The sequence below is a fragment of the Micromonospora arborensis genome, from assembly GCF_003205615.1.
Classification (GTDB): domain Bacteria; phylum Actinomycetota; class Actinomycetes; order Mycobacteriales; family Micromonosporaceae; genus Micromonospora; species Micromonospora arborensis.
This window is the reverse complement of the sequence record NZ_PYBV01000022.1, coordinates 54842-112512: the sequence shown is the minus strand read 5'-3', so window position 1 is coordinate 112512 and position 57671 is coordinate 54842. Positions and strand designations below refer to the sequence as shown.

Annotated in this window: 50 protein-coding genes (2 of these 50 running past the window's edge); 21 read left to right on the top strand and 29 right to left on the bottom strand. The window is 71.2% G+C overall.

Features of this window, described 5'->3' with window-relative positions; all coding sequences use genetic code 11:
* Window positions 1-1260, bottom strand: the 5' portion of a protein-coding gene (locus tag C7C45_RS18940; RefSeq protein ID WP_110565009.1) for an MFS transporter. The gene continues 309 nt to the left of window position 1, outside the view; the window shows 1260 of its 1569 coding nt (coding positions 1-1260); it begins with the start codon at window positions 1258-1260; the stop codon falls past the left edge of the window.
* A 326-nt stretch (window positions 1261-1586) separates the two neighbouring features.
* On the opposite strand from C7C45_RS18940, the gene C7C45_RS18935 reads away from it, so the two are divergent.
* Window positions 1587-2444 carry an SPFH domain-containing protein gene (locus C7C45_RS18935; RefSeq protein WP_110565008.1) on the top strand — a complete coding sequence of 286 codons (858 nt, stop codon included), beginning with the start codon at window positions 1587-1589 and terminating at the stop codon, window positions 2442-2444.
* 15 nt (window positions 2445-2459) lie between these two features.
* On the opposite strand, the gene C7C45_RS18930 is transcribed toward C7C45_RS18935, so the two are convergent.
* The 5 genes from C7C45_RS18930 to C7C45_RS18910 form a co-directional block, all read right to left on the bottom strand.
* Complete coding sequence (locus C7C45_RS18930) at window positions 2460-3740, bottom strand: FAD-dependent oxidoreductase (RefSeq protein ID WP_110565007.1); 1281 nt, start codon at window positions 3738-3740, stop codon at window positions 2460-2462.
* Complete coding sequence (locus C7C45_RS18925) at window positions 3733-4341, bottom strand: TetR/AcrR family transcriptional regulator (protein WP_110565006.1); 609 nt, start codon at window positions 4339-4341, stop codon at window positions 3733-3735. The genes C7C45_RS18930 and C7C45_RS18925 overlap by 8 nt, the downstream gene beginning before the upstream one ends.
* 248 nt (window positions 4342-4589) lie before the next feature.
* Window positions 4590-5732: an alcohol dehydrogenase catalytic domain-containing protein gene (locus tag C7C45_RS18920; protein ID WP_244200441.1), complete on the bottom strand. Its 1143-nt coding sequence runs from the start codon at window positions 5730-5732 to the stop codon at window positions 4590-4592.
* Window positions 5729-7183: an aldehyde dehydrogenase family protein gene (locus C7C45_RS18915; protein WP_110565005.1), complete on the bottom strand. Its 1455-nt coding sequence runs from the start codon at window positions 7181-7183 to the stop codon at window positions 5729-5731. The genes C7C45_RS18920 and C7C45_RS18915 overlap by 4 nt, the downstream gene beginning before the upstream one ends.
* Window positions 7184-7287: 104 nt before the next feature.
* Window positions 7288-7944 (bottom strand): TetR/AcrR family transcriptional regulator C-terminal domain-containing protein, encoded by a 657-nt coding sequence (locus tag C7C45_RS18910; RefSeq protein WP_110565004.1) that lies wholly within the window; start codon window positions 7942-7944, stop codon window positions 7288-7290.
* 97 nt (window positions 7945-8041) lie between these two features.
* Between C7C45_RS18910 and C7C45_RS18905 the strand changes: the two genes are divergently transcribed.
* Window positions 8042-9214: an acyl-CoA dehydrogenase family protein gene (locus C7C45_RS18905; RefSeq protein ID WP_110565018.1), complete on the top strand. Its 1173-nt coding sequence runs from the start codon at window positions 8042-8044 to the stop codon at window positions 9212-9214.
* 6 nt (window positions 9215-9220) lie between these two features.
* Here the strand turns inward: C7C45_RS18905 and C7C45_RS18900 are convergent, their stop codons facing one another.
* The 3 genes from C7C45_RS18900 to C7C45_RS35865 all read right to left on the bottom strand — a co-directional run bounded on the left by C7C45_RS18900 (window position 9221) and on the right by C7C45_RS35865 (window position 15052).
* Window positions 9221-10258 (bottom strand): aminotransferase class V-fold PLP-dependent enzyme, encoded by a 1038-nt coding sequence (locus C7C45_RS18900; RefSeq protein WP_110565003.1) that lies wholly within the window; start codon window positions 10256-10258, stop codon window positions 9221-9223.
* A 329-nt stretch (window positions 10259-10587) separates the two neighbouring features.
* Complete coding sequence (locus C7C45_RS18895; protein ID WP_110565002.1) at window positions 10588-12741, bottom strand: FUSC family protein; 2154 nt, start codon at window positions 12739-12741, stop codon at window positions 10588-10590.
* A 148-nt stretch (window positions 12742-12889) separates the two neighbouring features.
* A complete protein-coding gene (locus tag C7C45_RS35865) occupies window positions 12890-15052 on the bottom strand; it encodes a protein kinase domain-containing protein (protein ID WP_425271147.1) in 2163 nt (720 codons plus the stop codon).
* Between the two features lie 361 nt (window positions 15053-15413).
* On the opposite strand from C7C45_RS35865, the gene C7C45_RS33650 reads away from it, so the two are divergent.
* Window positions 15414-15950, top strand: coding sequence for a hypothetical protein (locus tag C7C45_RS33650; RefSeq protein WP_146247344.1), 537 nt, complete (start codon window positions 15414-15416; stop codon window positions 15948-15950).
* A 108-nt stretch (window positions 15951-16058) separates the two neighbouring features.
* Window positions 16059-17048, top strand: a complete 990-nt coding sequence (locus tag C7C45_RS18880; protein WP_110564999.1) for an AraC-like ligand-binding domain-containing protein — start codon at window positions 16059-16061, stop codon at window positions 17046-17048.
* Window positions 17049-17329: 281 nt separating this feature from the next.
* On the opposite strand, the gene C7C45_RS18870 is transcribed toward C7C45_RS18880, so the two are convergent.
* Window positions 17330-17539: a hypothetical protein gene (locus tag C7C45_RS18870; RefSeq protein ID WP_110564997.1), complete on the bottom strand. Its 210-nt coding sequence runs from the start codon at window positions 17537-17539 to the stop codon at window positions 17330-17332.
* 218 nt (window positions 17540-17757) lie between these two features.
* Between C7C45_RS18870 and C7C45_RS18865 the strand changes: the two genes are divergently transcribed.
* Window positions 17758-19182 carry an NsdA family TPR-like regulatory protein gene (locus tag C7C45_RS18865; RefSeq protein ID WP_110564996.1) on the top strand — a complete coding sequence of 475 codons (1425 nt, stop codon included), beginning with the start codon at window positions 17758-17760 and terminating at the stop codon, window positions 19180-19182.
* Between the two features lie 3 nt (window positions 19183-19185).
* On the opposite strand, the gene C7C45_RS18860 is transcribed toward C7C45_RS18865, so the two are convergent.
* From C7C45_RS18860 to C7C45_RS18845, 4 genes are all read right to left on the bottom strand, one after another.
* Window positions 19186-19752: an NUDIX hydrolase gene (locus tag C7C45_RS18860; RefSeq protein ID WP_110564995.1), complete on the bottom strand. Its 567-nt coding sequence runs from the start codon at window positions 19750-19752 to the stop codon at window positions 19186-19188.
* A 41-nt stretch (window positions 19753-19793) separates the two neighbouring features.
* Complete coding sequence (locus C7C45_RS18855) at window positions 19794-20972, bottom strand: hypothetical protein (protein ID WP_208641217.1); 1179 nt, start codon at window positions 20970-20972, stop codon at window positions 19794-19796.
* An 11-nt stretch (window positions 20973-20983) separates the two neighbouring features.
* On the bottom strand, window positions 20984-21850 hold the full coding sequence (locus tag C7C45_RS18850; protein WP_110564993.1) for a hypothetical protein: 867 nt from the start codon (window positions 21848-21850) through the stop codon (window positions 20984-20986).
* Between the two features lie 372 nt (window positions 21851-22222).
* Window positions 22223-23611, bottom strand: coding sequence for a cation:dicarboxylate symporter family transporter (locus C7C45_RS18845; protein ID WP_110564992.1), 1389 nt, complete (start codon window positions 23609-23611; stop codon window positions 22223-22225).
* 99 nt (window positions 23612-23710) lie between these two features.
* Between C7C45_RS18845 and C7C45_RS18840 the strand changes: the two genes are divergently transcribed.
* Window positions 23711-25297, top strand: coding sequence for an ATP-binding protein (locus C7C45_RS18840; protein WP_110565017.1), 1587 nt, complete (start codon window positions 23711-23713; stop codon window positions 25295-25297).
* Window positions 25294-25989, top strand: a complete 696-nt coding sequence (locus C7C45_RS18835; RefSeq protein WP_110564991.1) for a response regulator — start codon at window positions 25294-25296, stop codon at window positions 25987-25989. Before C7C45_RS18840 ends, C7C45_RS18835 begins: the two co-directional genes overlap by 4 nt.
* A 147-nt stretch (window positions 25990-26136) precedes the next feature.
* Here the strand turns inward: C7C45_RS18835 and C7C45_RS18830 are convergent, their stop codons facing one another.
* Window positions 26137-26451: a transcriptional regulator gene (locus C7C45_RS18830; RefSeq protein WP_110564990.1), complete on the bottom strand. Its 315-nt coding sequence runs from the start codon at window positions 26449-26451 to the stop codon at window positions 26137-26139.
* Window positions 26451-26843, bottom strand: coding sequence for a type II toxin-antitoxin system RelE/ParE family toxin (locus C7C45_RS18825; protein WP_110564989.1), 393 nt, complete (start codon window positions 26841-26843; stop codon window positions 26451-26453). The genes C7C45_RS18830 and C7C45_RS18825 overlap by 1 nt, the downstream gene beginning before the upstream one ends.
* 274 nt (window positions 26844-27117) lie before the next feature.
* Between C7C45_RS18825 and abc-f the strand changes: the two genes are divergently transcribed.
* Window positions 27118-28755, top strand: a complete 1638-nt coding sequence (abc-f, locus tag C7C45_RS18820) for a ribosomal protection-like ABC-F family protein (RefSeq protein WP_110564988.1) — start codon at window positions 27118-27120, stop codon at window positions 28753-28755.
* 58 nt (window positions 28756-28813) lie between these two features.
* Here abc-f and dnaE read toward each other — a convergent pair whose 3' ends face one another.
* Complete coding sequence (gene dnaE, locus C7C45_RS18815) at window positions 28814-32344, bottom strand: DNA polymerase III subunit alpha (protein WP_110564987.1); 3531 nt, start codon at window positions 32342-32344, stop codon at window positions 28814-28816.
* Window positions 32345-32491: 147 nt separating this feature from the next.
* Between dnaE and C7C45_RS18810 the strand changes: the two genes are divergently transcribed.
* From C7C45_RS18810 to C7C45_RS18800, 3 genes are all read left to right on the top strand, one after another.
* Window positions 32492-33112, top strand: a complete 621-nt coding sequence (locus C7C45_RS18810) for an L-threonylcarbamoyladenylate synthase (protein ID WP_110564986.1) — start codon at window positions 32492-32494, stop codon at window positions 33110-33112.
* A 102-nt stretch (window positions 33113-33214) separates the two neighbouring features.
* Window positions 33215-33754, top strand: a complete 540-nt coding sequence (locus C7C45_RS18805; RefSeq protein ID WP_110564985.1) for an RNA polymerase sigma factor — start codon at window positions 33215-33217, stop codon at window positions 33752-33754.
* Window positions 33751-34335: a hypothetical protein gene (locus C7C45_RS18800; RefSeq protein ID WP_110564984.1), complete on the top strand. Its 585-nt coding sequence runs from the start codon at window positions 33751-33753 to the stop codon at window positions 34333-34335. The genes C7C45_RS18805 and C7C45_RS18800 overlap by 4 nt, the downstream gene beginning before the upstream one ends.
* 16 nt (window positions 34336-34351) lie before the next feature.
* Here the strand turns inward: C7C45_RS18800 and C7C45_RS18795 are convergent, their stop codons facing one another.
* Complete coding sequence (locus tag C7C45_RS18795) at window positions 34352-35725, bottom strand: serine/threonine-protein kinase (RefSeq protein WP_110564983.1); 1374 nt, start codon at window positions 35723-35725, stop codon at window positions 34352-34354.
* Window positions 35726-35858: 133 nt separating this feature from the next.
* Between C7C45_RS18795 and C7C45_RS18790 the strand changes: the two genes are divergently transcribed.
* From C7C45_RS18790 to C7C45_RS18755, 8 genes are all read left to right on the top strand, one after another.
* A complete protein-coding gene (locus C7C45_RS18790; protein ID WP_110564982.1) occupies window positions 35859-36434 on the top strand; it encodes a hypothetical protein in 576 nt (191 codons plus the stop codon).
* A 129-nt stretch (window positions 36435-36563) separates the two neighbouring features.
* A complete protein-coding gene (locus C7C45_RS18785) occupies window positions 36564-36905 on the top strand; it encodes a PadR family transcriptional regulator (protein ID WP_110564981.1) in 342 nt (113 codons plus the stop codon).
* The gene (locus C7C45_RS18780; protein ID WP_110564980.1) at window positions 36902-37849 is read left to right on the top strand and encodes a permease prefix domain 1-containing protein; all 948 of its coding nucleotides are present in this window, start codon (window positions 36902-36904) and stop codon (window positions 37847-37849) included. Before C7C45_RS18785 ends, C7C45_RS18780 begins: the two co-directional genes overlap by 4 nt.
* A gap of 122 nt (window positions 37850-37971) precedes the next feature.
* A complete protein-coding gene (locus C7C45_RS18775; RefSeq protein WP_110564979.1) occupies window positions 37972-39243 on the top strand; it encodes a sensor histidine kinase in 1272 nt (423 codons plus the stop codon).
* On the top strand, window positions 39240-39938 hold the full coding sequence (locus C7C45_RS18770; protein WP_110564978.1) for a response regulator: 699 nt from the start codon (window positions 39240-39242) through the stop codon (window positions 39936-39938). The genes C7C45_RS18775 and C7C45_RS18770 overlap by 4 nt, the downstream gene beginning before the upstream one ends.
* Before the next feature lie 81 nt (window positions 39939-40019).
* Complete coding sequence (locus C7C45_RS18765) at window positions 40020-40913, top strand: ABC transporter ATP-binding protein (protein WP_110564977.1); 894 nt, start codon at window positions 40020-40022, stop codon at window positions 40911-40913.
* Window positions 40910-41971 carry an ABC transporter permease gene (locus tag C7C45_RS18760; protein WP_110564976.1) on the top strand — a complete coding sequence of 354 codons (1062 nt, stop codon included), beginning with the start codon at window positions 40910-40912 and terminating at the stop codon, window positions 41969-41971. The genes C7C45_RS18765 and C7C45_RS18760 overlap by 4 nt, the downstream gene beginning before the upstream one ends.
* A gap of 176 nt (window positions 41972-42147) precedes the next feature.
* Entirely contained in the window at window positions 42148-43956 is a 1809-nt protein-coding gene (locus tag C7C45_RS18755) for a carbohydrate binding domain-containing protein (protein ID WP_110564975.1), read from the top strand.
* Between the two features lie 69 nt (window positions 43957-44025).
* On the opposite strand, the gene C7C45_RS18750 is transcribed toward C7C45_RS18755, so the two are convergent.
* Window positions 44026-45045 carry a peptidoglycan-binding protein gene (locus C7C45_RS18750; protein ID WP_167454749.1) on the bottom strand — a complete coding sequence of 340 codons (1020 nt, stop codon included), beginning with the start codon at window positions 45043-45045 and terminating at the stop codon, window positions 44026-44028.
* Window positions 45046-45298: 253 nt separating this feature from the next.
* Here C7C45_RS18750 and C7C45_RS18745 point away from each other — a divergent pair, with 253 nt between their 5' ends.
* Window positions 45299-46357 carry a helix-turn-helix domain-containing protein gene (locus C7C45_RS18745; RefSeq protein WP_208641216.1) on the top strand — a complete coding sequence of 353 codons (1059 nt, stop codon included), beginning with the start codon at window positions 45299-45301 and terminating at the stop codon, window positions 46355-46357.
* Window positions 46358-46370: 13 nt separating this feature from the next.
* Here C7C45_RS18745 and C7C45_RS18740 read toward each other — a convergent pair whose 3' ends face one another.
* The 9 genes from C7C45_RS18740 to pgsA all read right to left on the bottom strand — a co-directional run bounded on the left by C7C45_RS18740 (window position 46371) and on the right by pgsA (window position 54478).
* On the bottom strand, window positions 46371-46994 hold the full coding sequence (locus tag C7C45_RS18740) for a ribonuclease FAU-1 family protein (RefSeq protein WP_244200440.1): 624 nt from the start codon (window positions 46992-46994) through the stop codon (window positions 46371-46373).
* A 26-nt stretch (window positions 46995-47020) separates the two neighbouring features.
* Entirely contained in the window at window positions 47021-47974 is a 954-nt protein-coding gene (locus tag C7C45_RS18735; RefSeq protein ID WP_244200439.1) for a cyclase family protein, read from the bottom strand.
* Between the two features lie 255 nt (window positions 47975-48229).
* Window positions 48230-48982: a YebC/PmpR family DNA-binding transcriptional regulator gene (locus tag C7C45_RS18730; RefSeq protein WP_110564971.1), complete on the bottom strand. Its 753-nt coding sequence runs from the start codon at window positions 48980-48982 to the stop codon at window positions 48230-48232.
* Between the two features lie 362 nt (window positions 48983-49344).
* Window positions 49345-49950 carry a pyridoxal 5'-phosphate synthase glutaminase subunit PdxT gene (gene pdxT, locus C7C45_RS18725; RefSeq protein WP_110564970.1) on the bottom strand — a complete coding sequence of 202 codons (606 nt, stop codon included), beginning with the start codon at window positions 49948-49950 and terminating at the stop codon, window positions 49345-49347.
* 10 nt (window positions 49951-49960) lie between these two features.
* Window positions 49961-50878 (bottom strand): pyridoxal 5'-phosphate synthase lyase subunit PdxS, encoded by a 918-nt coding sequence (gene pdxS / locus C7C45_RS18720; protein ID WP_110564969.1) that lies wholly within the window; start codon window positions 50876-50878, stop codon window positions 49961-49963.
* Between the two features lie 170 nt (window positions 50879-51048).
* Window positions 51049-51543 carry a hypothetical protein gene (locus tag C7C45_RS18715; RefSeq protein ID WP_208641215.1) on the bottom strand — a complete coding sequence of 165 codons (495 nt, stop codon included), beginning with the start codon at window positions 51541-51543 and terminating at the stop codon, window positions 51049-51051.
* A gap of 92 nt (window positions 51544-51635) precedes the next feature.
* Entirely contained in the window at window positions 51636-52796 is a 1161-nt protein-coding gene (locus tag C7C45_RS18710; protein WP_110564967.1) for a glycosyltransferase family 4 protein, read from the bottom strand.
* A gap of 73 nt (window positions 52797-52869) precedes the next feature.
* The gene (locus tag C7C45_RS18705; protein WP_110564966.1) at window positions 52870-53802 is read right to left on the bottom strand and encodes a phosphatidylinositol mannoside acyltransferase; all 933 of its coding nucleotides are present in this window, start codon (window positions 53800-53802) and stop codon (window positions 52870-52872) included.
* 46 nt (window positions 53803-53848) lie between these two features.
* On the bottom strand, window positions 53849-54478 hold the full coding sequence (pgsA, locus tag C7C45_RS18700; RefSeq protein ID WP_110564965.1) for a phosphatidylinositol phosphate synthase: 630 nt from the start codon (window positions 54476-54478) through the stop codon (window positions 53849-53851).
* Between the two features lie 249 nt (window positions 54479-54727).
* On the opposite strand from pgsA, the gene C7C45_RS18695 reads away from it, so the two are divergent.
* Window positions 54728-56884, top strand: a complete 2157-nt coding sequence (locus tag C7C45_RS18695) for an elongation factor G-like protein EF-G2 (protein WP_110564964.1) — start codon at window positions 54728-54730, stop codon at window positions 56882-56884.
* Between the two features lie 505 nt (window positions 56885-57389).
* Here the strand turns inward: C7C45_RS18695 and C7C45_RS18690 are convergent.
* Window positions 57390-57671, bottom strand: partial view of an aldo/keto reductase gene (locus tag C7C45_RS18690; RefSeq protein ID WP_110564963.1) — the final stretch only. 777 nt of this gene lie beyond the right edge of the window; the window shows 282 of its 1059 coding nt (coding positions 778-1059); its start codon lies beyond the right edge, outside the window — the gene reads right to left on this strand; its stop codon occupies window positions 57390-57392.

Here is a 57671-nt window from a genome sequence, read left to right as displayed (position 1 = left end):
CACCGAGCCGAGGATCGCCACGCCGAGCGCGCCGGCCACCTGACGGACGGTGTTGCTGACCGCGGAGCCCACGCCGGCCTTCTCCCGGGGCAGCGCCGACATGATCGACTCAGTGGCCGGGGGCATGATGTTGGCCATTCCGGCGCCCTGGATGAGGAAGACGAGCAGCACGATCCAGATCGGGGTGGAGGCGCCGATGAAGACGAACGCGGCGAGGGACACCGCGGTCAGGCCCAACCCGACGGTGGCGACGGCCCGGCCACCGTACCGGCGGACCATCGCGGCGCTGCGCGGCGCGAAGATCAGTTGGGCGCCGGCGAAGGGCAGGAAGAGCAGACCGGTCTGCAGCGGGCTGTAGCCACGCACCAGTTGCAGGTAGAACGAGCCGAAGAACATCGAGCCCATCGCGGCGAAGAACACCAGGCCGACGATGGCGACCGGCGCGGCGAAGTGGGGCACCTTGAAGAGCCGGACGTCCAGCGACGGGTGGTCGCTGCTCCGCTCGTGCTGCACGAACCAGGCCAGCACCGCGAGGCCGACCAGGATCGAGCCCCAGGCCAGCGGGCGGTCGAAGCCGTGCTCGCCGCCGTCGATGATGCCGTAGGAGAGGGCGACCAGGCCGACAACGGAGAGGAGGACGCCGAGCACGTCGACGCGGCCGGGCCGCGGGTCACGCGACTCGGGAACCATCACTGCGACCAGGACCACGCCCGCGATGACCACCGGCACGTTGATCAGGAAGACCGAGCCCCACCAGAAGTGCTCCAGCAGCGCGCCGCCGAGGATCGGGCCGACCGCCACCGCGAGGCCGACCGCGCCGGCCCAGACGCCGATCGCCCGGCCGCGCTCACGCGGGTCGAAGACGTTCGAGATGATCGACAGCGTCACCGGCATGATGGCCGCGCCACCGACTCCCATCAGGGCACGGGCCGCGATGAGCTGGCCGGGGCTCTGGGAGTACGCGGAGAGCAGCGACGCCAGGCCGAACAGCGCCAGCCCGACCATCAGGAAGCGCTTACGGCCGACGCGGTCGCCGAGCACCCCGAAGGTGAACAGCAGCCCGGCGAAGACCAGCGTGTAGGAGTTGATGGCCCACTCCAGCTGGCCCTGGCTGGCGCCGAGGCCGTGTGCCGGGTCGGCCAGGGTGCGCAGGGCGACGTTGAGAATCGTGTTGTCGAGGACGACCACGAGGAGGCTGATCACCAGCACCCCGAGGATCGCCCACCTCCTCGGGTGGCCCGTGTTGTTGTGCAGCTCCATGTCTGGTTTCCCCCCACGCTTTCACCCGCCACGCAATACGATACGGGTCAGACTCGTAACGTGAATCAGCGTACGGGCCGGATTAACGATACGGGACCGATCCGTATCGTATGTGGTGGGCATCACGCTCCGGCGCGACGGCCAGGCAGGCGGCGACCGCGTCCGGCAGCGTGCCGAGGTGGCCCGCCCGCCCGGTGAGCGGCTCGATCCAGCCCGGCCCCGCGCCGTACACCCGCAGCGCCGTCGCGGCATCTACCGTCGACGCGCGACTTGACCGGGCCTTCTAGGTTGATGATCGACACAGCCCAGCGAAAGGCCCTCACCCCATGCCCGTCGGCTTCACCATGGCGATCGTCTTCGCCGTCGCCCTGGCGGTCAGCGCCGTCCTGGCCCTCGTCGCCCCCGCGCGGCCGCTGAAGCGGATGGCCGCCCTCGCGGCGCTCGCCTTTCTCGCGCTCACCGTGCTGGTCGGCGTCGTCTCCAGCGCCCACTCGGTGCCCATCCGCTCGGTCGGCATCGTGACCAGCTTCGGCAAGCCCACCGGCGAGGTGACCGGCTCGGGCCTGAAGTGGGTGGCGCCCTGGCAGAAGGTCGGCGAGTGGGACGCGGGCCGGCAGAAGTACGACCACATCGGCGGCAACAACTGCGTACGGGTCCGCACCGGCACGCTCGCCGACGCCTGCGTCGAGGTGCTCATCGAGTGGCAGGTCAAGCCGGAGAACGCGCCGAAGCAGTTCATGGACTACAAGGGTGACTTCGACAGTTTCCGGGGCCAGCGGGTGGGCGTGCAGCTCGACAGCGCGGTCAACGACGCCTTCGCCGCGTACAACCCGCTGGAGAAGATCGACGCCCAGACCGGTGACCTCAACGTCGACCTGAAGCCGTTCGCGGCGAACATCAAGACCAGCGCGGAGACGCGTCTCACCACCGACGTGGACATCCTCTCGGTGACCATCACCCGGGTGAACCACGACGACAAGACCGAGGGCAACATCAAGGCGTTCCAGGACAAGCTGGCGCAGACCCGCAACCTGGAGCAGGACCGTAAGAACGCCGAGATCTCCAAGCAGATCACCGAGACCAACGCGAAGGTCGACAAGGTGACCCGCTGTCTGGAGATCGCGGAGAAGAACGGCGCCAACCCGGGGCTCTGCATCAACCCGGGCATCGTCACCGGCAAGTGACCGACGCTGAGCGGATCAGCTCGTCAGGGTGGCGGCCCGCTCCCAGCGGCGGGGAGCACTGATCTTGGCCCAGCTCGGGCCGAAGGTCATCCGGCGCAGCGGTGACACGATGTCACAGAGGCTGAACCAGCCACGGGTCAAGCCCACGTTCACCGGGTTGCTCATCATGCCCTGCTGGAGGGTCCGCAGGGCCAGGTCGACGGCTTCGAAGCCGTACTCGCGCATCTCGGTCTCGTATTCGCCGATGGCGTCCAGCAGCGGCAGGTGACCGGTGCCGGCCAGAGACAACTGACGGGTGAGCAGGGCGGCGTCGCGCAGTGCGGTGTTGGCGCCGTTACCGCCGGCCGGCGGCATGCCGTGCACCGCGTCGCCGAGCACGGTGACCCGGGAGGGCGCCCAGGGCGCAGGACGGTCGGACGCCTGGAACGGGAACACGCTCACGTCGCCTGGTGGGCACTCGTCGATCAGTCGGCGTAGCGCGGGGTGCCACTCCGTGATCAGCCTGGCGATGTAGGCCTTCAACTGTGCGCCGTCGAGGCGCTCCGGACGCGAGGGGAACAGTTCGTTACGGGCGACGAACGCGCACAGCACATAGTCGTCCCCTACCGCCTTCTGGCGTTCGAACACGGAGGTGAACAGGAAGTGCGGCGCACCGGTCAGGACGAGGTTCATGCCTTCGGCCAGCCGGGCGGGTAGCCAGGCGCGAGTGTCGTCGTTCAGCGGCAACTTGAGCCCGACGCCCACCGCACCGGTGTCCCGCTGCGTGGCGGTCGGCAGGTACTGCGCGCGCACCCGGGAGTTGATCCCGTCGGCGCCGACCAGGACGTCGCAGGTGGCGGACGTTCCATCGGCGAAGTGCGCGGTGGGGCGACCGTCGGCGGTGAGCTCGTAGCGTTCGAAGGTCTTGTCGTAGTGGACGGTGTCGTCGAGTCCGTCGAGGAGAACGCCGCGCAGCGTGTGACGATCGACCGGGTAGGCCCGTTCGGCGGGGTCGGGGTCGTCGGGATACATGAGCGCGTCCTCGACGAGGACCAGCGTGCGCAGGTCGGTGCCCAGGAAGCCGAAGCCGCCGCCGGGGCGGCCCACGGTGTCCGTGAACGCCTGCCACTGTGGGTCGGGCAGGCAGGCACGCAGCGACCGACTGCCCGCCGGGTTGATCGCCAGCCGGTACCGGTCGACCCGGTCGTCGCGGCGCCGGTCACGCTCGTACACGGCGGCGTTGATGCCGTTCTTACGGAGCCCCTGGGCGAGCGCGAGGCCGCCGATGCCACCGCCGACGATGAGTACGTCAAGCATGAGTGAGCCTTTCCGGTGAGAAGAGGTCGCACAGTTGGTTGACGACCGACTCGGCCTTGTCCGGACGGAGGCGAATGCCTTTGACGGTGGCGATCACCAGCTCGACGCTGGCAGCGACGTTGAGGTTCATCGACCAGACGTGTTGCTCGATGCCTTCGTTGAAGATCGCCGCAAGCGCGTCCCGCCACCCCTGTTCGTCGTGGTCGATGTCGACCTCGGTGGACTTGTCCCGCCGAGCGCGAAGATCGAGCTCATCGAGCACGACGAACAACTCGGGCCGTACCACGACGGCGGTGGCGATCTCGTTGAGGTGTTGCCGCAACCGGGCGGCGGGTTCCAGGTCGTTGTGCATCGTCGCCTCGAATTGGCTGGTCACGTGCTCGAGCACCGCGGCGATCAGGTCCGCCTTGGTCCGGAAATAGTGGTGCAGCGTCGAGTGGTCGATGCCTGCCGCGGCAGCGATCGGTCGTAGCCGGAACCCCTCAAAGCCGTGCTCGGCGATCGCCGAGAAGGCCGCGTGGACCAGGGCCTGCCGGCGGTCGAGCTGTTCAGTCATCCTCAAGCCATTCCTCAACCAAGCGGTTGGTTGATAGTTCAGCATCTGTGTGACGCCCTGTCAACCACGTGGTTGGTGGACATCTCCCGGCCCGGGCTGTGGACGCAGCCGGCGGTGACCTTCGGTCACCTCCATAAAGGGCGGATGCGGTAGTGAGCGGTATACCTCAGAGTCATATTCATACCTCTGAGGTATACCGCTCACCAGCACATCGACATGGCAGGCAGCCAAAGCGGATGGCGAGCGCCCTTCGCCGCGCCCGCCGCGCAGCCGAGCAAGGCGCGCTGCCCGCGTCAGTTCAGGGTGACCACCCAACGAGCGCCCTCGCCCCGGGCGAGCCGCTCGAACGCCGTGGGCGCTTCCTCCAGCCCAATCGTGCCGCTGACCAGCACCCGCAGGTCCAGTGCACCTGCGGCAAGCTCGGCGGCCAGCACCGGCACCTCCCGGTCCGGGTCGGACGAGCCGTACACCGAGGAGCGCAGCGTACGGGCGGAGTGGAAGATGTCCAGCGCGCCGAGGCTGACCATGTCGTCCTTGGCGCCCATGCCGACCACGGTCACCGCTCCCCCGCGCCGGGTGAGCCGCCAGGCAGCGCGGATGGTGGCGGCCCGGCCGACGCACTCGAAGGCGTGGTCGACACCGCGGCTCTCGGTGCGCGCCCGTACCTCCTTGGAGAGCCGGTCGTCGGAGAGCAGGAAGTCGGTGGCCCCGGCGGCGAGCGCCAGGTCCCGTTTGGCCTCGGCGACGTCGATGGCCAGGATCGTCGTGGCGCCGGCGCGGCGGGCCGCGCTGAGCACGGCGAGCCCGACCCCACCGAGCCCGACGACCGCTACCGACTCGCCCGGCGCCACCCGGGCGGTGTTGCGGACCGCGCCGACGCCGGTGAGCACCGCGCAGCCGAGCAGTGCGGCCTGCTCGGGCGGCAGCCCGGCGGGGATCGGGATGACGGCGCGCTCGGGCACCACCACCGCCTCGGCGAGCGCGCCGAGGCCGAGGGTCAGATGCAACGGGACACCGTCGTCGGTCTCGCCGCGCGGCACGGTCGGCGCGCTGGTGTCGGCGCAGAGCCACGGCTCGCCGCGCCGGCACCACCAGCAGGACCGACAGGCCGGCGCCCAGTTGAGCACCACCGGCGTGCCGACCGTCAGCCGGCTGCCCGGCCCGACCTCGGCCACCACTCCGGTCGCCTCATGCCCGAGCACCAGCGGGAACCTCGCGGCGAGAGTGCCGTTGACCATCGACAGGTCGGAGTGGCAGACGCCGGCCGCCGTGATCGTCACCCGCACCTCGCCGGGGCCGGGCGCGGGCAGGCGTACCCGCTCGACCCGCAGCTCAGCACCGGAGGAGCGCGCGACGAGCGCACGGACGGTGACCGGCGCGGACGCCGACTCGGTGCCGCCCGCCGACCCGGTCGAGGTCAGCTCGGTGCCGGTCATCGCTGGATCGCCTTCAGCTCGCAGAACTCGGCGAGCCCGTGCACGCCCAACTCCCGGCCCAGGCCGGACTGCTTGTAACCGCCGAACGGGGCGAGCGGGTTGAACGGTGCGCCGTTGATGTCGACCGCGCCGGTGCGCAGCCGCCGGGCCACCGCGAGCGCCGCGTCGGTGTCGGCGGACCAGACCGCGCCGGCCAGCCCGTACTTCGAGTTGTTGGCGATGGTGACCGCCTCGTCGGTGTCGTCGAACGGGAGGACGGCGAGCACCGGGCCGAAGACCTCCTCCTGGGCGAGCGCGCTGTCGGGGTGCACGTCGGCGAAGACGGTCGGGGCGACGAAATGCCCGTGGGCCGGCACCGGGGCGTCGGGACCACCGGCGACCAGCCGGGCACCGTCGGCCAGTGCCCGGTCGATGTGGCCGCGTACGCGTTCGGCCTGGGTGGCGGAGACCAGCGGGCCGAGCCGGGTGGTGGGGTCGAACGGGTCGCCGAGCCGGTACCCGGCAATGGCCGTGGCGATCAGGTCGAGCGCTTCGTCATACCGGTCGCGGTGCACCAGCATCCGGGTCCACGCGGTGCAGGTCTGACCGGAGTTGAGCAGGGCGTTGCCGACGCCCACCTTGACCGCGGTGGCCAGGTCGGCGTCGGGGAGGATCACGTTTGCGGACTTGCCGCCCAGTTCCAGCGCGACCCGGGCGATCCGGTCGGCGGCGAGCCGCATGATCCGGGTGCCGGTGGCGGTGGAGCCGGTGAACGAGACCAGGTCGACGTCGGGGTGCCCGGCCAGGGCCTCGCCCACCACCGGCCCGGTCCCGGGGACCAGGTTGAGCACGCCCGGCGGCAGCCCGGCCTCGGTGACCGCGTCGAAGAGCAGGTACGCGGTCAACGGGGTCAACTCGCTGGGTTTGAGCACCACCGTGCAACCGGCGGCCAGGGCGGGCGCCAGCTTCGCCAGCACCTGGTGCAGCGGGTAGTTCCACGGGGTGATCGCGCCGACCACGCCGACCGGCTCGCGCACGACGAGGGAGTTGCCGATGGTCTCGTCCAGCGGTGGCCGGGCGGCGAGGGCGACGTGGTCGCGCAGCACGGTCAACGGCAGGCCGACCTGCACTCGGGTGGCGAGCTTGAGCGGCGAGCCCTGCTCGGCGGCGATGGTGCGAGCGAGGTCGTCGGCGCGTGCGGCGAGCGCGGTGTGCAGCCGGTCGAGGTGGGCCGAGCGCTCGGCGGGTGCGGTGGCCGACCAGCCGGGAAACGCGGCGCGGGCCGCGGCCACGGCGCGGTCCACATCGGCCGGGGTCCCGGCTGGCACCTGCCCGATCAGCTCGCCGGTGCTCGGATTTTCCACGTCGATCAGATCGGCCTCGGCGGGAGAGGTCCACGCGCCGCCAAGGTGCAGGTGGCGCCGGAGGCGCAGGGCGTCGGGTAGCTGCGACGGCGGAGCGGCGAGGTCCATGTCGTCCCTTCGGGGGTGGTCGATGGGCGCTGGCGACGGGGTCGCGGTGGGCGCTGGCGACGGGGTCGCGGTGGGCGAAGAAACTAGCGCTGGGAGTTTGGACGCTACCCGTTGGGCCGGGCGGCTTCCACCGTGGCGACGGTGCGGGTGTACTCGGCGGCCAGGCCGTGCAGCAGGGCGTCCAGGCCGAGGGCGAAGGCACCCTCGTCCACGCTCTGCTGGTGCTCAACGAGCCGGTGCGCCTGACGCAGGTGCGGGTAGTGCGCCGCGTACAGCGCGGGGTCCTCGACGAACCCGCGGGCGAACGAGCCGAGCGCCGACCCGGCCACGAAGTAGCGCAGCGCGGCGCCGATGTGGGTGGCCCGGGCGGGCGGCCAGCCGGCGCGTACCAGCCCGCCGTAGACCGCGTCGGCCATCGCCAGCGCGGCCGGTCGCCGGCCCGGGCCCTGGGCCAGGTACGGCACGATGTTCGGGTGCACGGTGAGCGCCCGCCGATAGGACCAGGCCCAGTCGCGAAGTGCGGCGACCCAGTCCCGGCTGGCGAAGCCGCTGGTGTCGACCGCGGCGGTGACCGTGTCGGCGACCGCGTCGAGGATCTCGTCCTTGGTGGCGAAGTGGTTGTAGAGCGACGGCCCGCGCACGCCCAGCTCGGCGGCGAGCCGCCGGGTGGAGAAGGCGGGCAGGCCCTCGGCGTCGATGAGCGCGGTGGCGGTCTCGACGATCAGCTGCCGGGTGAGCCGGGGCTGGCGGGGTCGGGGCACTGCGCTCCTCGCGGGTCTCGGCCGTCGGTCTGGACGCGACAAAACTTGCACCGCTAGTTTAAGGGTGACCGGCAGCGCCGACGCCAGGAGGATCACCGTGGACTTTGCACTGACCGACGAGGAGCGGGCGGTGCGGGACACCGTCCGATCGTTCATCCGCCGCGAGGTGATGCCCCTGGAGGCGGAGGTGCTCCGCCGGGAGCGGGCGCACCAACCGGGCCTCGACCACTCCGAACTGCGCGAGCTGCAGCTCAAGGCGCGCACGTTCGGCTTCTGGGGCCTCGCCACCGGGGAAGAGTACGGCGGGATGAACCTGCCGGCGGTGCTCCAGTCGCTGATCTGGACCGAGTTGGGCCACACGTTCGTGCCGTTCCGCTTCGGCGGGGAGGCGGACAACATCCTGTTCCACGCCACCGAAGAGCAGAAGCGGGAGTTCCTCATCCCGACCATCGAGGGCGAGCGGCGCTCCTGCTTCGCCATCACCGAGCCGGGCGCGGGCTCGGACGCGGCGAACATCCGGCTGTCCGCCCGCCGCGACGGCGACGACTGGGTCCTCGACGGCGAGAAGACCTTCATCACCGGCGGCCACGACGCCGACTTCGCCATCGTGGTCGCGGTCACCGACCGGGAGAAGGGCGCCCGCAACGGTGGGGCCACCGCGTTCCTGGTGGACCGGGCGATGGGCTGGCGCTCGGAGTTCATCCAGACCATGGGCGAGGGCGGGCCGGCGTCGCTCGTCTTCGACGGCGTACGCGTGCCGCACCGCAACATCCTCGGCGAGATCGGGCAGGGCTTCACGCTGGGCATGGAGTGGATCGGCAAGGGCCGTTACACCATCCCGTCGCACGCCATCGGCATCGCCGAGCGGGTGCTGCAGATGGCGATCGACTACGCCAACACCCGGGAGACCTTCGGCGCGAAGATCGGCACCAACCAGGCCATCCAGTGGATGATCGCCGACTCGGAGACGGAGCTGGAGGCGGCCCGCTGGCTGGTGCTGCGCTCGGCGTGGACGGTCGATGCGGGCCTGGACCCCCGGCACGCCTCGTCGATGGGCAAGCTCTACGGCGCCGGGATGGTCAACCGCGTGGTCGACCGGGTGCTCCAGATCCACGGCGGCATGGGCTACACCCGTGAGCTGCCCATCGAACGCTGGTACCGGCAGGTCCGGCTCTACCGGATCTTCGAGGGCACCGACGAGATGCAGCGGCTGATCATCTCCCGCGATCTGCTGCGCGGGTACACGAAGATCGGCGGTCACCTGGCCTGAGCGGGGTCACCCCGTCAACGCCGTGAGGGCCGCGTCCACATCGGCCTCGGTGGAGTAGATGTGGAAGGAGGCACGGACCCGTCCGGCGCGTACGGCCGCCCGGATGCCGGCCGCCGCCAGCCGTTCCTCCGCGCCGGGCACGTCCACGGTGACGATGGCGCTCTCCCCCGGCGGCCGGCCCAGCCCGGTCAGGAACCGGTTGGCGAGCGCCACGTCGTGCGCCCGGATCGCCGGCACCCCGATCTCCGCCACCAACTCCAGGGCGGGCGCCGCGCCGACCCAGCTGAACCAGGCCGGTGAGATGTCGAACCGGCGGGCGTCGTCGGCCAGCCGCAGCGGCGGACCGTAGTAGGAGGCGTGCGGGTCACCGCCCGCGTACCAGCCGGCGGCGTCCGGGCGCAGCCGCTCGCGCAACGCCGGGGCCAGATAGGCGTACGCGGTGCCGCGCGGATTCATCAGCCACTTGTAGCCACCGACCGCCACCACGTCGGCCCGGCTCCCGTCGAACGGCAGCCACCCGCAGGCCTGGGTCGCGTCCACCACCACCAACGCGTCGTGCGCGCGGGCCGCGGCCACGATCTCGTCGTACGCGCCGACGGCCCCGTCGGCGGACTGCACCAGGCTGAACGCGACCACATCGGTGTCGGCGTCGATCGCGTCGACGAGGGCGTCCAGCGGCACCGTCCGGACCTTGACGCCACGATCCTCCTGGGCCAGCCAGGGGAACAGGTTCGAGGTGAACTCGACCTCGGGGACCACCACCGTCGCCCCGGCCGGCAGCGCCGCCGCGACCGGCGCGAGGATCTGCGACACGGCCGCACCGACCGCCACGTCATCGGCCGGCACCCCGATCAGCGCCGCGAACGCGGCTCGGGACCGCTGCACCGACTCGCCCCAGCCCTCCCACGACGTGCTGCCGACCCGCCACGCCGCAAGGGCCGCCTGCAACGCCGTCCACGCCGGTTCGGGCGGCAACCCGTAGGAGGCGGTGTTCAGCCAGCCGGGCTCCGGCTGCCACAGCTTCTGTGCCTGCTCGATCTCCATGTCGTCGACGCTAGGCGGGACGACGTCGAACGGGCACGGCCAATCCGCGACCGGCGGCCTGCCACGATCCGCTCCCGGCTGGCGGCGCAGCCTGCCGCCAGCGTCGATAGCGTGCCCGGCCAGGTCGATCGAGGGCGGATCGGTGACATCAATGAGAGGCCGGGCAAGTCATTACGAGCGATATGACTCACAGGCATAAATATGACACTGAGGTATATCGCTCGTCGACCTCTTGCCGGCAGACCGGGCTGAGGCCACCGCCGCCAAGGCCGAGCCGGTTCTCGTTGTCGGAGCATGTCTCGCCATCGGCGGAGCGATCTCGGAGGATCTCAGCGCGGGTGGATGCGGGAGAGGCTGTCGGCGAGGCCGGCGAGCCACCGGTCGACCTCCACGAGGTGCCGGACCGACCGCGGGTCGCCCTCGCTGAGCAGCGGACGGACCCGGTCCAGCTCGCCGGCACAGCCGATCCGGACGGGCACCGGGGCCGAGGCGTCGCCGTGCGCCACCTCGCCGGCGAGGTCGTCGTACGCCGATCGCAGTTGCCCGGCGGAGTCCCGCAGCAGAGCGGCGGCCGCGGGCCAACCGGCGAGGCAGCCGGGCGGGTTGCGGCGCAGCAGCGACTCGGCGCCGGGCACCACGTGGTGCCCGGCGCTGAGGACGGCGTCCCAGTTCACCTGCCGGTGGTGCGGGCCGTGCCGCTCCGAGTGGTACTGGCAGTACGACGCGTCGACCAGGATCATCCGCTGCCGGACCCGGTTCAGGGCGCGCTCCAGAGGCGGAGCGCCGCCGAGCACCGCCTGGATGGTCTGCTCGACCGCGTCCGCGCTGGCGGCCAGATAGCGGGTGGCGTTCAGCCGCAGGTCGTGGCTCGCGCCACGCGGCCACATCGCCACGCCGGCGAGCACGCCGATCACCACACCGAGCAGCACGTCGACGAGGCGGGCCTCGGCGAGCCGCCACCCTTCGGGGTTGAGCTGGGCGAAGACGCCCGTCAACAGCAGCGTGAACAGCGCCTGCTGCCACACCGGACCGAGCAGACGACCAACACCGAAGGCCAGCATCAGGGTGATCGGCAGTACGACCGCGTAGATGATCGGTTGGTCCACGACGAGCATCAGTCCGCCGCTGACGACGGCACCGGCGATCGTGCCCAGCACGGCCGGCCGCAGCGCGGTGCGGGTGTCGGCGGCCGAGGTACGCAGCACCGTGAGGGTGGCCAGCAGCACCCAGAAGCCGTGGGTGAGCTGCAGGACCCCGGCGGCGACCCGGGCGATGGCGAGCGCCACGGCCAGCCGCACCGAGCTGTGCAGGTGGGCCGAGCGGGGCGCCAGGTGGGCGCGGAACTGCCACCAGTACAGCGTCCACGGGCTGTGCCGCGCGTACGCGAAAAGCCCTGAGTGGGTGTCGACACCGTCGAGCCGCGACCCGGTCGCCACCCGGACACCGACGGCGAAGATCCGGGTCTGGTCGGTGAGGGCCAACGCCGTCGCGTCCCGACACAACCGGGAGACGTCCGGCGCGTCGTGGCCGTCGCCCTCTCCTTCGGGGTACGCCGCCTCGGCCCGCCCGATCGCGGCGTCCAGGTCACCGAGTTCCACCGTTGGGCCACCCGGCGAGAGGGCCCGGCCGGCGGCGCGGGTCGTGTCCGCGGACGCGCGCAGCAGACGCGCCGCCGTCCGGTCCGGGATCGGCGCCGACGGGGTGTCCGCCGCCAGCTGGTCCGCCTCGACGAGGACCTCCCGTAACGCGGCAGCGCAGATCCGTAGTGCCCGATCCTGAGCGCCCGCCGCGCTGGGGGCCCACTCGGGAGGGTTACGGCCCAACTCGATGGCGGCGACCACGTCGTGAGCCCGTGTGCGCCGCGCGTCCCGGCCACCCGGATCGGTGTGCGGGTCGGTCAACCCGTCGGCGGCGGCATCGAGGAACGCCGCGACGCCGTCGGCTGCCTCGGCGAGGCGCTGCCGGTAGGAGACCGGCACCGGGTCGGGCCAGAGGAGCATCTCGGCCGCGGCGAGCAGCACGATGCCGAGCGTGACACCGCCGAGTCGTTCCGGCACGGTGCCCGGCTGGTACGGCGGGAAGGACGCCAGGATGTAGAAGAGCTGAAACGCGCTCGCCAACCCCACCAGGCGTGGGTTGCCAACCCCGGCGAACGCCACGACGAACCCGATGACCAGCATGCCGCCGGCGGCCGCCCACGTGCTCCACGCCAGCAGCGCGCCCGCGGCGATCAGCGCCCAGACCGCCGGCAGAGAGGTGACGAGGATCCGCGCCCGCTGCGGCGCCGGACCGGGCAGTTGCGCGAACGACCCGGCGGCGATCGTGCCGAACAGGCCGTAGGTGGCGAGCACCGAGCTGCCCGCGCCGTACCGGCAGCCGTAGAAGACGACGGACGCGACGAGGGTCAGCCGTGCCGCTCTCCGCAGGATGGCGTCCCCCGGGTCACGGCGGCGGAGCCGGCCAAGGAGGCTGGTTCCGAGCACGCCCGCTCCCCCTGCTTCGTCGCAGCACCTTTCCCCGACCCATCATCGTCCGCCGCCTCCCCCGGTGCCGGCGGTTATCGCGCCGAGTCACCGCCGCGAGGTCCCGAGCAGGCCCCGCCGGTCGGCGCGGAGCGCCCGCAGTCAGCGCTCAGATGGCCCGCCACTTCTGGTTCGGAGTCCCGCCGCACTGCCAGAGCTGTAGTCGGGCGCCGTTGTCCGGGTTCGCGTCGAGCACGTCGACGCACCTGTCCGACTTGGTGTTCACCAGGTCGTACGCCTTGTTGAGGGTGAACTTCTGGGACCCTGCGCCGGTGCAGTCGGCCAGTTGGATCGCGGCCCCGTCTTGCGTGGAGTGGCCGGCGACGTCCAGGCACTTGCCCATCGACCGGACCGTGCCGTCCGCGGGGAAGGTCCAGAGCTGCTTGGCGGTCCGACGACAGTCCCAGATCTGCAGTCGCGCACCAGCGGTGGCGTTGCCATCCCGGATGTCGATGCAACGGTCACTGGCGAAGCTCTGGATCTGCTTGCCGGCGGGCACGTTGCTCTGCGTCGGGGAGGGCGGCGGCGCCGACGGGTGCTGCGCCGGGTTCCCCGGCTCGGTCGTCGCACCGTTGCCCGCACCCGGTGTCGGCTGCCCCGCTCCCCCCGCCGGCGGAGGGCCGGCAGGTACGGACGGCGAGCCGCCCACGACCGGCACGCCCTGGAGCGGCATCCCCTGGAAACCGTCCGTGATCAGCGCGAAGATGCCCGCGCTCGCCGACCATTCGGCGGCCGAGGTGGTCCAGTCGATCGAGTACGCGTGCCCGTTGTGACCGATGAACGCGCGCCGCACCGTGTGCAACGGCGTGCCGCCCTCGTCGGTGTAGGTCCACTCCCATTCGGCGGCCCGCGCCTGGTAGCGCAGCGCGGCGAGCCGGACCTGCCGGTAGTCGGCGTACCGCTTGCGTTCCGCCGCCTCCCGCGCCCGCAGTTCGGCGACCAGGTCCGCGGGGACGGACCGGAGTTCGTCGACCACGAGCACCCGGCTGCCGTCCGGCTCCTGGAACTCGGCCCGTTCACCGTCGCGTCGCGCCTGCCAGCTGTCCGGCACCGGTACGAGGAAGCGGGGATCGTCGCGGTAGTAGCGCCATCCCGCCGGCGCTGGTGAGAGTTCCCTGGAGACCGGCGAATCGGCAATCGGCGACGGGTTGACGGCCGGCGCTGCCACTCCGCCGGCATCCGCACCACCGAACAGCCCGCGGTTCAGCAGGGACGCGGTCACCAGGAGGACAACCAGCAGCGCGGCGGCGGCGATTGAACCGATCAGCCGAGCCCGACGCTTACGGCCCGGCCCCGTCACCGGCGCACCGGCGACAGGCGGCATGTCGGCGACAGGCGCGGGCGCGGGCGTACCGGCGACAGGCGGGGCCTCGGGCGACGGCGTATCGGCGACGGGCGGCGGCGCGGACTCGGCGGTGACGAACTCGGGCACGATCTTCGGACGGGGCGCGTCGGTGGTGGTGGCGGTGCTCCGGGTTGGCGGCCCGTCGCCGCTGGTGTTCCCGGGGGCGACTGGCTCGTCCGGGGTGGCGGCCTGGCGCAGGAGCCGCTCCGCCTCTTCGGCGTTGATCCGCTGATCCGGCTCCCGGCGCAGCAGTCCTTCGAGGAGCGGGGTCAGCCGACCGGCCCGCTGCGGCGGCGGCGGCGGCTCGGTGGCGAGCGCCGCCAGCGTGGCGATCGGGGACGATCGCTGGTACGGGGTGCGTCCCTCGACCGCCGCGTAGAGCGTCGCGCCGAGCGACCAGAGGTCGGCGGCCGGACCCACGTCGCCGTCGGTGGCCCGCTCCGGCGCGAGGAACGCCGGCGAGCCGAGCACCATCCCGGTCTGGGTCATGCGTGGGTCGCCGGGGAGGGTGGCCAGGCCAAAATCGGTAAGCACCACCCTGCCGTCGTCGGCGAGCAGCACGTTGGCTGGCTTGACGTCCCGATGCAGCACACCGGCCCGGTGCGCGGCCTGCAGCGCGCCCAGCACCCCGAGCCCGATGTGCGCGGCGCGGGCCGGCGGCATCGGCCCCTCGGCTTCGAGCACCTGGTGCAGGGGTCGGGACCGGACGAGTTCCATCACGATCCAGGGGTCGTCGGCCGAGTGCAGCACGTCGAAGACGCGTACCACGTTGACGTGGCCCAGGCGGGCGACGGCCCGCGCCTCGCGCATGGACCGTTCGCGCAGCTCCCGGCGTTCGTCGTCACGCAGGCCGGGCGGCGCCACCAACTCCTTGATGGCCACGTCGCGCTGCAGCATCTCGTCGCGGGCCTGCCATACGCGGCCCATCCCGCCCTGACCGAGCGGGCGGACCAGCCGATAGCGATCGGCAATCAACTGTCGAGTGGCGTCTGGCACGACAGGAAGGTACCCGGCGAAGATTGCGTACCCAATTTCTGCGACAGGTGGAAAAGCGACAGTTGGATATGTCACACGCAAGATCAACAACCGACCGATCGTTCATTTCGGCACAACTCCACTATTGGCACACCCACTGTCGCCCAACGCGACGTTACCAACACGTATATCGGCAGTCTGCTATGAATATCGAATGAATTCGAATTCTGCGGCGAGTCGGACCACCCGCGCCCCGGCCCACCCGGCGGCGGCAGCCGTCGGCCGGGCCTGGCCGATCACCTGGGGGACCAGCTTGGGCCTGATCGCGGCGCTGACCTCGTGCACGCCCGCAAGCGACGAACGCCAACCCGGCACGCCGCCTGTCGACGGCACGACGTCGTCGGCGTCCGATCGCGGTGCCGGGCCGCCGTGCACGCCGTCGGTAACGGCGATGCCGGCAATACCGGCGGGTTATCGACTGGTCGGAAAAGACGTGGCCGTGCCAGAGGACACGGTGCTGGCCGTGGAGGACTCCGGGGAGGCTGATCGAGCGGCTCGACTATTCGCCAAATGGGGTCTGGTCGTACGCGCAGGCGCGGTTGTCGACCTTCAGGTGGCACCGGATTGGGAAAGCAGGGCACGAATCGGATGGGGTACTGCGCGCACACCAGCGGCGACCACCACCGTGCGGGCCTGCCCGCCGAACGATGAGCAGAGTGGGTGGATGGCCTTCGTCGGTGGCACCTGGGTCGCGCAGGCTGCCTGCGTACCGCTCGTCGTGCGGTCGAACGGCCAGGAGAACCGCGTCAACCTCGGCATCGGCGTGGCCTGCGACGAGCCCCGGCGCTGACACCTACTACTCTCCCGAACCTGAGCCGGGACCTGAGTCGTCGGTAAGCTCGGGCGACAGGGCAGCCCTTGGCCGCGCCAACGGCATCGACAGGGATCGAGGAGGACAGTGCTCACCGTAGCCTCGGCGGACACCATCGCGGTGCCCGAGGGTGAGCGCTTCGGATTCTGGCACGACCTGGTGGCACGTGAGTCGGTTCCGATGCGGATCCACAGTGCCCACGCGGCAGACTTCCGCGCCCGGGCAGAGGTCATCAACCTGGGTGAGGTCGTGCTGTCGTCCTGGCAGTACCCATCCCTGGACATGCAGCGGACCGGCACATTCATCCGCCGCAGCGACCCGGAGATGTACCAGTTCGCGCTGCCGCTGTCCGGCCACGGCGGGGTGGAGCAGGAGCGGCGATCGAACCTGTTCACGCCGGGGCACTTCGCCGTCGTCGACACGTCCCGACCGCACCAGTCGTCGCATCAGGGGCGGTCACAGCGCGAGAGCCTGTTGACCACCCTGACGATCCTCGTGCCGCACAGTCTCATACCGCTGCCCCCCAACAAGGTGGCGCAACTCCTCGGCACGAACATCCCCGCCACCGTGGGGACAGGCGTGCTGCTCAGCCAATTCGTACGCCAGATATTGACCCACCCGGAGCAGTACCGGGAGAGCGACGTTCCGCTCCTGGGCACCGTTGCGCGAAACCTGATCTCCGCGGCGGTGGCCCAGCACCTGGACCTCACCGACGCTCTACCGACCGAGGTACGCGGACACAGCCTGCGCGTACGGGTCAGGGCGTTCATCGACGAGCACCTCGGCGACCCGGACCTCTCACCGAGCACGATCGCGGCCGCGCACCACGTCTCGCTCCGCAGTCTGCACCGGGCGTTCGAGGCCGAGGACCAGACAGTCGCTGAGATCATCCGGGCGAAGCGCCTGGACCGGTGCGCAAACGACCTGCGCGATCCCCTGCAACGGGCGCGGCCCATCCACAGCATCGCCGCCCGCTGGGGCTTCCCCGCGAAGGCTCACTTCAGCCGGGTCTTCACCGCCGCCTTCGGGATGTCGCCCCAAGCCTTCCGTGCCGACCCCTCCGCTCGCGGCCGGTAGGCCGGCGGCCGCTGCGCGTAGCTCGTTCCCCCTCACCAGCACGAAGGATGCTCACCGCACCCAGCCGAGAAACCGCCGATGCAGGGAGCCGGCAGGCGCCCAGGTCAGGTCCGCCGAAGCGCGGACCAGTTGCGCCCCCATGTACAGAGCCAGCGACACTGGGGCTTGGTCGAACTCCTCTCGCAACTCACGCTGCCGCGTACGGCACGGCCATGGCTGGTCGCAGCCGCTACAACTCCAGAGAGGCAACACCGGGCCATGGACAGTTGCCGCGCTTAACTTCATCGCCCCTCCCCCACCGGCCAGTGCCCCCGGCTGATCGGGATGCGGTGCCGGGCCAGGCACGGCAGTTCCGCACCGCAGCGGCAGACGCGCCGCCATTTCCGCCACGACCAGGCCGGCTGGTGCCGACGCGCCAGGGTCATCGCGACCGCGAGCAGGTACTCGTCGTACGTGACTCGGCGCTCCGGATCGCCCCGGTTGGCTCTCATGGGGTCGCCCCGCCGAGCAAGGAACGCGAAGCAGTGCACCTACAGGCGGAGGGTTGGACGATCGGAAGCATGCCGGGACTGTCCCGCCCGCTACCTGTCGCTGGCCATGTCCACGAGTCATGTCACGGCGACATGACCCGTCTCGACCTGCGCACATTCGGACCCTAGGCTGCGAAGCGAGGACCTTGGGTAGTCAGTCCGCCACGCTGGGAGCCGCTGTGCTGCTCGATCCACTTCGCATTCCGGCCGCCACTTGGTCCGACCCGGCCGTACGCGACGCCCTGAGCCGACGTGACGTCGGCGGGCTCTTCCGACGCATCGGCCAACTGACCGGCGCAAGCCAGACCCGGATCGGCGCGGCGGTCGGGCTGGAGCAGGGGTACGTCAGTCGCGTCACGGCGGGCCGAAAAGTGACCTCCATCGAGGTATTGGAGCGCATCGCCGATGGTTGCCGAATGCCCGACGAGGCGCGCATGGCGCTCGGCCTGGCGCCACAGAGCAGTCGCCCATGTCATCGCGACATGGCATCGACGCAAGGACAGCGGCAGAGTGGTCTTCCTGTCAACCGGTCCTGGCGGGAGGACGTCCGCGCCGCCATCCAATTGTGGGAAGGCGATGTGAACCGTCGAGACGTGGTTCGGCAGATCGCGTTCAGCTCCGCCGGCTACACCCTGCCGGCCCTCAGGTGGTTCACTGCGCCTCCCCCTCGAACCGTTGAACAGGCGGGCTCTCGCACTGTTGATCGACCCGAAATCGAGACCATCCGCGAGATGTCCGCGACCTACCGCCGGCTCGACAATCAGTACGGTGGCGGCCACTCCCGCGCTGCCGTCGCCCGCTACCTCCACCAGGAGGTGACGCCACTGCTCGAGAACGGCCGCTACGAGACGCCGACCGCGCGGAAGCTTCTCAGCGCGATCGCCGAACTGACCCAGCTCGCTGGCTGGCAGGCGTACGACGTCGCCGATCACGGGGTAGCCCAGCTCTACCTGACACGCGCCCTTGAGCTGGCCCAAGCTGCCGGCGACGCAGGGTTGGGCGCGGAGATCCTCGCCGCGATGAGCCATCAGGCGACGTACCTCGGACACGGTGTCACCGGCATCGACCTCGCCCGCGCCGCCAGGCAGACAGCGATACGAGCTGGGCTCACGGTACTGACGGCAGAGGCGTCCGTTACGGAAGCCCACGCGCACGCCATGATGAGGGACGAGCGGGCCTGCACCGTGGCACTCCACCAGGCGGAAGTTGCCCTCGACCGGGCCGACCGGAGCAGCGATCCCCAGTGGCTCGGGTACTTCGATGAGGCCTACCTGTCCGCCAAGTTCGGACATTGCTTCCGAGCGCTCGGCAAGCCCGCCCAGGCCGAACGCTTCGCGGCTCGCTCCCTGCGGATGGACGAGCGGTACGTCCGCGGCAAGGCCTTCAACCTGGCGCTACTCGCCTGTTCACAGGCGCAGCAGGGAGATGCCGAGAGGGCCTGTGCAGTCGGTGCGGAAGCCTTGACCCTGACCGCACGGCTTCGATCGGCCAGAGCTGCCGGTTACGTACGTGAGTTGCAGGCCGAACTCGCGCCCTACCGCCAGCGAGGCGCCGTCCAAGGGTTCATCCGCCGAGTGGACACGGTCCTCGGCACCCGGCGCTGACGTCTACAACTCACCACGGGCCTGTCGCGCGACCAACTCCAAGACCGCGATCACCGTCCCGGCCCCGACGATCGCGCCCTGCGCCACCAGTTCACGCGCGTCGGCCAGCGGGATCCAGGCCACCCGCTCAGCCTCGTTCACATCGACCGGACCGCCCGTGTGCTCTGCCTCCCGGGATAGGAAGAGCATGTTCTCGGCGTCCGCAGTGCCCACCCACGGCTGGAACGACAGCAGCCGCTCGACCTGGTACGGACGCCATCCGGTCTCTTCCTCCACCTCGCGTACGGCGCACACCTCGGGCAGCTCGTGGTCGTCGATGTAACCGCCGGGCAGCTCCCACACCCACCGATCGAACACGAATCGGTGCCGCCGCATTAGCAGCAGACGCTGTCGTTCGTCCACGACCGCGACCATGGCTGAACGAGGAGCCCGGATCACGTACTGCTCGAACCGCACGCCGTCGGGCAACTCCACCTCGGCGATGCTCAGTCGCGCTCGGCGCGTGTCGTCGACGACCCGCTCACCGTGGATGGTCCACCGCGTCAGCTCGGTCGGCTGCTTCTCCGTCATCGGCTCATTATCGACTTACTGCGCCCGGCTTGATCCGCAGCTCACAACCACGCCAGGAAGACGGTCTCGGCACTCAGGCTGTCGTTGGAGATCGGGATCATCTCCCCTCCTGGGTTGGTCGGCACAACTCTGAGGTCCGGGCGCTGCCCTGGCTCCCCGTACGGATCGTTGGGGATGTGAACGGCGGCGATGAAGTGTTTGCCGTCCGCCGAGACCACCATCCCCTCGGCGACGGTGCCGTCATCGGCGTCGACCACGTCGATCGAGGCGCCTACGGGGTCACCGGAGTGGGCGTCCGCGACCTGGAACGACCCGGACGGGGCGCGGCACAGCACCTGGGCGTCGCTGATCCAGCCGACGATGCCGACGCAGTCCCGGACCAGGGTGGCGTTGCTGGCCGATTTCCCGGTCAGTGCGATCGACGAGTCGGCGGCGTCGAAGATCCTCCCGAAGACCTTCGGCGCGAACCCGGTGAATCGTCGGCCGTTCGGCGAGACGCGGACCATGTCCGCCTGGATGGCGCGCGGCGGCTTTCCCGAGACGGTCAGCGGCAGCTCATGCCCGGCCGCCGGTCCTTCGTCGGTCAGCTTCTGGTCGCCCTCGACGGCCCGGGATCCGATCCGCTGCTCCCCGGCGGGGTTCGTGTAGGTGAACCAGACGCTGCGCCCGTCGGGTGCCATCGCGGCGTTCTGCTCGTCGTTGCTCGTCGTGCCGCTCGGCGCCACGGCGTCGCCCTGGGGGTCACCGCTTGCCACGGAGCCGGCGTGGGTGGCCTTGCCGTCGGGCTCCCGGAACACCACCGCCATGCGGGTGAATCCGAGGTCGAAGAGGGCGCGGATGCGCGGGGACAGGTGTTCCAGGTCGTCCAGGCGGTAGGGGGACGGGCGGTCCGTGCTCTGCCGGCACAGGTCCACGAGGGGGCTGTTGACCGCCTCGACGCCGGGATAGTTGGTGAAAGCGGCGCTGGCCGGTATGTCGAACATGCGCTCGTCGAGCGGTTGCCACCCGTCGGGGTTCCAGGCCTGGACCGAGACGGCGGCGGCGCGCGCGCCGATCGAGCAGGTCGCGGTGATGACGGAGCCCTTGCGGGTGAACGGGGTGTCCGCAAGCGCGTACCCGTCGTTGCCCCGGTTTCCAGTGGGCGGGCCGGCGTCCGGCTTCTCTGCTTTCGGCGTTGAGCTGCAGGCCGCGGCACACAGGACGGCCAGCGCAACCGCCACGATTTTCGGAGCTACGCCAGATCGCACATGTTCCCCCGCGGGTTCAGGTGGCACGGCGTCCAGGGAACCGGGCCGAACACCCACTTCTGTCGAGGGCTCGCGGGTGCCGATTCGGTGTGGAGACGAAGAGGGCTCCCGTCGCCGTCCTTCAGTTGGACGTACTCGTCCTGATGGTGGGCGTCGGTGTAGTGGACCTCGATGCCCCACTCGCACGACTGGCCGGGCGGCGCGATCGCCTCCACCCGGAGGGCACCCGAGGATTGACCGCCTCCGACCTCGATATATCGGCTGTCGAAGTAGGGCTTGCCCTGCCCCTCGGTGTCGTCGGTCAGGACCGGTTCGTCGGCTCGGGGCGGGAGGTGAAGGCTGATCCCTTCGTAGGCCGCCCCGCCCTGCGACGGGCGGGAGACGATCGTCTTCCTGGTGCTCTTCGTGCAGGCGAGGTCGACGACCTTCCAGTCGTCGATCATCACGGGGTACGCCCGGGTGCTCAGGAAACTGAGCTTGAAGGTGTCGACGTTCTCCATCCTGCCAGACGCGATCTGCTGGTCCCGGTATCGGTCCGGGGCGTTCTCCAGGTATGACGCGTATTCCAGCGGGTGACCACCCAGGTCGCGCAGGTAGGAGAAGGGGGACGGGCTGTCCTGCATCTTCTGCGTCTCGGCGGCGGTGAGCTCCCGGTCGAGGACCATCGTCCAGGATTGCGGCTCACCCCGCTCCGGCTGCACGGACACCGTGAACGGCGGCTGGGACGCGTCGTCCTTCTTCTGCGAGTCGTTCTCCTTGGCAACGGTCGACGATATGAAGACATAGTCGCGCACCGTCTCGAAGGTCAGGGACACGGCACCCGCCACGAGGCCTATCACCAGCGACGTCACGATCCAGCGCCTGTTCTTACGACGGGAGGCTCCGGGGCCTGCCCCGAACTGTTCGTAGGCGATCGCCTCGTAGCCCTCGCCGGCTCGGCTCCTGGCACCGGGGGGCGCCGGTTGCGGCCCAGGGCCGGGCGAGAAGTCGCCGCGGGGACCCGGACCGGGCGTGGCCGGCTCGTGGGGGGATGCTCCACCGCTGACCGGACCCGGCCCCGATGATTGCTCGGGTGGTGGCGTTGCCGTCATAACCATCGACTGTACGGTCGTCCATCCATCCACAACGTCCCGAACTGCGACCATCCACAGTGGTACCCGACGAAAGCAACGAGGACCCTGGCCGGGATTGGCAGCCCGGCCAGGGCCCTGTGTGCGGCAGGGTCAGGCTTGCGCCCCGACGGTTGGGGCCGCCTCGTCGGAGCGGTGCGGCTCCCCCGCCTCCGCTTCGTCGTGCTCGTCCAGCATGGTGGCCTCGTCGAACGGGTCGTCGCCGTTCAGCACCCCGACCGCACGGTCCCGGTCGAACTCCCCGGTCCAGGTCCCCACCAGTACGGTCGCCACGGCGTTGCCCGCGAAGTTGGTCAGCGCCCGAGCCTCCGACATGAACCTGTCGATGCCGACGATCAGCCCAACCCCGTCGACAAGGTCCGGCCGGTGCGACTGGAGCCCGCCGGCCAGCGTCGCCAGCCCGGCGCCGGTAACCCCGGCGGCACCCTTCGAAGCGATGATCATGAAGAGCAGCAGCGAGATCTGCTCGCCGATCGACAGCGGCTTGCCCAACGCGTCGGCGATGAACAGTGACGCCATCGTCAGGTAGATCGCCGTACCGTCCAGGTTGAACGAGTACCCGGTCGGCACCGTGATGCCCACGACGGGCTTGCTCACGCCGAAGTGCTCCATCTTCGCGATCAGCCGCGGCAGCGCCGACTCCGACGACGAGGTCGAGAGGATCAGCAGGAACTCCCGGCCGAGGTAGCGCAGCAGCCCGAAGATCGAGATCCGGGCCACGAACCAGAGCAGCGCACCCAGGAAGACCAGCACGAAGATCAGACAGGTCGCGTAGAAGCCCAGCATGATCTGGGCGAGGCTCTTGAGCGCGTCCACGCCGGTCGCACCGACCACGGCGGCCATGGCACCGAACGCGCCGATCGGCGCCAGCCACATGATCATGGCGAGGACCTTGAAGACCACCCGCTGGATGACGCCGATGGCGCTCAGCACCGGCTCACCGCGCCGGCCCAGGGCCTGTACGGCGAAGCCGACGAGCAGGGCCACCAGCAGCGTCTGCAGCACCTCGCCCTCGGTGAGCGCGGAGAGCAGCGTGGTCGGGATGATCCCGAGCAGGAAGTCCGCAGTCCCGCCGGTCTCGTCACCGGCGGCGGCCTTGCCCGCGCCCGCGAGGTCCTGGCCGAGGTCCAGACCGGCGCCGGGGTGGATGAGGTTGCCGACGACCAGGCCGATGGCGAGCGCGACGGTCGACATGGTGAGGAAGTAGCCGAGGGCGAGGCCGCCGACCTTGCCGACCTTCGCGGCCTGCCGGACGGAGCCGACGCCCAGCACGATGGTGCAGAAGATGACCGGGCTGATCATCATCTTGATCAGGTTGACGAAGCCGGTGCCGATCGGCTTGAGTTCCTTGCCGAAATCGGGGGCGACCAGGCCAACCACGATGCCGGCGAACACGGCCACGATGACGGCCAGGTAGAGGTAACGGGTACGGTCCCGGCGGACCGCCGGTGCCGGTGAGGTGGCGGGTGCGGTGGTGTCCATGTCGACAATGTGAAGTGCCTCTCACACGTTGACAGCCTTGCGGTCATTCTGTTCACCGCAAAGCACCAACAGCGGCGGCGCGAGGAGAGGGAGGTTGAGGTGGCCCGACGTCAGTGGAGCATCGCGGGGCAACTCTTCGCCCTCCAGGCGATGGTGGTGACGCTGCTCGTCCTGGCCGGCGCGGCGGGTGCCGTCTGGCTGGCCCGCAGCGACTCGCGGCAGGCGGCAGAGGAGGAGGTGCTCGCGGTGGCGCAGACCGTGGCGAACTCCCCCGACGTCCGCGCCGCCCTCACGACCGCCGACCCGGCCAGCACGCTCCAGCCGTACGCCGAATCGACCCGGAAGGCGACGGGAACCGACTTCGTGGTGGTGATGGCCCCCGACCGCACCCGTTTCTCCCATCCCACCCGGGAGCGGATCGGCGAGCCGTTCGTCGGGGAGATCGGACCCGCCCTGGCCGGCCACTCGTTCACCACCACCAACGTCGGCACGCTCGGCGAGTCGGTGCGCGCGGTGGTCCCAATCCACGACGAGCGGCAGCGCATCGTCGGCCTGGTCTCGGTGGGCATCAGAACCCGCGCGATCGACCGCAAGCTGCTCGGCCAGTTGCCGGTGCTGCTCGGTGTCGCCGCACCGGCCCTCGCGCTCGCCGCGACCGGCTCCTGGCTGCTCAGCCGCCGGCTGCGACGCCAGACGCACGGTCTGGGACCGGCGCAGATGACCCGGATGTACGAGTACTACGACGCGGTTCTGCACTCGGTGCGCGAAGGCCTGGTCGTGCTGACCGTCGACCGACGGGTGGCGCTGGTCAACGACGAGGGCCGCCGGCTGCTGGCGCTCGACGCGGACGCACCGGTGATCGACCAGCCGGTGGCCGGGATCGACCTACCGCCCGCGGTGGCTGAGCTGCTCGGCTCCGGGCGCGACGCCCGCGACGAACCGATCCTCGCCGGTGACCGGGTGCTCGTCGCCAACCAGCGGACCACCCGCTTCGAGGGCACGGTGCTCGGCACCGTGCTGACCCTGCGCGACCAGACCGAGCTGCGCACGCTGGCCAGTGAGCTGGATTCGGTGCGCGCGTTGACCGAGGCGTTGCAGGCGCAGACCCACGAGTCGGCCAACCGGCTGCACACCGTACTGACGCTGGTGGAGCTGGGCCGCGCCGACGAGGCCGTTCGGCTCGGCACCCGGGACCTGGCGCTGGCTCAGCAGCTGACCGACCGGGTGGTCGGCGCGGTGACCGAACCGGCGTTGGCGGCACTGCTGCTCGGCAAGTCCGCGCAGGCTGGCGAGCGCGGAGTCGACCTGCTCATCGACCCGGACTGCCGTCTCGACGACAGCCCACTGCCGACCGGCGACCTGCTCACCGTGGTCGGCAACCTGGTCGACAACGCCCTGGAAGCGGTGGCCGGCACGCCGACACCACGCCGGGTACGGGTCTTCGTCGGTGCGGTCGACGACGAGCTGGTGGTACGGGTCGCCGACAGCGGCCCCGGGCTGGCCCCGGAGCGGGTGGCCGACGCGTTCCGCCGCGGCTGGTCCACCAAGAGCACCGGCCGGGGCCTCGGCCTGGCCCTGGTCGGGCAGGTGGTCCGCCGGCACGCCGGTAGCTACGAGGTGGCTCGCTCGGACGACGGCGGCAGCCTGTTCACCGTCCGACTGCCGGGCCGAGGTGAGCGGTCATGACCGACATCCGGGTGCTGGTCGTCGAGGACGAGCCGCTGCTCGCCGAGGCGCACAGCGCGTACACCGAACGGGTTCGGGGTTTCGTGGTGGTCGGGGTGGCGCACACCGCGCGGGCGGCGATGGCGGCGCTGCGCGCCAACGACGGTCGCGACATCGACCTCGTACTCCTTGATTTTCGGCTGCCCGACCTGCACGGCCTGGACGTCTGCCGGGCGTTGCGCGCGGCCGGCAGCAGCGTCGACGTGCTGGCGGTGACCAGCGTGCGGGACCTGGCGGTGGTGCGCACCGCAGTGTCCCTCGGGGTGACCCACTACCTGCTCAAACCGTTCACGTTCGCCGCGTTCCGCGACAAGCTGGAGCGGTACGCGGACTACCGCGCGCAGGCCCTCGCCGAGGGCGAGGTGGCCGCCCAGCACGAGGTGGATCAGATGATCGCCACCCTGCGCGGGACCGCCGGGCACAGCCTGCCCAAGGGGCTCGACGCGCAGACCCTCGATCGGGTACGCGCCGCGCTCACCGGCGGCACCCGCACGGAGGCGGGCCTTTCCGCGACCGAGGTGAGCGGGCTGACCGGCATCTCCCGGGTGACCGCCCGCCGCTACCTGGAATACCTGGTGACCATCGACCTGGTGGTCCGCAGCCCCCGCTACGGCACCCCCGGCCGCCCCGAGGTCGAGTACCGACCCCGCTGAGTGGGGCGTAACTCCGCCCCGACACCGGCCGCGAGGTGCCACTCATCGATCCAAGGAGTGGGAGAGCCGAGGGCGACCCGATACGCAGGAGGTGAGTCGTCACGTCGAGCAATGCCGAACAGATGCCCGAGTGGCCGGCCGAGCAAGTCAGGCGATCTGACGGAGGTCGTCGCCGTAGTCGAAGATGATCCGCATCCGGGCGCCGAGCGCTCGTGCATATCGGCTCAGCGTCGCGACCTCGTTGGCCTCCAGATCACCGTTCTCGATCTGGCTGACCCGGCCAGGCGTGACACCCATCAGCTCGGCCACCTGTCGCTGGGTCAGACCAAGCCGCTTCCGCTCTTCGGCAAGGTGGAATGCGCTGATCCACGCCTCGGTACGGGCACGCTCTGCGTCGAGCGCTTCATCGTCCCCGTCGTGCAGCTCAGCCCGGATGTCGTTCCAGTCATGGAAGTCGCCCATCAGCCCTCCCTCCGTTTCCTCTCGAAGGCAAGCCAGCCCTCGTACGCAATCTCAGCCGCTGGAATCACCTTGTCGTACCACCGGCTCCAATCCCCTGCCTTATTGCCGGCCACCAGCAGCACGGCCTGGGACCAGGGATCGAAGACGAACAGCACACGAACGGCGACGTCCCTCCCGGATCTCGGTCGAAGCTCTTTGAGGTTGCTGATGGTAGAACCCCTGAGGGTGTCGACCAGTGGACGCCCCAGGCCCGGACCGGTATCCGCAAGCATGTCGATCGCTACGTTGACCGACCGGTACGTCGCCGGATCGGTCTCTCGCAGGGATCGCAACCAGTCGCGGACATCCATTGTCGTCTTGATCGCCCAGCGACGTGGCGGCTCATGAGACATGGAGCAACTATAGCCTGACCTATACACGGAGCGGTGCGCCCTTTAGTGGTGGCGGACGGAAGATCCGTTGTTAGACTTGCCGCGTTGGGTTGGCGGTACGACTGGGGAGACCAGACATGGCGGGTGACGACGACATCTCCGGGTGAGACCGGATGTGTTCGGCCACCGGATCGGCGCGCGTCTGCGCAGCCGCCGGGGCCATGTTGTCGTTCCACCGGTCCCCGTTCCGTCGGGCGGCTCCGGCGCGCCCACCCCACCCTTTGAGGTCACTCGCATGTCTGATGCCTTCATCGTCTGCTCGAACCTGTCCTTCTCCTGGCCGGACGACACCCCGGTCTTCGCGGAGCTGTCCTTCACCGTTCCCGGCGGTCGCACCGGGCTGGTCGCGCCCAACGGCGCCGGCAAGAGCACCCTGCTGCGGCTGATCGCCGGAGAGCTGCGGCCCAGCGGCGGCAGCGTCACCGTCGACGGTGTGCTCGGCTACCTCCCGCAGACGCTGCCGCTGGCCGGCGACCTGACCGTGGCCGAGGTGCTCGACGTCGCCGAACGGATCGCGGCGCTGCACGCCATCGAGGCCGGCGACGCCAGCGAGAAGCATTTCGCCACGATCGGCGACGACTGGGACATCGAGGAGCGCACCCGCGCCGAACTGGACCGGCTCGGCCTGGGCGACCTGTCGCTCGACCGCCGGCTGCACACCCTCAGCGGTGGCCAGGTCGTGTCCCTCGGCCTGGCGGCACAACTGCTCCGGCGTCCGGACGTCCTGCTGCTCGACGAGCCGACCAACAACCTGGACGTGGAGGCTCGGCACAAGCTCTACGACGTCCTCAGCGAGTGGTCCGGGTGTCTGCTGCTGGTCAGCCACGACCGGGAGCTGCTCGACCGGATGGACCGCATCGCCGAGCTGGACCACGGCGAGATCCGCTGGTACGGGGGGAACTTCACCGCGTACACCGAGGCGGTGCAGGCGGCGCGGGAGGTGGCCGAGAGCAACCTGCGCAACGCCGAGCAGGAGGTCAAGCGGGAGAAGCGGGAGATGCAGCAGGCCCGGGAGCGGGCCGACCGGCGGGCCAGCAACGCCTCCAAGAACCTGAAGAACGCCGGGCTGCCGAAGATCTTCGCCGGCACCATGAAGCGCAACGCGCAGGAGGCTGCCGGAAAGTCGCACGAGACGCACTCCGCCCGACTCGGTCAGGCCAAGGCCCGGCTCGACGAGGCCGGCCGGGCGGTACGCGAGGACGACCGCATCGTCGTGGAGTTACCGGACACCACAGTCCCGGGTGGTCGCACGGTCTTCTCCGGCCAGGGCGTGCGGGCCCGCTTCGACGATCGGGACCTGTTCGGCGGCGACGGGGCCGACCTGGTGATCCGAGGACCGGAACGGATCGCGCTCACCGGGGCGAACGGCACCGGCAAGTCGACCCTGCTCCGCCTGATCAGCGGCGACCTCGACCCGGCCGGCGGCGAGATCCGGCGGGCCGACGCACGGATCGCGTACCTGTCGCAGCGGCTGGACCTGCTGGACCTCGACCGCACGGTGGCGGAGAACTTCGCCGCGTACGCGCCGAGCCTGCCGGACGCGAAGCGGATGAACCTGCTCGCCCGGTTCCTGTTCCGGGGCGCGCGGATGAACCTCCCCGTCGGGGTGCTCTCCGGCGGCGAACGGCTGCGCGCCACCCTCGCCTGTGTGCTCTGCGCCGAACCCGCGCCGCAACTGCTGCTGCTCGACGAGCCGACCAACAACCTGGACCTGGTCAGCGTCGGTCAGTTGGAGAGCGCGCTGTCCGCGTACCAGGGTGCCTTTGTCGTGGTCAGCCACGACGAACGGTTCCTGGCCGAGATCGGCGTGCAGCGCTGGTTGCGGCTGGCCGACGGCCAGCTGCGGGAGATCAGCGCGCCCGAGCAGGGCTGAGCCCGGTCGGGAGGTCCGCGGCCCGGCCAGGCGCACGCCGGCCGGGCCGCGGCCCCGGTCAGCTCACGTTGGCCGGGCCGAGGACGCTCTTCAGGTCGCCCATCAGCGCGGTGGTCGCCGCCACCCGGAACGGGCCCAGCCGCAGGGTGGTGGTGCGCCCGCCGTTCTGCAGCTTGACGTGCACCTCGGTGTCGCCCGGGTGTAGCACCAGGGTCTCCTTCAGTTTCTCCACCAGCGGTGGCGTGCACCGGTGCACCGGGATGGTGAGGGTGACCGGCTTGTTGGTGGCGCTGGTGCTGACGTCCGGCATCGACATGTCCATCGCCATGATCCGGGGTGTGTCGTCGCGGCGGTCCACTCGGCCCTTGACCACCACGATGGCGTCCTCGGCGATGTACTGGCCGATCACCTCGTAGGTGTTGGGGAAGAACAGCGTCTCCACCCCACCGGCCAGGTCCTCGAGGGTGGCCGAGGCCCAGGCCCGGCCCTGCTTGGTGACCCGGCGCTGCACCCCGGAGAGGATGCCGGCGAGGGTGACCACCGCCCCGTCGGGCACGCCGCCCTCTTCGGCGAGCGCGGCGATGGTGGTGTCGGCCGCCGCGTTGAGGATGTGTTCCAGGCCGAACAGCGGGTGGTCGGAGACGTAGAGGCCGAGCATCTCGCGCTCGAAGGCCAGCTTGTCGCGCTTGTCCCACTCGCTGTCGCTGATGGTCGGCATCACCGTCGTGCTGCCGGTGTCGCCATCGCCGAAGCCGGCGCCGAAGAGGTCGTACTGCCCGACCGCCTCCTTGCGCTTGACGTCGGCGTACGCGTCGATCGCGTCGGCGTGCACCGCGAGCAGGCCCTTGCGCGGGTGCTCCATCGAGTCGAACGCGCCGGCCTTGATCAGCGATTCGATCGTCTTCTTGTTGCAGACCACCGCGTCCACCTTGGACAGGAAGTCGTAGAAGTCGGTGTAGTCGCCCTTCTCCTCGCGGCAGCGCATGATCGAGGCGACCACGTTCGCGCCGACGTTGCGCACGGCGGCCAGGCCGAAGCGGATGTCCTTGCCGACCGGGGTGAACGGCCCGGCCGAGGTGTTCACGTCCGGTGGCAGCACCTGGATGCGCATCCGACGACACTCGGACAGGTAGAGCGCCATCTTGTCCTTGTCGTCACCGACGGAGGTGAGCAGCCCGGCCATGTACTCGGCCGGGTAGTGCGCCTTCAGGTACGCGGTCCAGTAGGAGACCAGGCCGTACGCGGCGGAGTGCGCCTTGTTGAAGGCGTATCCGGCGAACGGCACCAGGACGTCCCACACCGCCTGGATCGCCTCGTCGGAGTAACCGCGCTCACGGCAGCCGTCCCGGAACGGGATGAACTCCTTGTCGAGGATCTCCTTCTTCTTCTTACCCATCGCCCGGCGGAGCAGGTCCGCCTGGCCGAGGGTGTAGCCGGCGAGGATCTGCGCGGCGCGCTGCACCTGCTCCTGGTAGACGATCAGGCCGTGCGTGGGTGCCAGGATCTCCCGTAGCGGCTCCTCCAGCTCCGGGTGGATCGGCGTGATCTCCTGCAGGCCGTTCTTGCGCAGCGCGTAGTTGGTGTGCGAGTCGACGCCCATCGGGCCGGGGCGGTACAGCGCCAGGACGGCGGAGATGTCCTCGAAGTTGTCCGGCTTCATCAACCGCAGCAGCGACCGCATCGGCCCACCGTCGAGCTGGAACACGCCCAGGGTGTCACCGCGGGCCAGCAGCTCGTACGCGGCCAGGTCATCCAGCGGCAGAGCCAGCAGGTCGAGCTTCTTACCGTGGTTGAGCTCGATGTTCTTGACCGCGTCATCGATGATCGTCAGGTTGCGCAGGCCGAGGAAGTCCATCTTCAGCAGCCCGAGCGACTCGCAGGTCGGGTAGTCGAACTGCGTGATGATCGCCCCGTCGGCGTCGCGGCGCATCAGCGGGATGTGCTCGATGATCGGCTCGGCCGACATGATGACGCCGGCGGCGTGCACACCGGTCTGCCGGATCAGGCCCTCGATGCCCTTGGCGGTGTCGATCACCTTGCGGACGTCCGGGTCGGAGTCGTACAGGCCGCGGATCTCGCCGGCCTCGGCGTAACGGGGGTGCTTCGTGTCGAAGATGCCGGTGAGCGGGATGTCCTTGCCCATCACGGCCGGCGGCATCGCCTTGGTGATCCGGTCGCCGACCGCGTACGGGTAACCCAGCACCCGGGCCGAGTCCTTGATCGCGGCCTTCGCCTTGATCGTGCCGAAGGTGGCGATCTGGGCGACCTTGTCCTCGCCCCACTTGTCGGTGACGTACTTGATCACCTCACCGCGCCGACGCTCGTCGAAGTCGATGTCGACATCCGGCATCGAGACCCGCTCGGGGTTGAGGAACCGCTCGAAGATCAGCCCGTGCTGGATCGGGTCCAGGTCGGTGATGCCCAGTGCGTACGCGACGAGCGAGCCGGCGGCCGAGCCACGGCCCGGACCCACCGCGATGCCCTGGTTCTTCGCCCACTGGATGAAGTCGGCGACCACGAGGAAGTACGACGGGAAGCCCATCTGGTTGATGACGCCCAGCTCGTACTCCGCCTGGACGACGTGCCCCTCCGGGATGCCGTTCGGGTAGCGACGGCCCAGGCCGGCGAAGGTCTCCTTGCGGAACCAGGACTCCTCGGTCTCCCCCTCGGGCACCGGGAAGCGGGGCATCAGGTTGTGGAACTCGAACATGCCGGTCGGATCGACCTTCTCGGCGACCAGCAGCGTGTTGCGGCAACCCTCCTGCCACAGCTCCGACGAGTCCACCCCGCGCATCTGGTCGGCGCTCTTGATGAAGTAGCCGCCGCCCTCGAGGCGGAACCGGTTGGGGTCGTCGATGTTGCTGGCGGTCTGCACACAGAGCAGCACGTCGTGCGCGGTGGCCTGCTCCTCGACGGTGTAGTGCGAGTCGTTGGTGACCACCGGCGGGATGTTGAGCTTGCGGGCGATGTCGGTGAGCCCCTCACGGACCCGGGTCTCGATGGAGAGACCGTGGTCCATGATCTCGACGAAGTAGTTGTCCTTGCCGAAGATGTCCTGGTAGGTGGCGGCGACCTTGAGCGCCTCGTCGAACTGGCCCAGCCGCAGCCGGGTCTGCACCGCGCCGGACGGGCAACCGGTGGTGGCCATGATCCCCTCGGCGTACTCGGCGATCAGCTCCATGTCCATCCGGGGCCACTTGATGTAGTGCCCCTCCATGGACGCGCGCGAGTTGAGGGTGAACAGGTTCTTCAGGCCCTGCGCGTTCTTCGCCCACATGGTCTTGTGGGTGATCGCGCCGTTACCGGAGACGTCGTCACTCTTCTGCTCCGGCCGACCCCACTTGACCCGCGCCTTGTGAAAGCGCGACTCCGGCGCCACGTACGCCTCGACGCCCAGGATCGGGGTGATCCCGGCGGCCATCGCCTGCTTGTAGAAGTCGTTCGCGCCGTGCATGTTGCCGTGGTCGGTGATCGCCACGGCGGACATGCCGAGCCGCTTGGCCTCGACGAACAGGTCCTTGAGGCGAGCCGCTCCGTCGAGCATCGAATACTCGGTGTGCACGTGCAGATGCGCGAACGAGTCGGCCATGCGTGGCGCCCCCCGGCGGTGTGGATCTTGATGGTCGGAGCCGACCGGGACCTACCCTACCGAGGTGATCTCGGCGGCTCCACCGTCCGCGCCGACGGTCGTGGCCCTCGTCTCCTCAACGCCCGCGGATGAGCCTAGGCTCGGGTCATGGCCAGGTACTACGACGTGCACCCGGAGAACCCGCAGCCCCGGATCATCGGCCAGGTCGCCGACCTGATCCGCGGTGGCGGGCTGGTCGCCTACCCCACCGACTCCTGCTACGCGCTCGGCATCCAGTTGGGCAACCAGGACGGGCTGGAGCGGATCCGCCAGATCCGCCACCTCGACGATCGGCACCACTTCACCCTGGTCTGCCGCGACTTCGCGCAGCTCGGCCAGTTCGTCCAGATCAGCAACTCGGTCTTCCGCCTGGTGAAGGCATCCACGCCGGGCAGCTACACGTTCATCCTGCCGGCCACCCGAGAGGTGCCGCGCCGGATGTTGCACCCCAAGAAGCGCACCGTCGGTGTCCGCGTACCCCGGCACACCGTCACCCAGGCACTGCTGGCCGAGTTGGCCGAGCCGCTGGTGTCCAGCACCCTGGTCCTGCCCGGGGACGACGAGCCGATGACCCAGGGGTGGGAGATCAAGGAACGCCTCGACCACCAGCTCGACGCGGTGCTCGACGCCGGCGACTGCGGCAAGGAGCCGACGACCGTGATCGACCTGTCCGGGCCCGAGCCGGAGATCCTGCGCCAGGGCGCCGGGGACGTCTCCCGTTTCGAGTAGCGCGCCGGCCGGTTCGCGTCGGGTGCCGGACCGTACCGGGCCGCGTCGGCGTCACCGGTCGTACGCTTGAGGATCGGCACCGGCGAGCATTGGACACCCGGCATGCCCGACGCGGACGACATCGACGCCCTGGCCCGGTCCGCCGCGTCCGGCGACCCGGCAGCGCTGGACGCCCTACTGCTCGCGGTACGCCCCGAGGTGCTGCGGCTGTGTGCACGGTTCCTGCCCAGCCGGGAGGACGCCGAGGAGGCCTGCCAGGACACGCTGGTGGCCCTGGCCAGCGGCATCACCCGATTCGAGGGGCGTTCCTCGTTCCGCACCTGGCTGCACCGGCTGACCGCCAACCGGGCCCGCTCGACGTACCGCACGTTGCGCCGCCGCTGGCGGCTGGAGGCCGGCGGCGTACCGCTGCCCGACCAGGCCGACCCGCGGCGGACCAGCGTGGTCGCGGGCACCCGCCTCGACCTGCTCGACGCCTTCGACGCCGTCCGCCCCGACCTCGCCGAGGTGGTGGCCCTGCGCGACGTCCTCGGGCTGAGCTACCCCGAGATCGCCGCGCTGCTCGACGTGCCGGTGGGCACGGTGAAGTCCCGGCTGCACCTGGCCCGACGGCAGGTCCGGCAACGACTCGGCGCCGAATGAGCCGCGCCGCGCGACGCCGCGCGCTCCACCGGCTCGGCGCCGGTGTCGTCGTCCTCGTGGCTGCCGTGGCGGTCGCCGCCTGCGGCGCCGACGCGGTCGCGCCGCTGCCCGTGCAACCGCCCGCCCCGTCCAGTCCGCCGCCGACCCTCTCCGCGGCCCCCGCAACCCCCGCGCCCACCGAGCCCGCTGGGTCGCCGTCCCGACCTCCGCCGACCAGCGGACGTCCGATCGCGGCACCGCCCGCACCGACCAGCGCCAGGGGTACGCCGCAGCGACCGCCCCCCGCGTCGACCGGGCCGACCACGAGCTGCCAGGGCGCCGTCCGCTACGACCTGCCGCTGGCCGAGACCGAGCTTGAGCTGCTGCGCTCCCTCTGCTTCGCCACCGGCGCGGTGCTACGGATCCAGGGCATCGGCCCCGGCCTGGTCACCGTGGACCGCCCGGAGCTGGTGTCGCAGCAGTACGAGGCCGGAGTGGTGGACATCCGGTTCGTCCGCCCCGGCACCGTCGACGTCACGATCCCGCAGCAGGACCGGTCGCACACCATCACGGTGGTGGTCCGCCAGTCCACCGATTCGTGACCGGGCCCCACCGCCGTCACCGCACCCGTACGCCGGCGAGCAGCGTGTCCACGAAGTCGGGCGCGGCGTCCGCCGGTGGCGCGATCTGCACGTACAGGAGAGCGCCGCGGCCGGGGTGCCGTCCGGCCGACTCGACGATCCGCGGCCGGCCCCGGTCGCACTGGTACGCCACCACGGTCCACTCGACGCCCGCCTGCCAGGTGGTACGAGCCGGCGCGGACGTGCAGTCACCGTGTGTGCGCTCGGCCAGGAACCCGACGGGCGTGGTGCGCGCCGCCGTGGTGGCGGAGAAGCCGACGAAAGCGCCGGGCACCCGGGGGTCGGCGGCCCAGCGGCGGGGCTGCGGCGACATCACCAGCGCCGGTTCCGCTTCGCCGTCGAGGCCGTACTGACCGGCCCACGTCGCACCGGCGGCCGACCAGCCCTCCGGCAACGCCACGGTCAGCGGGCCGGCGGTGTAGGTGCCGTCGGGCCGTCCGGAGCCGGTGCCGCCCGGCTCGGCGCCCGCGCCACCCAGCACGGCGACTGCCACGACGGCCGCCCCGGCCAGCGGCAACCGGTACGGGCGACGGGCCGCCGGCTGCTGCCGTACGGGGTTGGTGGCCCGGTCCAGCGCGGCGTGCAGCGCGGCGGCGTCCGGATACCGGTCGGTCGGCTGCTGGGCGGTGGCCCGGATGAGCACCGCCGCCACCCCCACCGGTACGCCGTCGCGCAGCCGGAGCGCACTGGCCGACGGGTCGGAACCGAGGCGCACCGGATCCGCGGCGAGCAGCCGGATCCCGAGCCGACCGAGCCCGTACACGTCGGCGCGGGTGTCGATCACCGCCCCCGGGTCGTCCTGCTCCGGCGCCATGTAACCGGGGGTGCCGGCCCGGGCGGTGAGGCCGGACGCGGCGGCGAGCGCCTTGGCCAGACCGAGGTCGGCGATGAGCACCCGTTCGGTGCCCGGACGGGCGCCGACGGAGCGGAACAGGATGTTGCCCGGGGTGAGATCGCGGTGCACGACGCCGTGCCGGTGCAGCACGGTCACACCCGCGCAGACCTCCCCGAGCAGGCGCAGCGCCGTCGGGCCGGACATCGGGCCGGCGGCCAACCGGTCCCGCAGGCTTCCCCCGTCGGCCCAGGCCAGGACCGCGTACGGCCGGCCGTCGGGCAACTCACCGACGGCGTGCACCCGGACCAACCGCTCGTGTTCCAGCCGCCGCAGCAGCCGGAACTCGTCGCGGAAGCGTTCCCGGACCCGCAGGTCGTGGCTCCAGTTCTCGGCCAGCACCTTGATCGCCACGTGCGCGTCGAGCACCGGGTCGTAGCCCAGCCAGACCGTCGCGAACGAACCGACGCCCAGCAGCCGTTCGATGGCGTAGGGCCCGATCCGCTGCGGAGCGGTCACCGCGTCACCCCCGGCCAGCGCCGTCGGTTGGCATCGCTCTGCACAGTAGACCGACCCGGTCGGAAACCCGACGAACCGTTGGCCCGGGCGCGGTGACTAACAGGGCAGAGACCCGTCACCGAAGGAGCACATCATGAACCGTCCCTCGATCCTTCTCACCACCGCCGCGCTGGCGCTCGGCACGCTCGTCCCACTGACCACCGCCGGCCCCGCGTCCGCCACGGCGCGCGGCCCGCTCGCCACCGCCGCTTCCGTCGGGCACAGCCACCCGGAGGTGCTCAGCGTCCACGGCGCCGGGGCGTACCGGATCGGCGTCAGCCTGGCGGCGCTCACCGCGGCCGGGCGCATCGACTGGGTGGCGCCGGGCTGCGGCCCGGTGGTGTACGCGGGTGCGACCGGCTCCTGGGCCGGTGTGCTCATGCTGGCGTTCCGCGACGGTCGGCTGGTGGCGGTGGGTACGGCCACCGCGCCACCTCGCTCCCCCGCCGGAGCGACGGTCGGCATGTCCTTCGCCGAGTTGGAGGAGATCTACGGCCGGCGGGGCTCGCTGATCCGCAACGACGCGGGGGACGCCGAGGCGTACCTCGTGCGGGTCGGCTCGCGGGTGGAGTTGTTCACCGGGCACCCGATCCGTCCCGGCGTGGGGTTCTTCGAGGTCGGGGCGGCCAACTTCGTCGAGCGGAACTTCCGGCTGGGATCGGCCTGCTGACCAGCGTCAATCGTCGGGGCGTCCGGTCCGTACCGGGCGCCCCGAATGCTGTCCGTCGCACAGGGCCCGCGAGCAACACGATGATGTCGGCGTAGACAACACTGTGTGGCACACAGTATGGTGTGACACATGGTTAGCGAGGACGTTCTACGGACGCACCTGCAGGAGTTGCGTCGAGGCACCGTCGTGGTGGCCAGCCTGGTCGCGCTGCGGCGACCCGACTACGGCTACGCACTGCTGCAACGGCTCACCGACCACGGCTTCCCGGTGGACGCCAACACCCTCTACCCGCTGCTGCGCCGCCTGGAGGACCAGGGCCTGCTGACCAGCGAGTGGAACACCGAGGAGAGCCGGCCGCGCAAGTTCTACCGGACCAGCGACGAGGGCGAGTCGATGCTGAGCCGACTTCTCGACGACCTCGCCGCCGTGCAGACCTCCATCACCGGGCTGATCCAAGGAGTGGACCGATGAACACCCTGACCAACCGCTACCTCGCCGCCACCCTGCGCTCGGTGCCCGCTCCGCGCCGCGAGGAGATCGCCAGCGAGCTGCGGGCCTCCATCGACGACATGATCGAGGGTCGGACCGACGGCGGCCAGGACGCCACCACGGCCGAGCGGGAGGTGCTCACCGAGCTGGGCAACCCCGACCTGCTGGCCGCCCAGTACGCCGACCGGCGGCTGCAGCTCATCGGCCCGACCTACTACCTGGTCTGGCTGCGCCTGCTGAAGCTGCTGCTCAGCTTCATCCCGGCGCTCGCCGGCACAGTGGTCGCCATCGTCACGGCCGCCGAGGGCAAGGGCTTCGGGGCCATCGGGACCGGCATCGTCGTCGCCCTGCACGTGTTCGTGCACATCTGCTTCTGGCTCACCCTGGTCTTCGCGCTCATTGAACGCTCCCAGACGCCCGTGGACCTGCCGGAGTGGACGGTCGACCAACTGCCCGACACCCCGGTGCACCGGGGAATTCCCCTCGCCGACACCATCGCGTCGGTGGTCTTTCTGGTGGCCACGATTGGCTACCTACCGTTGCAGCACTACCGGTCCTGGGTACGCGGCACCGACGGCGACAACATCCCGGTCCTCGACCCGCCGCTGTGGTCCTTCTGGCTGCCGGCACTGATCGTCGTCATGCTCGGCACCCTGGTGTTCGAGATCGTCAAGTACCGGATCGGGCGGTGGAACTGGGCACTGTTCGGGACCAAGGCGCTGCTGAACCTCGCGTTCTCGGTGCCGCTGGTGTGGCTGGCGCTCTCCGACCGGCTGCTCAATCCGGACCTGGGCGAGCGGCTGAGCTGGCTGGCGGACGCGGACAACCGCAACCTCATCGGGGTCGCCATCGCGGTCGGCACGGCCGCGATCCTGGTCTGGGACCTGATCGACACGGCCCTGAAGACCCGGCGGCAGACCGCGTGAGTGATCCCCGACCCGACGGCCCGACGCGTACCCCGCGTCGGGCCGTCGCCCGTCGACCTGAGTGGACCGACAACAGCCCGCCCGGTCGGCGGGCCCGGCAGGTGGCGTGGCATCGTTCCCGGATGACCGTGGCACAGCAGGGGGAATGGCGCCGCCCGGGTCCAACGGCGGAGCAGCGCCGCAATGACCTGTGGCTCGGGTTGGGGATGACGGGCCTGGCGCTGGTGAGCCTCACCCTGGCCCACAGCACCGGCGCGTTCCTGCTGGGTCCGCCGCCGTCCGGGCCGGAGCAGTTGTGGTGGACCGTCGCGGTGACCCTGCCGCTGATCTGGCGGCGGAGGTGGCCGACCGCCACCCTGCTGGTCGTCTCGGTGGTGTTCATCGCCGCGCAGGCACGATCGGCACCGGAGACCCAGTTCTCCTCCTGGGCCCTGTTCTGCGCCCTCTACACCCTCGGCGCCTGGGGGCAGGACCGTCGGCTGGCCCGCCGGTTGCGCATCGGCGTGATCGCCACGATGTTCGCCTGGCTGGGGATCTACTACGCGGTGACGATCGACCACATCCCGCCCGACGCCTTCGCCGACGCGGCCGGGCCGGTGCCACCGGTGCTCGCCGCGATGGTCAACGGCGTACTGCTCAATGTTCTGGTCTTCGGTTTCGCGTACTTCTTCGGCGAGACCGCCTGGGTTTCCGCGCGGCGTGAGCACGAGCTGTGTGCCCAGGCCGAGGACCTGCGCAGTTCGCAGGCCGAGTCCCGGGAACGTGCGGTGCTCGGCGAACGGGTCCGGATCGCCCGGGAGTTGCACGACGTGGTCGCCCACCACGTGTCGGTGATGGGGGTGCAGGCGTCCGCCTGCCGCCGGGTTTTCGACCGCGACCCGGGCAAGGCCCGCACCGCACTCGCCGCCATCGAGCAGAGCGCCCGCACCGCCGTGGACGAGCTACGTCGAATGCTGGGCGTGCTGCGGACCTCAGGCGACGCCGAGCCGCCCGCCGCCGGCGGCGTCGAACGCATCGGCGAGTTGGTCGAGCGAGCCCGGGCCGCGGGCCTGACGGCGACCCTCGGGGTGTACGGCGACTCGGTCGCGCTGCCCGAATCGGTGTCGCAGGCGGCCTACCGGGTGACGCAGGAGGCGGTGACCAACACGCTGAAGCACGCCGGGGCGGACATGCTGGACGTTCGGGTTCGGTACCTGGCTCGGGAGGTGGAGGTCGACGTGACCGACGACGGGCGGGCCGGTGGCACCGCCAACGCCGTCGGGCTGGGACTGATCGGAATGCGCGAACGGGTCACCGCCCACGACGGCGACCTGGAGACCGGGCCGCGCGCCGGCGGCGGGTGGCGGGTACGCGCCCGCTTCCCGCTGCCGGTCGACGCGGGGCGTTCGGCGTGAACGCCCCACCGCAAGCGCCGATCCGGGTGCTGCTCGCCGACGACCAGCATCTCGTCCGCACCGGATTCCGGGTCATCCTCGAGGTGGAGGACGACATCGAGGTGGTCGGTGAGGCCGCCGACGGCGAGCGTGCCGTCACCATGACCCGCGCCACCGGCCCCGACGTCGTGCTCATGGATGTGGAGATGCCCAGGATGGACGGCCTGGAGGCCACCCGGCAGATCACCGCCGACGGGCCGGGCACACCCGCGGTGCTGATCCTCACGACCTTCGACCGCGACGACTACCTGTTCGCCGCGCTGCGGGCGGGGGCCAGCGGCTTCCTGCTCAAGAACGGCACACCGGAGGAACTCGTCGAGGCGATCCGGGTGCTGGCCAGGGGCGACGGTCTGCTCGCCCCGGAGATCACCCGCCGAGTGATCTCCACGTTCGCCCGTCCCGGAGACCCGTTGGGCACCGCCCACCGCGGGCCGGACGCCGAGGCCGCGCTGGGTGAGCTGACCACGCGTGAACGAGAGGTGCTGATGCTGCTCGCCTCCGGCGCCAGCAACGCGGAGATCGCCGCGACCATCCACCTGGGCGAGGCGACGGTGAAGACGCACGTGAGCCGGGTGCTGGCCAAACTCGGCCTGCGAGACCGGGTGCAGGCGGTGGTTTTCGCGTACGAGAACGGGGTGGTCCGACCCGGCGGGTGACCGGCATCCGCCGCGCGGCGGACCCACCCGCTCCACCGCCCGACGGACGGCGGACCAGGGTATTTGATCTAGCGTGGGTGCGTGACCAGAACGCTTCGCCTCGACGGCGTCGACCGCAGCTTCGGCGACCGGCAGGTACTCAAGAACGTCTCCTTCGAGGTGGCCGCCGGCCGGATGACCGGCTTCGTGGGCGCCAACGGCGCCGGCAAGACCACCACCATGCGGATCATCCTGGGCGTGCTCTCCCCGGACGCCGGCGAGGTGCGCTGGGGTGACACGTTGCTGACCCGGCAGGACCGCCGACGCTTCGGCTACATGCCCGAGGAGCGGGGCCTCTACCCCAAGATGACGACCCGGGAGCAGGTCACCTACCTGGGCCGGCTGCACGGCATGGACGCCCCCGCGGCACGACGTGCCACCGACACGCTGCTGGAACGGGTCGGGCTCGGCGAACGCGGCGACGACCTGCTGGAGACGCTGTCGCTGGGCAACCAGCAGCGCGCCCAGATCGCGGCCGCCCTGGTGCACGACCCCGAGGTGCTGGTGCTCGACGAGCCGTTCTCCGGCCTCGACCCCCTCGCCGTCGACACCGTCGTCACCGTGCTGCGGGAACGGGCCTCGGCCGGAGCGCCGGTGCTCTTCTCCAGCCACCAACTCGACGTCGTGGAGCGCCTCTGCGACGACCTGGTCATCATCGCCGACGGTGCGATCCGGGCAGCCGGCAGCCGGCAGCAACTGCGCGACTCGTACACCGCGCCCCGCTACGAACTGGTGGTGGCGGGCGACGCCGGCTGGGTGCGCGACCACCCCGGGGTGACCCTGGTCGAGCTGGACGGCGCGCGGGTGGTCTTCGACCTGCCGGCCGGCGCCGACGAACAGCCCGTGCTGCAGGCGGCCCTCGCCCGTGGCCCAGTCCGCGCCTTCCGCCCGGTCAGCCCCTCGCTCACCGAGATCTTCCGAGAGGTCACCCAGTGAACATCACCCAGGCCACCCGGCTGGTCGCCGAACGCGAGATCCGAGTCAAGATCCGCGACCGTACGTTCCTGTTCGGCACGCTCTTCTTCCTGCTCGTCGCCGCGGCCGGCACCATTCTGCCGCCGCTGCTCTCCGGCGGTCCGGACACTGTGGCCGTCACCCAGGAGGCAGCTGGGCCGCTGCGGGACGCCGGACTCGACGTCCGCGTGGTGGCCGACGACCGAGCCGCCGAGCAGGCCGTCCGCGACGGTGACGTGGACGCGGCGGTGGTCTCCGGTCCGAAGGTTCTCGCGATGGACGAGTCCCCCACCGACGTGGTCCAGGCGCTGAGCAGCTCGCCGCCGGTGCAGTTGCTCGACCCGGACGCGGTCGACCCGGTGGTGGCGTTCCTCGTGCCGTTCGTCTTCGCGTTCGTCTTCTTCATCACCTCGCAGACCTTCGGTTTGCAGATCGCGCAGAGCGTCATCGAGGAGAAGCAGACCCGGATCGTGGAGATCCTGGTCGCCGCCGTACCGGTCCGAGCGTTGTTGGCCGGCAAGGTGGTGGCCGGCGCCATCCTGGCGTTCGCGCAGATCGCGCTCATCGCCGTGGTGGCGGTGGTCGGCATGCAGATCGGCGACAGCGGTGGCCTGCTCACCCTGCTCGCCCCGGCGATCGGCTGGTTCGTGCCGTTCTTCCTGCTCGGCTTCGTGCTGCTCGCCGCGATGTGGGCGGCGGCCGGCGCCCTGGCCAACCGGCAGGAGGACATCGCCGCCGTATCGACGCCGGTGCAGCTCGCCGTCATGCTGCCGTTCTTCGCGGTGATCTTCCTGAACGACAACGACACCGCGATGCGCGTGCTGTCCTACGTGCCGTTCTCGTCGCCCACGGCCATGCCGCTGCGGCTGTTCAACGGCGACGCGGCCGGCTGGGAGCCGTTCGTCTCGCTGGCCATCCTGCTGCTCGCCGCCGGCGCGTTCCTGGTCGCCGGAGCCCGGGTGTACGAGGGGTCGCTGCTACGCACCAACGGCCGGACCTCCCTGCGGACCGCGTGGCGGGAGCGGGAGACGATCGGCTGAACCCCTGGCCACCCCACGCGGGCGTCGGAGTCCTGATCGGACCCCGACGCCCGCTGCCGTACGGCACCGGTCCGAACGCTGTTCGGCGGCTGCGAACAGGGCGAACGCTCCTACGGTGAGCCGATCCTCACGGCGACGACCTGGTCGTCGCCGGCCCCGGACCGGAAAGGCTCTCGATGACCCCACCGCTCGACGCCCGCCACCACAATCCCGGACGGCACCTCCTGCGCCTCCTCGGCGGGTTGCTCGCGATCGTCCTCACCAGCACCCTCGCGGCCGCCATCCGGCCCGCGCCCGCCACCGCCGCCCCGGGCGACCTCATCCTCAACGGCACGTTCGACAACGGCAGCACCCAACCCTGGTGGACCCGGCTCGCCTCGACCAGCACGACGGTCACCGCCGGGCAACTGCGCGTACGCACCAGCGCGACCGTCGGCAAGCCCGTCTGGGAGGACCTGATCGGCCACTTCGAGTTCGGGGTGACCGCCGCGCAGCCGTACCGGCTGCAGTTCGACGCCTCCGCCGACGTCAACCGTCCCCTGCGCGCCACGGTCTCGCGGGCGGACACGCCCTTCACCTCCGCCGTCGACCAGACCGTCACGCTGACGTCCACGATGCGCCGGTTCACCTTCGACTTCACCGCGCCGTTCGGCGACCCACAGGCGGTGCTCCTGTTCCACCTCGGCGCGCACGCCGCCTCGACGGTCCAGTTGGACAACATCTCCCTCACCCCGCTGCCGGTCGACCCGGCCACCGACCCGATCCTCTACTGGAACGGTGTCCTGCTGGCCACGTACCAGGCGCTGGACCTGCCACCCACCACCTCCTCCCGGGAGGCGGCCATCCTGCACGCGGCGATGCACGACGCCGCCGTCTCGGTCACCGGTGTCGGCAACCCCTACCGGGTGCGGGTGCCGGTCAGCTATCCGGGCACCTTGGAGAACGTCGTCGCGCCGTCCCTGCACGCGGCCATCGACCGGGCCGCGTACGACGTGCTGACCGCCCTGTACGGCGGCCAGGGCCAGACCTACTCCCAGGCGCTCGCCGGTGCGGTCGCCCTGCGGCCATCCGGGGTGAACGCCGCCGAGGTCGCTCGGGGCGACACCGTGGGCGCGGCGGCCGCCGCCGCCAACCTCCAGGCCCGCGCCAACGATGGCTCCAGCAACAACACGCCGTACCCGCTGGACGGCGTGCCCGGGTCGTGGCGGCCGACCAACGGAAAGGCAGCGGTCAGCCCGAACTGGGGGCTGGTCACCCCGTTCGCGCTCACCTCGGGCCGGCAGTTCCGGCCCGGTCCACCGGCCGGCGCCACCGGATACACCGACCTGCTCGGCAAGCAGGAGTACCGCACCCAGGTTCAGGAGATCCGCGACTACGGCGGTCGGACGTCATCGCTGCGGACCCCCGACCAGACGCAGATCGCGTTCTTCTGGGCCAACGACCTGCCCGGCACCTACAAGCCGCCGGGCCAGCTCTTCACGCACACCCGGACCGTGGCTGAGCAGCGCAAGCTCGACATCCTGGCCAACGCCCGACTCTTCGGGCTGGTCGCTCTCGCCCTCGCCGACGCCGCCATCGCCGCCTGGGACGCCAAGTACCAGACCCCGATCGACCTGTGGCGGCCGGTGACCGCCATCGAGGCGAGCGAGGGCCCCGGTTGGCAGCCGCTGTCGCAGACCCGCGACGGCGTGCCGTACACACCTGCCTTCCCGGCCTACATCTCCGGGCACGCCACCTTCGCGGGCGCCTGGGCGGCGGTGCTGCAGAGGTTCTTCGGCACCGACGCGATCGCCTTCGACGCCACGACGGACGACCCGCACGCCGAGGGCGTGGTCCGGCACATGACCGGCTTCGACCACGCCGCCGAGGAGAACGCGATGAGCCGGATCTACCTCGGCGTGCACTACCGGTTCGACGCGGAGGCCGGACTCGCCACCGGCCGTTCCGTGGGCGCGTACGTCTACGCCAACCGGCTGCGACCGTGAGTCGTCAGTCGAGGTAACGGGGGGACGCTCCCCGTCCGGTCCACGGACCGGGCGGGGAGCATCACGTCGTCACCGTGCCGAGGCGCACTGCCAGTGGTCGAAGCCGCCGGTACGCGACCAGACGTCCCGCGCCGCCCGGATGTTCCAACCCGGGTCCAGCGCGGTCGGACGGTCGACACCGAGCCGGGACAACTCCATGTCGCTGAACTGGAACAACCCCCAGCGGCGGGCCCCGTCCGCGACGACCTCCACCCGGTACGGGTCCAACCCGGACAGGCACCGCGCCACCTGCACCGCCCCGGCCGGATCCTCCGGGAAGACCCCCCGCAGGTACGTGCCGATCCGCTCCTCGGGCCAGGCGGCCGGCACCCTCGTACCGTCCGACAACCGGTCGAGCACCCGCCCGTCCACGGTGCCGCTGACCGGCAGGCCATCCAACGCCTGGAAGGCCATCACCCGGCCGGTGGTGTCCGAGCCGAACCAGCCGTCCACCGGCACGTCCAGTCCGCCGGCCACCAGCCGCTCCTGGAGGTCCAGCACGCAGGGACCGTGCATGCCCTGCTGCAGCACCGCCGGACAACCGTCGGTCGGCGAAGCATCCGCCGTGTCGGTCTCGCCGGGTCGCAGCGCCCCGGACGCCCCGACCGTCAGCACACCGAGCACCGCGAGCACCGCCAGCCGAAGCCAGCGCCGGCTCGGCCCGAGCACCCCGGGTCGCGGCGGCGCGGGCGGCGCCGGGTCGTCGAGCGTGGGCTTTTCGACGGCGGTTCCTGCCGGGTGGCTCGGCTGTCGGGCCCGCTCGCTGGCGCGGGCCTCCAGGTCCCGCCGCAGCTCCACCCACCGCTGCACCTCGGCTGCCGAGGTGCCGCAGGCCGCCAGCAGCGCCAGGACGGTGCGTTCCCGGGGCAGGGTGGTCCGCCCCAGCATGGTGGCGAGGGTGCTTGGCGGCAGCCAGTGTCCGGCCGCCGAGGCTCGCCGGGAAATCTCCCGATAGGTCAGGCCGGAGCAGCGCCGCACGTCCCGCAGCAACGCGACGTACTCCCCCGCCGTGGCCGCCTGCGGCAACGGATCCCGGGCAGCGTCATCCATCGAATCTCCCCGTGTCGTCGATGTCGTCGGGCCCGGACCGGTGCCGGTCGGTGCCCGCCGGCCGTACGCCGAGCAGCGGCGCGGCCATCGAGTAACGACGCTAGATAAGCCGGCGGGCGGGGACAACGCCCTGGTCACCGCGGTGGGCTGTCCGCGCAGGTCAGGAAGGCGTGTCCGGGTTTTGTCCGACCACCTCGGACAGTCGCCGGACCCCGGCTTGCCCCCGGCCCCGCGAGGTCTGGACAATCGGGCGATGACCATGGGTGAGCCACGGCCGGACGACGCGGCCGACCCGGCGGAGTTCGTCGAGATGTTGCGCCGACTCAAGGACCGGTCCCGGCTCACCTACCGCCAGTTGGAGCAACGCGCCGCCGCGGCCGGTGACGTGCTGGCCCGCAGCACCGCCGCCGACATCCTGCGTCGGTCCACCCTGCCGCGACCGGAGGTGGTGGCCGCGTTCGTCCGGGCCTGCGGCGCCGAGGATCAGGTCGAGGCGTGGCTGCGGGCGCGGCACCGCCTCGCGGCGGGCGCGTACGCGCAGACGTCGCCCACACCCGACCACCAGCCGGCCGACGGCGCCACCTCGGATCACCCGCCGGCCGACGGCACCGCGCCGAGCGTCGCCCCGGTGGCGGCGCCCTCGACCGTGCCGCGACCGCGGTGGTTCACGCGACCCGCGCCGCTGGCGCTGCTCGCCGTCGGCGCCCTGCTGGCCGCGCTCGGTGTGATCTGGGTTCAGCGCCCCGACGACGAGCCGCGAACGCCGAGCCCACTCGCCGAACGGACCAGTTCGGCGAGCGTCGGCCCCTCCGCCACGCCGGACGTCAGCGCCAGCCCGTCGACCGCGCCGAGTGCCGGCCGCAGCCAGATCCGCCCCGCCCGCAACCCGCAACTCTGCCTCACCGACGGGCGGGACCGCACCGGCCAGTACCCAACGGAGATAGCGGTCCAGCGCCCCTGCGCGGGTGCCACCCCACCGGACACCTACCTGGAACCGGTGACCGATGGCCTGTACTTCATCAAGTGGAACCATCCGGTACACGGTCCGGGCTGCCTCACCGTGATCGACGTCGACCCCGGCCGCAAGCTGCTCGAACCCTGGGAGGACTGCCGGGAGGACAGGTGGACTCAGCTGTTCCGCTTCGAGCCGACCGGGTCGGCGCCGAGCGCCTTCCGCATCCGGCCGGCCCGCACCGACCTGTGCGTCGGTCTCCACGACGACGACACCGAAGAGTCGGCCGAAGCGCTGGTCGAGCCGTGCACCACCAGCGCGGACCAGGTGTTCCTGGTCGACGCGCTGCCCCCGGAGTGACCGCCCGCGCGGGTCAGCGGGCCGGCGGCACCTGCTCCCAGCCGGCCGGCAGCGGGGGTACCGACCAGGTCGGGTCGGGCTGCCACGTCGCCCACGCCGGGTCCCACCAGCGCTCGCCCGCGTCGAGCAGCGCGGCGACCCGGTCACCCTCGGCCTGGATCGCGTCCCCCATACCCGGGTAGCGCCCCTCGACGAGGCGCTGGGCGAACATCTCCACGTCCTTCCAGACGTACCGGTCGGCGTCCGCCGCCCACCACAGGTCCAGCTCGTGGTCCAGGGTGTCCACCCCGATCGGCGTACGCCGCACCGGGTCCTGGAGGTTGAAGTACCACCCGACGAAGTCGCGACCCGGGCCGGTCCAGAACACGTCGACCGAGTGGGCCTCGCCGGGACGTTGCAGCATCAGCTTGCCGTGGCCCGACCAGGAGCGGTGCCCGGCGGTCTCCCACGGGTGCCGTCCACACGGAAAGGCGCCGGTCTCCGGGAAACCGAACTCGGCTCCGGACGGGAGGTAGAGGGCGAGCAGGTCGGGCGAGTCCTCGACGCAGATCGTCGGGCAGCCGAACCACACCTCGCCACGCAGAACCTCACGCCGGACGACCACGTCACCCGGGGAGAACCGGTGTGGTTGTCCCACGGATCGCACCTCCTCGTGGACCACGGTCAGAATGTGGCGATCGGGTTGACCGGGCTGCCGGACGTGCCGGCGAAGCGGACCGGCGCGACCGCCAGGTGGAAGTCCCACTGGCCGAGGTCGGCAGCCGTTGTCGCGCACGCCTCCAGGTCGCAGTTGTCGAGCATCCACAGACCCATCGCCACGAGACTCACGGCGTGCACGGGCATCAACACGTCGTCGTACCCCGACGGCTGAACGTCCTGGGGGGTGTCAGCGCCGATCAGGGCGACGCCACGTTCGTGCAGCCACGGCAGGCAGGACGCGTGCCAGCCGGCCTGCGTGAAACCGCTGGCCTCGCCGGCCTCGTGCCGGAAACGGCCGTACCCGGTCCGCAGGAGTACGGCATCGCCGGGTCGCACCTGTACGCCCTGGCGACGCTCGGCCTCCTCGAGATCCTCGGGAAACACACCCTGCCCCGGTTGCAGCCACGGCACATCCCGGACCCTCGCCACGTCCAGCAGGACACCACGGGTGATGATCCCGTTCGCCGCCGCCGTGACAGCCGCCCACGCCGATCCCGTCGCGGCGTCGACCAACGAGTGCGACCGCCCGTTGTACATCAGGCCGTCCCAGAAGATGTGGCACGGCGAGTCGATGTGGGTGAGGGTGTTGCCGTGGAACGCGATACCGAGCTGCTCGGACGAGAAGCCCCAGCGCCGGTCGGCGTGGAAGGCTGCCGGCATGTTCTCGGCACCCGGCATGTCGGCGGTGCACGGGCACGCCGTCGTCGACCGCTCCATGTCCCGCGGTGCGGCGACCTCCCACGCGCAGGACACGCTCCTGCCGTGCCGCACGGCCCGCGCCGCCGCCAGCCGGACGTCGTCGGTGATGTGGTTCAGGGTGCCGAGCTCGTCGTCGTCGCCCCACCGGCCCCAGTTCGACAGCGTGTCGAAGTACCCGAGAACGTCGTCCTGCGTCGGCATCGTTCGCCCTACCGTCATCCCCGCATCGACTCCTTCGATCACGCGCTTCGAAGCACCGCAGGCAGGGTATCCCGAGCCGCTGCACGCCCCTCAGGTGCGCCCAAGATCCGCGCAACGCCGGGGATGTCGCCGCAGGACGCCGGCAGACAGCAGTTCCCGAAAGTAGCGCGGAGCCTCCGCCGATCGTCCGCCCTGCCCTGTCGGGCCGAGGTTTCGATCGTCGGAGGCTCCGCACATCACACGTGCCGGTATTGCCGAGCGAGCGGCAGGCTCTCAGGCGTCCACTGCCGCCATCACATCGTCGGAGATGTCGAAGTTGGCGTAGACGTTCTGCACGTCGTCGCAGTCTTCCAGGACGTCGATCAGCTTGAAGATCTTGCGCGCGCCCTCTTCGTCCAGCGGGACGTTCATGCTGGGGATGAGGGAGGACTCGGCCGACTCGTACTCGATGCCGGCGTCCTGCAGCGCGGTCCGCACCGCGATCAGGTCGGTCGGCTCGGAGACCACCTCGTACGCCTCACCGAGGTCGTTGACCTCCTCGGCGCCGGCCTCGAGGACAGCCAGCATCACGTCGTCCTCGCTGGTGCCCTCCTTGGGCACGATCACCACGCCCTTGCGGGAGAACAGGTACGACACCGAGCCGGCGTCGGCGAGCGAGCCGCCGTTGCGGGTCAGCGCGGTGCGCACCTCGGTCGCCGCCCGGTTGCGGTTGTCGGTGAGGCACTCGATGAGCATGGCCACGCCGTTCGGGCCGTACCCCTCATACATGATCGTCTGCCAGTCGGCGCCGCCGGCCTCCAGGCCGGAGCCGCGCTTGACGGCACGGTCGATGTTGTCGTTCGGCACCGAGCTCTTCTTCGCCTTCTGGATGGCGTCGAAGAGCGTCGGGTTGCCGGAGGGGTCACCGCCGCCGGTTCGTGCGGCCACCTCGACGTTCTTGATCAGCTTGGCGAACATCTTGCCGCGCTTGGCGTCGATGACGGCCTTCTTGTGCTTGGTCGTCGCCCACTTTGAGTGGCCGGACATCTTCTACCTCCGTTGCTACCCGCCGTCTGCATCGACCGCACCGCGCACGCCCCGCTCCCGCCGGCGCACGCGGAGGTGCCGGTCAGCTCTGGTGGAAGCCGTGGCGGGCAGATGGCCCTGCCGAATCTCCGCAATCCTACCGACGTCCCCCGGGTCGCTGTCATGCACCGCGCGTGGCGACTGCGTCCCGCCCGCCCGGAGCAGGGCAGACGGGACGAAATCCCCCGGACCGGCTACGTTCCCAGCAGCGCCCGGTCCACCGGACGCAACGCCCGGGACCAGGTCACGACCTCGGCGAGCATCGTGGACAGCTCCGGCATCCGGGGCAGCTACGCGCGGTCGCCGGCGGAGCGCCGACGCCGTCAGGAGACGCTGCGGACCAGGTCCACGAAGTACGCGTGCACGCGCAGGTCACCGGTCAGCTCCGGGTGGAACGAGGTGGCCAGCAGGTTGCCCTGCCGGACCGCCACGATCCGGTCGGCGGCCGGGCCGTCGGTCACCGACCCGATCACCTCGACGCCGGCACCGACCCGCTCGACCCACGGCGCCCGGATGAAGACCGCGTGGAACGGCTCACCGGGCACCCCGGTGATGGTCACCGGCGCCTCGAAGGAGTCGACCTGCCGCCCGAACGCGTTGCGCCGCACGGTCATGTCGATGCCGGAGAAGCCCCGCTGGTCGGGTCGGCCGTCGAGCACCTCGGTCGCCAGCATGATCATGCCGGCGCAGGAGCCGTAGACCGGCATGCCGTCGGCGATCCGCTTGTCGATCGGCTCGCGCATCTCGAAGATGTCGGCGAGTTTGCTGATGGTGGTGGACTCGCCCCCGGGGACGACCAGGCCGTCCACCGCGTCCAGCTCCGCCGGGCGGCGGACCGGGCGGGCGTCGGCGCCCGCCGCTGCCAACGCCGCCACGTGCTCGCGGACATCCCCCTGGAGCGCGAGCACACCAATCACGGGTACGACCACGGTCTTTACCTCACCAACCGCGCTCGGCCAGGCGGTGCGGCTGCGGGATCTCGTCGACGTTGATGCCGACCATGGCCTCGCCGAGACCACGGGAGACCTTCGCCAGCACGTCCGGGTCGTCGTGGAAGGTGGTGGCCTTGACGATCGCGGCGGCCCGCTGAGCCGGGTTGCCCGCCTTGAAGATGCCGGAGCCGACGAAGACACCCTCGGCGCCGAGCTGCATCATCATCGCCGCGTCGGCCGGGGTGGCGATCCCACCGGCGGTGAACAGCACCACCGGCAGCTTGCCGCTCTCGGCGACCTCCTTGACCAGCTCGTACGGGGCCTGCAGCTCCTTGGCCGCGACGTACAGCTCGTCGGCCGGCAACGAGGTCAGCCGGGCGATCTCCTGACGGATCTTCCGCATGTGGGTGGTGGCGTTGGAGACGTCCCCGGTGCCCGCCTCACCCTTGGAGCGGATCATGGCCGCGCCCTCGGTGATCCGCCGCAGCGCCTCGCCGAGGTTGGTCGCGCCACAGACGAAGGGCACCGTGAACGCCCACTTGTCGATGTGGTTCGCGTAGTCGGCCGGGGTCAGCACCTCGGACTCGTCGACGTAGTCCACGCCCAGCGACTGCAGGATCTGCGCCTCCACGAAGTGGCCGATGCGGGCCTTGGCCATCACCGGGATGGAGACCGCCTCGATGATCCCGTCGATCATGTCGGGGTCGCTCATCCGGGACACCCCGCCCTGCGCGCGGATGTCGGCGGGCACCCGTTCCAGGGCCATCACGGCGACCGCGCCGGCGTCCTCAGCGATCTTGGCCTGCTCGGCGTTGACCACGTCCATGATCACGCCGCCCTTGAGCATCTCGGCCATGCCACGCTTGACGCGGGCGGTGCCGACGACGGGGGCGGTACCGGTGTTCGAGTCGGTGTTTTCGGGCACGGATCATCGCTCCTTGAAGGCGCTCTGGGGGTGGCAGCGAAAATGCTACGCGCAGGTCAACGCCACACCGACAGCCAATCAGACCCCCGGTGGCCTGCACTGTGGCCCTGCTCACCGGTCCCGGCGGCGGTGTCGTCGGCGGCCCCGGGAGCCGGCGCACGGCGACAGGTTCAGGTGGCGGAGACGTCCGCCGGAACGATCAGGGTCGGATCGTCGATGTCGAAGTAGCGCGGCCACTCCCGGCCCCGCCCCATCCGCAGCAACCGCACCAGCGGCCGGCTACGCGCCGAGCGGGCATCCCGGACCAGATCGGTGTGCACCTGCCGCGACAGTGCGAGCCGACGACTGGCGGCGATGACCGCCCCGCAGTCCGGATCGCCCGGATCCAACTGGACGGCGCGCAACTGCCGCGTGAGGTCGTTCTCCGCCGCCTCCCGCTCATCCGGGCTGGCGTCCAAGGCGATCCGGGCCGCCGCGTACAGCTCGACGCCGAAGTGCCGTTCGGCCAGCACGGCGGCTGCCGCGGCCCGGCGCAGCAGGTGGGCGTCGAGGGCCCGGGCCGCCAGCTCCGCGCGGCCCTGTAGCCGCTCCACCCGGCCGGCCGTCCAGATGAGGTACGCCGCGACCAGCCCCAGGACCACGCTCGCGGCCACCACCCACCACATGTGCCGCATCGTAGTGCCGCTCCGTTTCGCCTCCGCTGAGGCGCGGCCACGCCGGTCACCCCGGCGTCATCCGCACCATCTGTCACACCGGCTCAGCCCAGCCCCACCCACTCCTGGTCGATGACCCGCCCGTCGGTTGCCTCGATCGCCGCTGCGTATACCTCCAGAACGCGGCGAGCAACCACCGGCCAGTCGAAATTCGCCACCACCTGATCGCCGCAGGCGCTCAGCGCGGCCCGCCCGGCCGGATCGTCCAGCAGCTCGGTCACCGCGTCGCGCAGCCCCACCGGGTCACCGGTGGGGAACAGCCGACCCGCGCGCCCACCGTCGAGCACCCGCCGGAACGCGTCCAGATCGCTGGCGACCACTGTCGTACCCGCGGCCAGCGCCTCGGTGAGGATCATGCCAAACGACTCGCCGCCGGTGTTCGGCGCCACATAGAGGTGCACACTGCGCAGCATTCGCGCCTTGTCCGGTTCGGTGACCAGGCCGAGGAACGTGACCCGCTCGTGCAGCTCGGCCGGGAACTGGTCGTACAGGTCGTCGGAGTCACCCGGGCCGGCGACGAGCAACCGCAGCCCGGGCCGGGTGGCGGCCATCGCCACGAACGCGTCGCGCAGCACCGGAAAGCCCTTGCGCGCCTCGGTGAACCGGCCCAAAAAGCCCAGGGTGCCACCGGTGCCCGGCGCGCACTCCCCCGGCCAGCCCGGCAACGGCTCGGCGTCGGCGAACTTGGCCACCGCCACCCCGTTGGGGATCTCCACCGCTCCGCCGTCCATGTGCTCGACCTGGACCTTGCGGGCCAGCGCGCTGACCGCGATCCGGGCGGTGATCCGCTCCAACACGATCTGGAGCACACCCTGCGCGGCGGCCAGCACCCGCGAACGGGTCATCGCGGTGTGGAACGTGGCCACCACCGGACCGCGGGCGGACAGCACGGCCAGCAGGGACAGGCTCAGCGTGAGCGGCTCGTGCACGTGCAGCACGTCGAAGTCGCCGTTGGTGAGCCAACGGCGGACCCGGGCGGTCGAGACCGGGCCGAACGCGATCCGGGCCACCGACCCGTTGTACGGCAGCGGCACCGCACGACCGGCGGACACCACGTACGCCGGCAGCGGCGAATCCTCGTCGGCCGGGGCGAGCACGCTGACCTCGTGGCCGAGCGTGATCAGCGCCTCGGCCAGGTCCATCACGTGGTTCTGCACGCCGCCGGGCACGTCGAAGGAGTACGGGCACACGATGCCGATCCGCATGCGTCAGCGCCTCCCGTCCCCGACGGCGGGCCGCCGCTGCGGCGCACTCCGCGCACCTATCGTGCCCACCTCCTCAGGCCTGACCGGAGGTCGACGAGGGCAGCGCCGTGCCGTCTCCCGCCGCCCGCTGGTCCAGCCACATCCGCTGCAACATGTGCCAGTCTTCCGGATGCTCGGCGATGCCCGCCGCCAGACGGTCGGCGATCAGCTGGGTCAGCGACCGGACCCGCTGGTCCAGGGGCCCCACCTCGGGCCCCGGCACCGGCAGCGGGCCGGCGAGCGACGCGCACGCCGCGTCCGGTTCGTACCACATCGAGGCCACGTAGAGCGGCGCGCCGGTGTGCAGCGCGAGCAGCGCCGGCCCGGCCGGCATCCGGGTCTTTCCGCCGAAGAAGTCCACCTCCACCCCACGGGCGGAGAGGTCCCGGTCGGCCAGCAACGGCACCACCGCACCGGCACGTACGCGGTCCAGCAGCACGTCGAACGCTGGACGCGGCCCGCCGTGGGTCGGCAGGATCTCCATCCCCAGGCCCGCCCGGAAGGCCATGAAACGCTTGTACACGCCCTCCGGCTTGAGCCGTTCCATCACCGTGGTGATCGGCCCGATGGTGGCCGCCACCCAGGCGCCCGCGGCGTCCCAGTTTCCGGCATGCGGTAGCGCCACCACGGCGCCCCGGCCGGCGGCCACGTCGGCGGCCAGCAACTCCGCGCCGTCGAGTCGGAAGCCGGACTGGATCTGCGCACGGCTCAACGCGGGCAGCCGGAACGCTTCCATCCAGTACCGGGCGTACGAGCGGAGCCCGCGCTTGACGAGATCGTCCAGCTCGGCCTCGGGCAGGTCCGGGCCGACCACCCGGCGCAGGTTGGCGCGTAGTCGGGCCGTACCCCCGCCCCCGCGACGGTGGGCGCGGTCCGCGCCCGCCTGGAACGCCGCCGCCACCAGCGGCCGGGGTAGCGCACGGACCACCCGCCAGCCGGCGATGTAGCCCAGCTCGGTGAGGTTCACGCGGCCCGGCCGCCGGTCGTCCGGCGCCGGGTCGCCGACGCGCCGCTCACGCCTGGCCGTTCGGCTGGAGCTGCTGGGCCTGGCGGTAGACGTGCGTCATCCGCTGCCCCACCGTGAAGATCGATACCGCGGCGAGCAGCCAGAGCGCGATCTCCAACGCCGGGTCGAGACCGACGCCGGTGAGGATCCCGCCGACTCCGACGATCAGCAGCCGCTCGGTGCGCTCGGCGATGCCCACGTTGCAGGTCATGCCGAGCCCCTCGGCGCGGGCCTTGACGTAGGAGACCAGACTGCCGGCGGCCAGGCAGACCAGCGCGGCGGCCACCCCGGAGTAGTTGTTCTCCGTGGCCAGCCAGTAGGCGACCGCGCCGAAGACGGCACTGTCGGCGACCCGGTCCATGCTTGAGTCGAGGAACGCGCCGAATTTGGTGGAGCCGCCGCTCATTCGGGCCATCGTCCCGTCGAGCAGGTCGGTGAGCGCGAAAACGGTCACGATTAACGCGCCCGCGACCAGGTGGCCGCGAGCACCGAAGCCGAGTGCGCCGACGAGCACACCAACGGTGCCCGCGACGGTGACGGCATTGGGGGTGACGCCCGCGCGCAGGAGGGCACGGGCAATCGGCTCGACGACGCGGGTCATCCCCGCGCGGGCCGACACTTGGAAGATCTTCGCCATGGCGGTCCCCACGATAACGGTCCGCCCAGCTCCGGCGATACGGCCGCCCCTCCGACCCGCCCGGGGGAGGCTTGTGCCTACCCGGCAACGGGTGTGAGATCGAGCCGGAGGGTGAGCCAGCTCACCCGTCCGCCCGTCCGGTTCCCGCTGTGCAGCAGACCACCGGAGGATATCGCCGCGCACTCGCCCCGGGCCGCTTCCCCGTCGCGCGGCGGTCGCCACCACCACCGGCTGAGGGAGGTGCGCCCCATGGCGCAGAAAAATCAGGACAAGGGTTCCACCGGCGGCACGCCGGTGGTGACCGAGCCCGAGCGGGTACGCAACGTCGTGCTCGTCGGGCACTCCGGAGCAGGCAAGACGACCCTGGTCGAGGCGCTGCTCGCGGCGACCGGCACGATCGGCCGGGCCGGCACCGTGGTCGACGGCACCACGGTCGGTGACCACGACCCCGCCGCCGTACGCCAACAGCGTTCGGTCAGCCTGTCCTGCGCACCACTGCTGCACAACGGCATCAAGGTCAACCTGCTGGACACCCCCGGGTACGCCGACTTCGTCGGCGAGCTGCGCGCCGGGCTGCGGGCCGCCGACGCGGCCCTCTTCGTCGTCTCCGCGGCGGGTGGCATGGACGCGGCCACCGTCGCGCTGTGGGAGGAGTGCGCCGCGGTCGACCTGCCCCGCGCGGTCGCGGTGGCGCGACTGGACCAGCCCCGCGCCGACGTCGACGAGACGGTGGCGCTCTGCCAACGCCTCTTCGGCGACAACGTGATGCCCCTCTACCTGCCGATGCTCGGCGACGACGGCGTGTCCACCGAGGGCCTGCTCGGCCTGATCACCCGCCGGGTCTTCGACTACTCCGCCGGGCTGCCCGCCGACGTGCGCGACCCGGACCCGGAGCACCAGCGGGCCATCGACGAGTCCCGCGACGAGCTGATCGAGGGGATCATCGCCGAGAGCGAGGACGAGACCCTCATGGACCGCTACCTCGACGGCGAGGAGATCAGCGACGAGGTGCTCATCGACGACCTGGAGAAGGCTGTCGCCCGGGGGCACTTCTACCCGGTGGTGCCGGTCTGCGCCCAGACCGGTGTCGGGCTGGACGTGCTGCTGGAGGTGCTGACCGCCGCGTTCCCGTCGCCGCTGGAGCACGAGTTGCCGGCGGTCGCCGGCGTGGACGGCTCCCCCCGCCCACCGTTGACCTGCGACCCGGCCGGGCCGCTCGTCGCCGAGGTCGTCAAGACCACCGTCGACCGGCACGTCGGTCGGGTCTCGCTGGTCCGGGTCTTCTCCGGCACGCTGCGCCCCGACCAGACCGTGCACATCTCCGGGCACGGCCTGACCGAACGCGGCCACCCCGACCACGACGCCGACGAGCGGGTCGGGCACATCTACACCCCGCTGGGCGCCACCCTGCGCGAGGTGCCGGTCTGCGTGGCCGGCGACATCTGCGCGATCACCAAGTCGGGCAGCGCCGAGACCGGCGACACCATCTCGGCCAAGGACGACCCGCTGCTGATCGCCCCCTGGGAGATGCCCGAGCCGATGCTGCCGGTGGCGGTGGTGGCCCACAGCCGCGCCGACGAGGACGCCCTGGCCCGCAACCTCGCCCGCCTCGTCGCCGGCGACCCCACCCTGCGCCTGGAACGCAACCCGGAAACCCACCAACTGGTGCTCTGGTGCATGGGCGAGGCACACGCCGACGTGGTGCTCGACCGGCTGCGCGCCGGCGGCGTCGAACTGGACACCGAGCCGGTCAAGGTGTCGCTGCGCGAGACACTGACCGTGCCCGCGAAGGGGCACGGCCGGCACGTCAAGCAGTCCGGGGGCCACGGCCAGTACGCGGTCTGCGACATCGAGGTCGAACCCCTGCCCCCGGGTGGCGGCTTCGAGTTCGTCGACCGGGTCGTCGGCGGCGCGGTGCCACACAACTACATCCCGTCGGTGGAGAAGGGCGTTCGCGCCCAGCTCGAGCGCGGCCTCGTCGCCGGTCACCCGGTGGTGGACCTGCGGGTGACCCTGGTCGACGGCAAGGCGCACAGCGTCGACTCCTCGGACGCGGCCTTCCAAACCGCGGGCGCGCTCGCCCTACGCGACGCCGCCGACCGTGGCCAGCCGGCGCTCCTGGAGCCGATCGACGAGGTCACCATCCAGGTGCCGGACGGCTCGGTGGGCACCGTGATGGGCGACCTGTCCGGCCGCCGCGGCCGAGTGCTCGGCACCGAACCGGATCCGGACGCCGAGGGCCGCACCCTCGTCCGCGCGGAGGTGCCGGCCACCGAACTGCTTCGGTACGCCGTGGAGCTGCGCTCGATGACGGCCGGCACGGGCACCTTCCGCCGCCACTTCGTCCGTCACGACCCCATGCCCGCCCACCTGGCCGACCAGATCCGCAAGGAACACACTCCCTGACCCTCGCCCCGCCGCGCCCGGTTCCCGCGATCCGCGAGGCACTCGTGCTCGACAGCGGCGGTGGGGCGGGGTGGGCGTGCCATGTCGTGCGCCTGTAGAGCTGCCCCAGATCTGGGGCAGCTCTACCCGCGCGCCGAGACCCGACCGAGCCACCGCCCCAGGCGCACCGCAGCCTCGCACCCCACCACGACCCGACCAGGCCGCCGCCCCAAGCCACCGCCCCAGGCGCACCGCAGCCTCACACCCCACCACGACCCAACCAGGCCGCCGCCCCAAGCCACCGCCCCAGGCGCACCGCAGCTTCGCACCCCACCACGACCCGACCAGGCCGCCGCCCCAAGCCACCGCCCCAGGCGCACCGCAGCCTCACACCCCACCACGACCCAACCAGGCCGCCGCCCCAGATACGGGGCAGCTCTACAGGAGGCCGCACGCACAGGTGGGGTGGGCACCCGAGTCGGGAACGGAATGGCAGCACGGACCCGGACGGGTGCCGATGCCCCATTCAGGGGTGGATGGAGGGGTGCGTGGGAGGGGGCCAGTGGGGGCGGTCGGCGTCGCGGAGGGCGGCCGTACGGAGTGCGGCCAACTGGCGCTCCACCTCGGTGAACTGATCCGCTGGCAGTGGCCCCCGGTGCAGTGCCGCGGCGTTCTCCTCGACCTGCGCGACCGTACGGCAGCCCGGAATCGGGATGGTGCGACCGCTGCGGGCCCAGATCCAGCCCAGCGCACCCTGGGCGAGGCTGCGCCCGTCGGCGGTGAGCGCGGTGCGGACCGCGGCGACCCG

Coding starts and splice junctions, on each gene's coding strand:
- C7C45_RS18825 (WP_110564989.1), bottom strand. CDS start 26,843: ATGTCTCATGAGCCGCCACGTCGCTGGGCGATCAAGACGACAATGGAT.
- pgsA (WP_110564965.1), bottom strand. CDS start 54,478: ATGGCGAAGATCTTCCAAGTGTCGGCCCGCGCGGGGATGACCCGCGTC.
- C7C45_RS18830 (WP_110564990.1), bottom strand. CDS start 26,451: ATGGGCGACTTCCATGACTGGAACGACATCCGGGCTGAGCTGCACGAC.
- C7C45_RS18750 (WP_167454749.1), bottom strand. CDS start 45,045: ATGGATGACGCTGCCCGGGATCCGTTGCCGCAGGCGGCCACGGCGGGG.
- abc-f (WP_110564988.1), top strand. CDS start 27,118: ATGTCTGATGCCTTCATCGTCTGCTCGAACCTGTCCTTCTCCTGGCCG.
- C7C45_RS18745 (WP_208641216.1), top strand. CDS start 45,299: ATGACCATGGGTGAGCCACGGCCGGACGACGCGGCCGACCCGGCGGAG.
- dnaE (WP_110564987.1), bottom strand. CDS start 32,344: ATGGCCGACTCGTTCGCGCATCTGCACGTGCACACCGAGTATTCGATG.
- C7C45_RS35865 (WP_425271147.1), bottom strand. CDS start 15,052: ATGGGCCGCGTATGGCAGGCCCGCGACGAGATGCTGCAGCGCGACGTG.
- C7C45_RS18775 (WP_110564979.1), top strand. CDS start 37,972: ATGACCGTGGCACAGCAGGGGGAATGGCGCCGCCCGGGTCCAACGGCG.
- C7C45_RS18800 (WP_110564984.1), top strand. CDS start 33,751: ATGAGCCGCGCCGCGCGACGCCGCGCGCTCCACCGGCTCGGCGCCGGT.
- C7C45_RS18710 (WP_110564967.1), bottom strand. CDS start 52,796: ATGCGGATCGGCATCGTGTGCCCGTACTCCTTCGACGTGCCCGGCGGC.
- C7C45_RS18900 (WP_110565003.1), bottom strand. CDS start 10,258: ATGGAGATCGAGCAGGCACAGAAGCTGTGGCAGCCGGAGCCCGGCTGG.
- C7C45_RS18915 (WP_110565005.1), bottom strand. CDS start 7,183: ATGGACCTCGCCGCTCCGCCGTCGCAGCTACCCGACGCCCTGCGCCTC.
- C7C45_RS18735 (WP_244200439.1), bottom strand. CDS start 47,974: ATGACGGTAGGGCGAACGATGCCGACGCAGGACGACGTTCTCGGGTAC.
- C7C45_RS18925 (WP_110565006.1), bottom strand. CDS start 4,341: ATGCTGAACTATCAACCAACCGCTTGGTTGAGGAATGGCTTGAGGATG.
- C7C45_RS18790 (WP_110564982.1), top strand. CDS start 35,859: ATGAACCGTCCCTCGATCCTTCTCACCACCGCCGCGCTGGCGCTCGGC.
- C7C45_RS18810 (WP_110564986.1), top strand. CDS start 32,492: ATGGCCAGGTACTACGACGTGCACCCGGAGAACCCGCAGCCCCGGATC.
- C7C45_RS18780 (WP_110564980.1), top strand. CDS start 36,902: ATGAACACCCTGACCAACCGCTACCTCGCCGCCACCCTGCGCTCGGTG.
- C7C45_RS18920 (WP_244200441.1), bottom strand. CDS start 5,732: ATGACCGGCACCGAGCTGACCTCGACCGGGTCGGCGGGCGGCACCGAG.
- C7C45_RS18845 (WP_110564992.1), bottom strand. CDS start 23,611: ATGGACACCACCGCACCCGCCACCTCACCGGCACCGGCGGTCCGCCGG.
- C7C45_RS18835 (WP_110564991.1), top strand. CDS start 25,294: ATGACCGACATCCGGGTGCTGGTCGTCGAGGACGAGCCGCTGCTCGCC.
- C7C45_RS18695 (WP_110564964.1), top strand. CDS start 54,728: ATGGCGCAGAAAAATCAGGACAAGGGTTCCACCGGCGGCACGCCGGTG.
- C7C45_RS18785 (WP_110564981.1), top strand. CDS start 36,564: ATGGTTAGCGAGGACGTTCTACGGACGCACCTGCAGGAGTTGCGTCGA.
- C7C45_RS18860 (WP_110564995.1), bottom strand. CDS start 19,752: ATGACGGAGAAGCAGCCGACCGAGCTGACGCGGTGGACCATCCACGGT.
- C7C45_RS18935 (WP_110565008.1), top strand. CDS start 1,587: ATGCCCGTCGGCTTCACCATGGCGATCGTCTTCGCCGTCGCCCTGGCG.
- C7C45_RS18870 (WP_110564997.1), bottom strand. CDS start 17,539: ATGAGAGCCAACCGGGGCGATCCGGAGCGCCGAGTCACGTACGACGAG.
- C7C45_RS18755 (WP_110564975.1), top strand. CDS start 42,148: ATGACCCCACCGCTCGACGCCCGCCACCACAATCCCGGACGGCACCTC.
- C7C45_RS18715 (WP_208641215.1), bottom strand. CDS start 51,543: ATGTGGTGGGTGGTGGCCGCGAGCGTGGTCCTGGGGCTGGTCGCGGCG.
- C7C45_RS18930 (WP_110565007.1), bottom strand. CDS start 3,740: ATGCTTGACGTACTCATCGTCGGCGGTGGCATCGGCGGCCTCGCGCTC.
- C7C45_RS18805 (WP_110564985.1), top strand. CDS start 33,215: ATGCCCGACGCGGACGACATCGACGCCCTGGCCCGGTCCGCCGCGTCC.
- C7C45_RS18730 (WP_110564971.1), bottom strand. CDS start 48,982: ATGTCCGGCCACTCAAAGTGGGCGACGACCAAGCACAAGAAGGCCGTC.